Raw genomic sequence first — 57,671 nt, 5'->3', positions numbered from 1 at the left:
GATAACACTGAATATAAGGTGTTTACGCCTTTTTACAATGCATTTCAAAAGCAGGAAATACCTAAGCCTATTAGTAAAGTGCAGCGTATAAAGGGAGGAAACTCTTTACCAGCAAGCTTATCTGTTTCAGAATTACATTTGCTGCCGACTATACGGTGGACATCTCATATTGAATCAATATGGGAGCCTACAGAAGAAGGGGCATACAAAGCATGTAAGAAATTTTTCTCTAGCAAATTAGCCTCTTATAGTGAAGGAAGAGACTTTCCAAATGAAAATGCTCATTCGATGTTGGCACCATATCTTTCATTTGGCCAAATATCAGTGAGGTGGATGTATCATTACTTAATCAATAAAAGTACCGAAAGACAATGTAGTCTTTTTGAAAAACAAGTGAATAGTTTTATCCGTCAATTGATTTGGCGAGAGTTTTCTTATTATTTGCTATATCATTATCCATTTACAGTATATAAACCTCTTAATAAGAGCTTTGAACATTTTCCATGGAATAATGAAGAGGAGTTATTAACAGTATGGCAGAAGGGTGAAACTGGTTATCCGTTTATTGATGCGGGAATGCGGGAACTATGGCAAACAGGTTTTATGCATAATCGAGCAAGAATGGCTGTAGCTTCTTTTCTTGTAAAGCATTTGTTAATTCCGTGGCAAGAAGGAGCAAAATGGTTTATGGATACACTACTAGATGCTGATATTGCAAATAATACAATGGGATGGCAATGGGTTGCTGGAAGTGGGGCAGATGCATCACCGTACTTTCGTATTTTTAATCCCATCACACAAGGAGAAAAGTTTGATAAAAATGGAGAGTATATAAGAAGATGGGTACCAGAATTAAGAGATGTGCCTAATAAATATATACATAAACCTTGGGATGCACCTGAGCATATTTTACAAAAGGCCAATATAAAGCTTGGTCATACATATCCTTTACCAATTGTTGATCATAAGGCAGCACGTGAGAGAGCACTTTTTGCATATAAAAGTATGAAAGAGTTCGTATAAAATAGATTAAACAATATGTATTTGAAATTTAAATATTAGAAATTTATCCAATACGAGGACATACTAATCATATAAAGTTTCTATAATCTTCTAGTAAAAAGGAGAATGTTTATGAAAAAATCTAGTATTATAGTATTTTTACTAACATATGGTTTGTTTTATGTTTCTAGTATTTTCTTTCCTATTGATCGTATGTGGTACGATGCACTAGAAAAGCCGTCTTGGACACCTTCTGGTATGACAATTGGAATAGTTTGGGCTGTATTATATGGACTTATTGCATTGTCGATTACAATTATTTACAACAAATATGGTCGTAAGCCAAAAACATTTTGGTTTGTATTCCTTTTAAATTACATGTGCAATCAAGCGTTCAGCTACTTTCAATTCAGTCAAAAAAATTTATTTTTAGCAACAGTAGATTGTTTACTAGTCGCTATTACTACGTTACTTCTCATAGTGGTTTCTTCCAAATTATCTAAAGTATCGACATGGTTGCTAATTCTATATTTTTTATGGTCTGCATTTGCTACATATTTATCTTGGACCATTTATAGTATAAATTAAAGAAGTAAATGAAAACTTGAGCATAATAAAAATGCTCGAGTTTTTATGTTTACTAATGAAAATCTAAAATATAGAATATATACATCTTAGGGAGGTCATCTTTGTGAAGAAATGGATAAAAATTACGCTGTACTCTTTACTAGGTATTTTACTTATAGGAAGTATTAGTTTTTTTGTTTGGTCTCAGTTTACTTATAAACCGACGAAAGAGGCTTTATCGTTAGTAGAGGATAAAAAAGATGAAGAGAATATAGTTTTTGGAGAGAAAGATGGTAAAATAGGGGTTATTTTTTATCAAGGAGCTAAAGTAGAAGCTGAGGCTTATAGTTACTTAGGGGAAGCTCTCGCAAAAGATGGACATTTTGTAGTGATGCCTAAGTTGCCATTAAATTTAGCGATATTTGGAATCAATGCAGTAGACAGTGTAATGGAACAGTATCCTGAAGTTCAGAAGTGGTATGTTGCGGGGCATTCAATGGGGGGAGCTATGATTTCTAAGTATGCTTTTCAACATGAAGACAAGATAGACGGGATCATTTTCTTAGGTTCGTATCCTGCAGATGACTTCTCTACGAAATCGATTCCGATGTTATCAATTTATGGGGAAGTAGATGCTTTAGCAACAGTAGAAAAAATAGAGAACAATAAAAGGTTCATGTCAAAGAATACAACTATGCACATGATAAAGGGCGGAAATCATGCTCATTTTGGCATGTACGGTGAGCAAAAAGGTGATAATGCAAGCTTAATTACGCCAAAAGCACAACAAGATGAAACAGTGAAAGTAATTGAAGAATGGTTGTTAAAACAATGATAACAAACTTAATAAATCGATCGAAAAAGACTCTTACTATATAAGAGTCTTTTTTGAGTCTGATTGGAAAATATATAAATAACTAGTAGAAAAAATCAATTTTTCATTAAGCTGCCATTTAAACTTCTGTTTTTTGTAATGCTCGTTTTAATGCACTGATATATTCTTTCTCAGCTCTTTGGCTAATTTCAGCATTAGGAACTATTAATTCAAATCCGTGGTAGCCACCAGGATAAACATGAAATTCTGTTGGTACTCCTGCCTGAAGTAGTCTATTCGCGTATTCGATTGTTTCGTCACGGAATGGGTCCAATTCACCAACACATGTATAAGTTGGTGGAAGTCCTGTAAGGTCACTTGCACGAGCTGATGCAGCGTATGGAGATACCTCTTCACCGTAAGCTGAACCTAAGTACATTTTCCAGCCAGAAATATTAGCTTCTCTGTTCCATACTTTTTGATCTGTTATCTCAAAAGTAGAAGGTGTAATATTACGATCATCAATCATTGGGCATAGCGGCATTTGGAATATGATTGAAGGTCCCTTTCTATCTCTTGCTAAAAGAGCAAGGGCTGCTGTAAGTCCACCTCCTGCACTCATTCCGGCAATTGCAATTCGAGAAGAATCGATACCAAGATCTTCCGAATTATTAGAAACCCACTGTAAAGCTGCATAGCAGTCTTCAAGTGGTGCAGGGAATGGATTTTCCGGTGCTAATCGATAATCAACTGAAACCACTACACAGTCGGCTTCCAATACAAATTTTTCACAAAGTCTATCATCCATTTCGGGTAATCCTACTGTATATCCACCACCGTGAATCCAGAGAACTCCAGGTAAATCTTTTGTGTTTTTAGTTGGTTCATAAATGCGAATTCTAACTTCTGGTGCTCCTTCAGGTCCAGGTATTAATCGATTGGATACCATAATTTTATCATTCGACGTTAAATCAGTTGCAGCAAAAGTTTCATTAGCCCACGTTCTATATTGTTGGAAATTTTCTGGACTATTATCTATTGCTGGTAATACAGAAAATATTTCTTTTAATTCTGGATGTACTCTATTTTTCATAAAAGCCTCTCCTTTAGTTTTAAAAAATTTATACAGAAATGAATTCTCTCCTTCAGTTATTTTTTTGCCAAACCAGTCTTAACTGCTCGTACATAATCATTCCAAGCGTGAATAGTTATATCAGCATCTGAAGGTAGCATTTCAAACCCATGATAAGCTCCAGGGTATAAATGGAATTCAACATCAACACCAGCTTCTGCAAGTTTCGTTACATAGGTTAATGTTTCACTACGGAATGGATCTAATTGACCAACACATGTGTAGGTACGTGGAAGATTACGATAATCTTCTGCTCGAGCAGCGGCTGCATACGCAGGAATATGATCCGTTCCATGTAATTCTCCTAAATACATTTTCCATCCAGCTTCATTTGTCTTTTGATTCCAAGTAAATCCTTCTTTAATTTCATTCGCAGAAGGTGTAATATTACGATCATCAATCATTGGATAAAGTGGCATTTGGAAACAAATAGAAGGGTATTGTCGATCACGAGCTAATAATGTTAATGCTGCTGTTAGTCCACCACCAGCGCTCGCTCCTGCAACCCCAATTCGATTTGAATCAATGTTTAAAGCTTCTGCGTTATCAGCCATCCATTTTAGTGCTGCATAACAATCTTCAATTGGAGCTGGATAAGGATGTTCAGGAGCTAAACGGTAATCTACATTAACGACCATACAGTTTGCTTCTTTTGCAAATCTCACACAAAGGATATCATTCTCATCTGCAGACCCTAAGATATAACCGCCACCATGTATCCATAACAGGGCAGGTAAGGATTGATCATTTGATTTTGGACGATAAATTTTTAATCGCAATGGATTCGCATCAGGCCCCTCAATGATTTCCTCTGTTATCGAAAGTGATTCATCACCAATAATATCTGGTAAGATTAGTGCGGCTTGTTCTCTCATTGCTGGCAAGTTCTCTGGACGTAACTCAAAATCTGGAATCATTTCTAACGCTGGTAATAACTTTGGATGTACTCGATTCTTCATTTTAAAAGCTCCTTTTTATAGTGTTTTGTCTGAAAGGTGAAATATTATTTTTAAGCTAGCTATGTTTAGTAATTTACCATAGGCATTAGAGGAAAACGATAATCAAAAATGTGTATATGTTTCAAAATGAGACAAAAATCCCAAATTGGCTCATTTCTTAATAAACTTCTAACGGTATGTAGAAAATATATACAGTACAAAAATCAGTAATCAAATTTATTTATGAATCGTGTCTTTACACACGTATTTTATCCTGTATTTCCTTCTTCGAGCTTAGGGATTAAGGGGCTGGAAATGGATTGATGTGTGATTTATATGTTGTATTATAAAAAAGAAAAAGCATCAGCCTTCTTTCTTGTAGTAGAAAGAAGGCTGATGCTTTTTCTTTTAGTTTAGCTGCTTTAACATCAAACAGACTTAAATAAAAACAATGGGGTAAGAAAGCATAGAGCTTGGATGAAATTTATGGTTTTAAAGACTTTAATGCTAATTTCATATAAGTATCCATTCTCTGCTCTAAAGAGTATGCTCCCTCTAAAATACACCAATCTAATATAAGCCCTCTAGCGAATGTAAAAAGATACGTTGTTATTTCTTCTACACTCATATCATTTGTTAATTCCTTTTCGAGTTGTCCTTTATAAACAAAACTATTTAGAGCTTTGTAAATTAATGAAGGCTCATATATAAATGATCTTTTGTTTAAATCATTAAGAAGATTTATATGTAACTCTAATTTAGTTGTATATTCAGCTATGCATTGGAAGAAATTTAAAATAGTCGTTTGCACTGTTGTATGTTGATCAATATTTCCTAATTCAACATGTAGGTTTTCGTCAATTTGTTGAAATATTTTTTTGTAAATATCCTCTTTGGAAGAGAAATAATGATAAAAAGTTCCTACTGAGACATTTGCTTTTTTACAAATATCTTCAATTGTTATATTCTCAAATTTTTTTTCTTTCGTTAAATTCAAAAACACATGAGATATATTGCTCTGTGTTAGTAGAGCTTGTTGTTTTCTTTTGGTCAGATTTTTTTTACACAAAGTTTATTCCTCCTTGATTATATATTAACTGATATCTTAAAAATGAAAAAGTAGTTTGAAAATATGTTTTATTGTTATATAATCTTCATTAAACCGAATGATATTCGGTGAATTATATTCGGTTTAATGTAAATAATTTTTTGAGGGGAGATTGTATATATGAAAACACCTTATGAATCAATTATTATGATTCATACAAATAAGCTGATAGGAAAAAAGGCCTTGGAAGATCTATATGATCCATTTGCATGGTATAAAGTAATGCGACAGGAAGAACCTATTTGTTTTAATCCTCAGGCTGACATGTGGAATGTTTTTTTGTACGACGATGTAAAAAGAGTTTTAGAGGATAAAGAGTATTTTTCTAATATTATGCCCGAAAAGAAGAAGCCTCCATTGCCCCAAAGTATCCTTGGAATGGATCAACCAAAGCATACGCAAATTCGGTCTATTGTAAATCGTTCTTTCACTCCTAAAGCATTAGAGGTATGGGAGCCTAGAATCCAAGAAATCACAGAAGATATCCTTACTCAATTATCTAATCGCGAAAATTTTGATATTGTCCAGGAGTTATTTTATCCTTTACCGGTTATAGTAATTGCGGAGATGTTAGGTGTTTCTACTAATGATATGGGCAGATTCAAGAATTGGTCTGACATTATCGTAAGTTCACCCAGTCATGATGATCCGGATTATTTAACAGAATTTTTTCATACACGTTTACAAGCAGAAAATGAATTAGGGAATTTTTTTGAAGAAATTATAAAACTTAATCGAGGAAAAGCCCAAAAGGATTCAAATGATATTATTTCATTATTAGTTCAAAGTGAAGCAGATAAAAATATTTCGGGTGAGGAATTAGTGGCGTTTTGTAAATTATTATTAGTAGCAGGAAATGAAACAACAACCAACTTGCTCGGCAACTTATTATATTGTTTAATTGAACATCCAGATGTTTATAAACAAATACAGCAGGATACAGCTCTTATTCCAAAATCAATTGAAGAAGTATTGCGTTATCGTTCACCGGCTCAAAGAGTTGTACGCAGAGTAAAAAAAGGAATGCAATTAAATGGCCAAACTTTACAAGTAGATCAAATCATCTCAGCTTGGGTGGGATCAGCTAATCGAGATTCTAATTATTTCAAAGATGCTGATAGTTTCAATATACACCGTAAGCGCAATCCCCATCTTGCATTTGGTCATGGAATCCACTTTTGCTTAGGGGCTCGACTAGCTAGGTTAGAAGCTAGAATTGTCTTGATGGAATTAACTAAAAAATATAAATCATTTTCGTTCATTGATACTAACCTTCCCATCCCTATCTCAAATAGTAGTTCTGTATACGGATTGAAATCTTTTCCGGTGAAAAGTGAAATGATCCAAAGAAAATAAATAGTTTAGCCCTGGTGCAGGTGCATCAGGGCTTTAATTCAAATGTACATCCTAAAATAAAAATGTATCTTTCTATAATTAGTTGAATCATTTTTTGGATTTGGGTAAAACATTATTTTTAGCTTGATGGTGATGTAGAACACCCCGTATGACTGCTACGAAATAAAGCAGGCTATTCAATTAGTGTGAATGAATCGAAAAGCTTCCTGAGTTGTGCAAATATTAATGGGGAAAAATAATCCTTATCAATGGAGAAACTAAAACATTACGAAGCTTTAGAGGCATGCAAGCTCGCAATTATTGTATTTCGGTGGTCAACTCAAGGTTTAGTGCATTCATATATCGGTAAAAATTCACCTTTAATCAAAAGTGTATGAATTACTAACGGATATAGGGAATGGGGACTATATAAATAAAATGACTATAATTTTAATCATTATTAAGAGTTTAATATAGGAGGTTACTTAAATTGAGCAATTTTACACGATTACGCACACAAAACATAATAAAAGATGCGTTCATGGAATTATTAAAAGAAAAAACATTTTCATCCATCACAATTAATCATATATGTGAAAAAGCAATGATTCATAGAAGCACATTTTACCGTCATTACGAAGATAAATATGAGCTATTTAGTGATGTGTCAAATTTCATCGCAATAAACCTCTTTGAACAAACAAAGCAGGCTTCCGATTTAGAACGTACATTGTTTGAGGAAATAATCGAATACATAGATGTTAATCGTACATTGTTTTTTAATATTACCAGTAAAAATAATAGTCTTGAGTTATACAAGAAATTGATTCAGTTTGGTGCAGAAAATTCAATGGAATATAATGATCCACTTTCCAAACGAATCCAAACCTCTGATTACCCAATGGTACTATGTGATTTCTACTGTAGTGGTTTTTTTGAGATTATAAAAAAATGGCTAAACAATGAATATTCATATACAAAAGAAGAATTAATTCAGATTTCTAAAAACTTATAGACAAATGAACCACTTCATAACATATGTCTCACTTTGAGATATATGTTATTTTTTGATCATCGAATTCCTCCAAAACCTATGATAGATTAATGAACATAGCAAAGGAGGAAAGGAATTAGGAGGAAGATTAAAGAGGAAAAGAAACTTGCTTTCATGCTTTGAAAAATGAATTACAATCTAATGTTAAATGAAAAATTATATATAATATTTGAATGATTTAAAGGAGGATTTTTTATGAAGGCTGCAGTGTGGTATGGCGAAAGAGATATCCGTATCGAGGAAAGAGAAGTGAAAGAATTACAACCTAATGATGTAAAAGTTAAAGTAGCATGGGCTGGTATTTGTGGGTCTGATTTACACGCATATTTGCATCCAGATTCAGTACCAATGAATAAGAATATGATAATTGGACATGAATTTTCTGGTGAAATTGCAGAGGTTGGTTCTCATGTGAAAAAATTTAAAGAAGGTGACAGAGTGTGTATCTATCCAATGATGCTTAAAGATCCTTCAAATGCTGAAACGGAACGTTTCATCACTTTAGATGCAGTTGGTGCACATACTGATGGAGGGTTTGCTGAATACGTGACACTTCCACAAAAAACGATTTTTAAAATTCCAGATAATTTACCACTAGAAGTAGCAGCAATGGTTGAACCCGCAGCTGTATCTTTCCAATCAATTAAGGATTCAAATGTAAAAGAAGGAGATACTGTTGTTGTCTATGGAGCGGGTCCAATTGGGTTATTTGCTGTTTTAGGCGCAAAAGCTGCAGGCGCTTCGAATATTATTGTTATCGATTTATTTGATAGTCGACTCGATAAAGCAACTGAAATGGGTGCAACACATGTCTTTAATGCTAAAGAAGTGAATCCTGTTGAAGAAATTCGTAAATTATTCCCAGATGGAGCAGATGTTACAGTTGAAGCTGCAGGTGTTGATTCAACATTTAATCAAGCTATTCAATCAACTAAAGTTCGTGGCACAATGATGGTTATCAGCTTCCATACGCAAAATATCCAGTTTAATGCTCCTGCTTCACTAATTTTTAGTGGTGTAAAATTAATGGGGTCTGTAGGATACAGTAATGAAACTTACAATGAGGTCATTGAATTACTTGCTAACGGAGGGTTGCCAGCGCAATCAATTATTACAAGTAAAGTTGATATAGATAATATCGCTGAACAAGGCTTTGAAGCGTTAATTCATGATAAGTCTCAAGCAAAAATTCTAGTTAAATTAAGTGGCGCACATTAATAATATTGCAGATAAATGAACTTGCGACGCGTAACAAATGAATTAGAGCTAAACAGTAATGATAAGTCGTATCCATAAAATAAAAGAGCCAGCTCATACGAGTAGGCTCTTTTATTTAACTTTTATCTCCAATTTTCCTCTTATTTTCTCCGGAATATCTTTTTCAGAAATAATATCGTAAGAAAAGACATATCTTCCTTTTACATGAATTTTTAAGTAAGTTTTTTTTATAAAATCATTAGGGGTGCTAGTTCCTACTGTATATTCTTTCTCATTCTTTGATTCATCAACACCTTTTATGGTGTACATAGCTCGTCCTTTATGATGATAATCGGGAACACCATATCCTTTCGCAATGGCGTATACATTTTTTTCTTCAGCAATCGGATTAAATCTATCCAAATCCCCCCGTAATATGAAAGGTAGTAAGTATATAGGTAGGCCTATTCCTAGTATGCAAAGTACAAATTTCTTCATGATCATTTCTCCTCTTGTTCATTTACAGGATTCAGTATAGAAAAAAATTCTTATAAATATAGAGGGAAATTCCTTAAGGTTTTCTTAATAAAGTTTAACCGTGTGAAAAAGATTAAATTGAGTATTAAGCTTACGGGATGAATAGCCAAATCCCCTGTTTTCTTTATTTTTTGATGGTAGGTTATTTGGTTTTATATTGGTATGAGTGAATTAAGAAATAAGTGAGAGTTAGGAACTAGAATAAATGTATCGTACAGTAATAAGAGAATTATCTAAATAAATTATAGTGAGAACAATTAAAGAAAGCATCTAGTAGGGTGCTTTTTTCTTTTGAAACAGAGAATCTCATGGGTCGGTTACATGTAATTTCGTGCTGTACTTCTAGGTCATTGGAAAATCCAACAATAAAAAAAGAGGGGGAAGGCGTTTTTTATTGAAGTTTGTTAATGATAGATTTTTAACTTGGGAGGGGGATTGTAAAATAGATTATTAATCTCTTTGGTAATTTTTATTTTCCTTATAGTTGGCATATTGTATTAGAAATTTTAAATTTTGAAGGGAGAATCAATAAGTATGGGTAAGAAAAGAAGAATAAGTAATAAGTTATTACTTATCAGTGCAATTTTTACAATAGCAATTCCCTCAGTCTCATATGCGGAGGAAGTAATTTCACCTGAAAATTTTAAGAGCTCTTCAAATTTGTATAAGGGACGGAATACGGAAATTTTGAAAACAAATTTATATCCTAATACATATAATAATCCATTTAACCACCAATTTATTTCAAAATTAAAGGAAGTAAACACAAATATAAAAAAAATAGACAATAGTGATGATGAAAATCCTATTATATCTACTACTCTTTCATTTATTCGCCATATGAATAGTGAAGATTATAAATCTGCATTTGATTTAACCTCAAGGTCATTACAGAAAATAATATCCGAAGAATGGTTGAAGAGCTATTGGGAGGGACTTCCAGTTCAATTACAAGCAGGTTCTTTTATAGAAATTGGAGAGGTTACACAAAAAGAGACAAATCCTGTTCATACAAATGTGGAGATTCAATTAGTTTTTGAAAAAATGACTGTACCTTTACTAATTAAACTAGATCCATCTGGAAAAATAGACGATTTTCAACTAAGCATGTCGTTTAGTCCTGTTGCTGAGCGTCCATCATATAGTAAGCCTGAATCATTTGTTGATAAAGAAGTAGTAGTTGGAAGTGGTGCATTTCCATTACCAGGAACATTGTCGGTTCCAAAAGGAAATGGTCCTTTTCCAGCGGTTATTCTTGTTCAAGGATCAGGAGCAACTGATCAGGATGAAACAGCGTTTGCTTTAAAACCATTTCGCGATTTAGCTGAAGGTCTTGCATCGAAGGGAATTGCTGTCCTTCGCTATAATAAACGAACGTATGAACATGGGTTGAAAACACAATTCAGTCCCTTCTATACAGTTGATAAAGAGACAACAGATGATGCTCTTCTTGTAACTCAATTTCTTAAAAATGAGCCTCTAATAAATAAGAATCAAATATATATTCTTGGTCATAGTCAAGGTGGAATGATGCTTCCGAAAATGATTGAAAAAGACCAAAATCAAAATATTGCTGGGGCAATTGTAATGGGTGGGCCAGCTCGTACGATTCAAGACGTTGTTTTAGATCAATTTGAGTATCTTTTTTCTATTGGAGCAATGAACCAGGAGCAATATAAATTCTACAAATCGCAATTTGAATTATTAAAGGATCCAAATTTCTCTGGTCAGAATCCTTCAAAAGATTTTTACTTAGGATCAGCAGTATTTTGGGATTCTATTCGGAAAATTAAAGCAGCAGAAATGTCAAAAGAACAAAAGACACCGCTTCTTATTATTCAAGGGGAAAGAGACTATCAAGTTCAATCAAAAATCGAAATTCCTCTTTGGAAAGAACAATTAAAAGAACGAGATAACGTTGATTATCAGCTATATCCAAAGTTAAATCATTTCTTTACAGAAGGGGATGGAGAAATAAGTAAACCGGATGAATATTATAGTCCTGCTAATATTCCTGAGTATGTTATAAATGATATTGCTGCTTGGGTGCAAGGAAGATCGCAATTAAATTAGCAACTATATGTTTTAATAAAGACTTTCTTTCTGTAATCAAACTAGAAACATTATTAGGTTATATGTTTTTTAGCACTCTTTTAAAAAGAGTGTTTTTTTATTTTCCTTTGATTTAATTAACGAAAAAAAATATCTTATACTCCTTTTGTAACTTTTTTAAATAGAAATTTTCTATAAAATAATGGACTTGTCTTCCAAACAAAGCGTTATTTGTAACCCTGTTATCAAAGCAAAGTGCTCGTGACATTTCTTTGATATTCAAAAACAGTAATAACCTATTGTGTGAAGTTTTTTGAAAATTTAGGTTTAACATCTTTAAAATAGGTGTATTACATATTACATAACAACTAAATAAGAAAATAAAAAATCTAAGGGAGGAAAAATACAATGCATAAGAATGAAAGAAAACCGGTGGTTCATGAATATGAAAATGAACAGGAAGTAGTTATGAAAGTAAAAGAGCTAGAATTGCAAGGGATTCGCCAAGATGACATTTACGTTTTAACACATGAAACACATCTAACAAAAAAGATTGCGGATGATACAAACACAAATACGATTGGAGTAAAAGAACAAGGATTGGGTACAAGTATTATCAACTTTTTCTCCAAAAAAGGGGACGAACTCCGAAATCAAATGGAGGAAATGGGGTTGTCGAAGGAGGAAGCTAATTTATATGAAGAAAAATTAGATCAAGGGAGAATTTTACTTCTAGTAACAGCTGAAACACCAACGGCGAGTGATAGACAGCCGCAAAACTATCATTCTCTCTAATAGATTGCAACATCTGATAAATAGGTAAGTTAATTATTTTAGGTTGTAGTATGGAAGAAAATAAAAGTAGAGAAGGGTGAGAAAAATGAAACATACAATATTTAAATATGCTGTGATTGGGATTACGACCGGAGTCATGGTCTCCCTATTAAAAAAAGAAAATCGGAAAGCTATACAAACAAAAGGAAAAAGCGTAAAAGACAAACTACAAGAAGGAAACATAAAGGAAACATTAGAGAAGGTAACTGAGACAAGTAAACAATTCTCTGTAACTGCAGCTAATGTTGCAAAACAAACATTACCACAACTGCTTACAGCCACACCGGTTGTCATTTCTACTATTAAAGATTTAACAGAAAACGAAAATAACAAAAAGAAAAAAGATGAAAAGGATAACGAAATAAATCAAAATAGTAAGGACATAGACGGAGAAAAAACGAAAAATGAAAAGAAATATATGAAAGAAGGGAAAGAAGAGAGTGCTTAGATTTAATTCTAAAAAGAGAAAGTGAGGAAAAAAGTATGAAATCTCTGTATGCAATTGATGTAGGAATTGGTTTTACTAAGCGGGCATATCGACAGGATGTAGATTCTGAGGTGACGATTAAGAGTGAAGCTTCGACACTAGCCCCTGTACCTAATCATGCTGAAAGTGAAGATTTAACAAAGGTAAGTTTTATAGACTTAGACTTTGCATACTACATGGGAAATGAAGCACATCAATCTGACGCTTCATTTCTTCCTCCATTTGAAGAAGAAATAGAAAATTATTATGAAAGCGAACAGTTTAAACAACAAATATTTGGTTGCATTGCAAAGGATTATAAAGAAAATGTCGTGTTACCTTTAGTTGTGACCGGGCTTCCCGTTACTTATTTTGGTAGTCAGCATGAGCAATTACAAAATGTATTAAAAAAAGAAACTTCCGTGCAAATTGATGGGAAATTTATTAATATTACGGTGGAAAATGTTTTGATTCTTCAGCAACCGGTTGCTTTACATGCCTATTTCTTAAAAGAGGGAATCATTCAGGAACAAGATCGTATCTTAATTATTGATGGTGGATTTCGTACATTAGAAATGACAGATATGAAACAGAATGTCATTTTAAATCATTATGAGACGGAACTAGGATGTAGCAAGCCTTTGAAAAATATTAAGAATATCCTGCAGAATCATGCAGGGGAAAGTGATGACTTGCATATTAACGACATGCCAAAAATATTAGAAAAAGGATATGGAGGTCGAGAAGAAAATCATCAGACAAGTCAGGTTAATACTTTGATTCAAGAAGAGTTGGATACACACTTCCAAGACGTTATGCGTGTATTACAAGAACAATTTAAGTTAGACCAGTATGACACTATTATTTGGACAGGAGGAATAGTAGACATCCACAAAAAACGAATTGAAAAAATGCAAGGTGAAATTTCTTCTTTCCGTATGGTAGACGCTTCGAAAGAGGCAGCACTTCATGGATACTATATGATTGGAAGTCAAGTATTTGATGACATCACCAATCAATCTGCATATGAATCCAAATTATAATAACGACCGAAATGGAGTTCGTTGAATAGACGTGCCAAATTATGTGGCTTCTTTTCCACATATAAATAAGAAAAGATACAAAGTGCTTGTATAGAGGAAAAGTTTAAAATTTAGAATGAAAATAACTAATATATAGGAGGTCTTCCTTGTAACAGAAGAAGACCTCCTATGCCATTTAGTTTGTAATTTAGAGGATCTAAAAACTTTTCCTCCAAGACATGAATACCTACATATAAATTTCATATTACGGATATTATTCGATGAAACATAAAACTATTCAGAAAGGAAGAATAATATGGAATGCATAAAAATGCCGAAATGGGATTGGTATCATGTGAAAACTAGTGAACTTGAAAAACTTTCTTCTATAATCCCTCGTGATGTAACATCTTATTTCTCTCAATTTGTAAAAAAAATAAGTTCTCCTTGTGAAAATGGATTATATGTTTATACGTTATCACCAAGTCAAACTTGTGTATATGGTTCGTTTTTATATGATCAAGATAAAAAGGACGCCAAAATTCAAAAATTTCTTCATTATTTCGTAGCTCATGGAATACTGATAACGGTCCAGGAAAAAGAGGAAGAGGATTTCCAAAAATTAATACATAATTTCCCTATGGGTATAAAAAAATGTAATAGTTCCGCTGAAGGATTATGTGCTATCTTATCAATATTTATATCTCACTATTTACGAAAGGTTGACTATTTTGAAAACAATTTCAGAAATGTGTTATGGGATTTTTATCATCATAATAACATAGCAGTTTTAGAAAGAATTTATCATATTCGTCATGAATTATTTATGAACACACATGTGTTTCGCTTAATACAAGAAGTGTTGCAAGGCTTGGAGGAAGCTTGGTTAGAAAACCTAACAAACACCCTTTGTTATAAACAAACACACGTAAAATTAGAGCGTGGATTACAACTTGTTAAAGAGTACCAAGAAGAATTAGACACGATGATTCATTTACAAGAAGTTGTTTCTTCTCATCGTGGGAATGAAATTATGAAAGCTCTTACTGTATTAACTGCTGTAAGTACGCCTTTGACGGCCTTAGGAGCATTGTGGGGGATGAATTTTAAATACATGCCTGAACTGGAATGGAAATATAGCTATTTAATCGTTCTCTTATTTATCATTTTCACAACAGGGGGGATGTATTTGTATATGCGAGTCAAAGGATGGACAGGTGATTTATTACGAGTAAAGAAAAAGAAATCTTTTTTTAAATCTAATTAATCCTGTTTATAAAAAATATGATAGATATTAACCTAGATATATGGTTAGTAATATTTATTAATGGGGGTAGTGCCATATCCCCATCAAGTTAAAATTTTGATGTCCCCGCAATGATAAAAATGGTGAATATTTATATGAAAGATTAGAGCTCTCCTACACGAAGGAGGGCTCTAATCTTTGTTTAAAAACTATATTATATAAATGGGCAGACACATCATCTGAAATTTGTCCGGATTCAATTTAGAATATGACAAAAGAGAACTTGCGTTAGAAAACAAGCTCTCTTTAAAAGAAATAACGCAATTGAGATACTTATATAGTAACAATTGTTTTCTTCTAATTCTATATGTCTTATGTTGAGAAATAAATTATAAGTGGCTTGATAAAGCTAAAACGAATTATTGACATAATATTTTGACGATAATATAATAAATCTCGAATTCAAGATAACTTGTAAAGGATTGGTAATTAGGAACGTGAGTAACGATGAGAGCTTATCTTTAAAGTTATTTGTTATATTATCAAGGGCAGTACAGTCAATCACTAAGCGTATTGAAGAGGATATAAAAAGTTATAGACTTAATCCAACTGAATTTGCAGTGCTTGAGCTACTATACAGTAAAGGCGATCAGCCTATAAAAAATTGGAGACAAAATATTATTTGCAAGTAGTAGTATCACGTATACGTCAATTACTTCAGAAGGTATTGAATTGATGGATACTATTTTTCCACAGCATAAAGAGGGGATTCGGCAAATATTTGATAGTTTGGACTATATGGAGAAGAAATGATAATTAAAGAGTTGAAAAAGTTAGGATGTTACACACGGAAATTGTAAGTTTTTAGAGGTTATTTCTGTTTAGTAATATCCTAATTAAATATAAATTAAATAAATAGGAGGAAAAATTAATAAATAGTAGTAAATTTGTTGTAATACAAAATAAAAAAATTATGTAATTGCAATTAGTGTAGTAGGTAATAAAGTTGTTATGTTAACGTATACATATTGTCCTTTTCATTATAAATCTTTCATAAAGCGGAGAGTGGGTATCAAGAATGGAATTACGTCATTTAGAGTATTTTATTCAAGTTTGTAATAATAATAGTTTTACTAAAGCTGCGGAAGTTCTAGGTATTTCACAGCCGACTTTAAGTCAGCAAATACGTGTGTTAGAAGGTGAACTTGATACACCCTTGTTTCATCGAGTTGGAAGAGGTATCAAAATGACAGAAGCGGGTAAGCTGCTATTTGATAAAGGAAAATTTATCATGCAACAATTTGATGACGTTTATAATGAAATTTTTGAATTAAAGGGTGTAAAAAGAGGTGTGATTACTATAGGAGGTTTATTAGAGGACCTCACTTATTTAACACCTTATATTATGAAGTTTCAACAACATTATCCCAACATTATAGTGAAAATTATAGAATCCGAAGTTGCTGTAAATCAAATCGTTGACAAAAATATTGATTTAGGGATCACACGTAGTGCTCAAATTCCAGACACATTAACAAGCACCCTTTTGTATAGCGAAGAGCTCGTCCTTGTAATTCCAAAAAAACATCCTTTGAATGAAAAATCATTTGTTTCTTTTCGAGAATTAGCAGGGCTGAGTAGAATAATGGTTTCATGTAGTTGTCGTGAATCTATTAAGATATATTCTGAGAGTTTAGGGTTATCTTTATCTGAAGCAAATATAGAAACAAAATCTTCTATTTCTCTATTGAGCCTTGTATATAATGGACATGGCGTTGCCATAATACCTCTTTCACTAGTTGACTTTGTTAATAATGATAATTTGAGTATAGTTCGTATTATTGATCCGACACCAAGTCAAGATATTAATCTTATTCACTTTGATGATAAATTTTTAAGTTTTGCAGCACGTATCTTTATGCAAAAGTTAAATGATCCTGAAAAAGTATCAGTATAATAGAAATAATAATGATTCTAGTGTAAAATTTGAAAAAATCTATAAGTCTTGAGGTGAAACCTATATTAAAGTCAAAGGGCAGTGGCTTTATATGTGTGGTGTGATCGATTCAAATGGGAATCCCATTGATTTTTACTTAAGGGAAAAGGACAGACTTTGCCTGGAGAGTAGGCTGTAAAAAACAAGTCAAGTTAATCTATCAACTCTTCGGTCTTCTCGCATAGTAATAGATTCAATTAGGGATATACAATGCTACTTCAAATCTACATATCCTTATTGTAGAAAGAAACCCACCGGCATTATACCGGTGGGTTTGACTTAGAAAGCAAAACAAGTACAACCAATACCCCATTTAGTTCCATCTTTTCCTATTACAGTATGAGTGTGTTGATGGAGAGGGTTACTGCAACTATGTAACTTGTGATCATGGGCATCGTGAGAAAGTATAGTGTGGGCTAGGTTAGCACCACCATAACCATAAACTCCCGTCGGTGACCAATCAGGTGATGCTGGCGGCAATTCAGGTGATAAATTTTTAAATTCATCATTTCCATAAACAACCTGCCCACCCATAATGGTGAGTAATGATTCAAGGTCTTTGATTTCTTCTTCTGGCACAGTAAAGTAGTCAGAAGACAATACAGCAATATCAGCAAACTGACCTACTGTAAGGGTTCCCTTTTTACCTTCATCACCAGAGAACCACGCACTTCCTTTTGAATATAATTCCAGGGCTATTTTTCTATCAAGTTTATTTTTTTCATCGTATATCGAAAGACCACCAATGGTTTTTCCGGCAACCATCCAGTAAAGAGCGACCCAAGGGTTATAGCTGGAAACCCTAGTTGCATCACTACCAGCGCCAACAGGTATACCTAGGTCTAACATACGATAAATTGGAGGAGTACGCTTTGCAGCTTCCTTTCCGTATAAATCAACAAAGTATTCACCTTGAAAAGCCATGCGGTCTTGGATGGCAATACCGCCATTTAAAGCCTTAACACGTTCCATACTACGATCTGAGATTGTTTCTGCATGGTCAAACCACCATCGTAGACCATTAAAAGGAATTTCTTTGTTGACTTCCTCAAATACATTTAAGAAACGTGTGATTGACTCGTCATAAGTTGCATGTAAACGGAATGGCCAACGGTTTTCCACCAATAAAGAAATTACTTTCTTTAAGTCAGCTTCCATCATCGTAGCTAGTTCAGGCCGTGGCATTTGAAATTTTTCAAAATCAGCTGCCGAGAATACTAACATTTCTCCGGCACCATTCATTTTATACTTATCAGTTCCTTGACCGGGAGAAACAATTTTTGCCCATGAAGCAAAGTCTTCATATTCATGATTAGGATTTTGCGTAAATAGATTATAAGCAATGCGCAAAGTTAATTGTTCTTTCTCGGCTAAATGTTCAACAACTTTGTAGTCATCAGGGTAATTTTGGAAACCACCACCTGCGTCAATGGCACTTGTAATACCTAATCTATTTAATTCGCGCATAAAATGGCGAGTTGAATTAATCTGGTCGTCAAAATTAAGTATTGGAGCTTTACCCAGACTTGAATAAAGAATAGAAGCGTTAGGATTTGCAATTAAAAGGCCCGTTGGATTACCTCGTTTATCCCGCTCAATTAAGCAGCCTGGAGGGTCTGGGGTATCTTTTGTGTATCCCAGTGCACGCAGCCCAGCACGATTTACAAGTGCTCTATCGTAAAGATGTAGCACAAAGACAGGTGTGTCTTCAGAAACAGCATTAATCTCTTCCAAAGTTGGCAACCGTCTCTCTTTAAATTGAAATTCAGACCAACCTCCAACTACTCTTACCCACTGAGGAGCAGGTGTACGCCTTGCCTGTTCTTTGAGCATTTCGAGAGCAATGGCAAGTGAAGGCACACCTTCCCATCGTAATTCCATATTATAATGAAGACCGCCACGAATAACGTGTATATGAGAGTCATTCAGGCCCGGAATAGCTCTCTTTCTTTTAAGGTCTATTTTTTTTGTTTTTTCTGTGGCACTATCAAGAAGCTCATCTCCACCTACTGCAGTTATTAAACCATCAGTTATGGCGATAGCAGACACCTCAGGTTGAGAGGGATCAAGGGTAGTAATTTTTCCGTTATATAAGATCATATCCGGTAAATTCATATTCACACCTCGTCTACTTCCTATTATTTTGTAACCATGGATGAAATAATTTACCGAAAATCGGCATAACTACCCATGATAGCAAGGACACTATACATACAGAAACGAAAAAAGCGGACATAATAGGATTCATATGTTTTATAATAGGTCCTATCAATTTAGGAACTAACATGCTAAGAGGCCATACACCCAGAAGGGTAACGATAGACATTTTCCATTTTGGCGGTGGAACTGGCGTTTTCGGAGTAACAAACCAATAGGCCAAACTGCTTTCAGTTTTGTAACTCGGATTAGTAACTTGAAATTGTTCTGCCGTTTTTAACAAATCTCGGCGAACATCTGATTCTTGCCAAGCACGTAGATGCTCATACGTATCAAAGCGAAAAATAACAGTATACTCTCTGGATGCATTATTAGGGACTATTAGATTTACACCTAAATGCCCTGGGAATTTAGTAGCGGCAGCTTCGATTTCATGTCTCCATGTTTCAAACTGTTTTTCTTTACCTTGTTGAATTTTCCATGTAACAATCGTTGTTACTGGATCAGCAGCATCCATCGTGTTCTCTGTATAAGTCTCCTCGACAGCTACTCCTTCTTGTTTCATATTTTCCTGCTTGGAAGCGCACCATGCACCATAGTATATGCGTATTCTACGCCTTGACCATAAGCACCAGTGTGTTCTTTTACAATCTCCATTACCGCATCATAAGTGTCTTTGTGTGCCCAGTCACGTTGATATTCAAGTAAAACTTGAATTGCTGTTACTGGAATTGCACCAGCTTGTTCTACACGACGCATAGCAGCGTTATGTGCTGTCAAACTAGTACCACCTGAAGCATCATCAACTGCATACACCTCATAGCCAGCTTTAATTGCTTCAAGCACAGGGAATGCAAGGCAAACTTCAGTCCAAAGTGCTGCAAATATTAATTTCTTTCTACCTGTTGCTTTAACTGCTTCAACAAATTTTGGATCTTCCCAAGAGTTCATTGAACTGCGTTCTATAATTTCATGGTTTGGGAATATGTCAAGAATTTGCGGCCAAAAATAACCAGAAAAGCTGCGTGTCTCAACTGTAGTAAGAATAGTAGGTACGTTAAAAGTTTTTGCTGATTTAGCAAGTAGCATAACGTTATTAATCAATGTTTGTCTATCAATACTTGCAACTCCAAAAGTCATTTGAGGCTGAAAATCAATCAAGATTAAAGCGCTGTTCTCCGGATTTAATAATTCTAAATTACTCATAATAAAACGCTCCTTTTTTATTATTTAAGATTAAATTTAGAAAGTAATGTATTTTCTGTCAATATAAGCTGTAATCGTAAAAATAAAAGCTTTACTATACTTTTTAATTTAAAAGAGAGTGCTGACTTAATCAGCACTAAATTTATACTATCCATTTTTTTGAAAGTGATTTAAAGCTATTTCTTTGAAATACATTTATGCATTTTGTTTACTAAGGTCTCGTTGAGCTCCTAAATAGCTTCCAATTATATTTTGATAGCCGGGAAGATTACTAGCAAGTAAATTGCCAAAACCTTCAACATCGTTTCGCCAATCGCGTTGTAATTCGCAAGCTACGCTAAACCAGTTCATAAGTTGTACGCCATTATGTGCCATACGCGTATTGGCAGCATCTGCAACTTGTTTGCTGAAAGTTCCTGAAGCATCAGTAACAGCAAATACTTCATATCCAGCTTTTATAGCAGAAAGTGCCGGGAAAGCAACACAAACGTCCGTAACTACGCCCGCGATGATAAGTTGTTTTTTTCCAGTTTCTTCGATTGCTTTTACAAAATCATCATTATCCCATGCGTTAATTTGTCCAGGTCGAGCTATTTTTTGTGCGTGAGGAAAGAGATCAACCAATTCTTGCATTAAAGGTCCATTAGGTCCGTTTTCAAAGCTAGTTGTTAAAATAACTGGTAAATCAAAAAACTTAGCAGTGTGAGCAAGAGCTAAAACATTGTTCTTAAATTCATCAACACCATAGTCACGTACTAGTCCGGACATAAGACCAGTTTGATGATCTACTAAAAGCACGACAGCATCATCTTTGTTAATACGAGAATAGAGATCAGTCATTATGTATTCCTCCTAAAAATTAAGTAATCGAAGAAAGTTTAAATAGTCAAATATTATCATGATTTTCTTCGTTTGTTACGATTAGTTTGTAACTAAGCTGAACGATAATATTAGTTATAACAGCATTCACAGAATATGAAGCGCTATACAAATTTATAGTATTTGAAAACCGATTCATTAATCAATTCTAAATTATCTATAATTCGGATAGATGGTAACTATAGTTATTTTCACCATAAAATTGATTGGTTTTACCTATACATTCTATAGATAGAACGATATTGATAGTTACCTATTTTTGTTATTAGAATTGAATAGGAGGAATGTTCAGCAATTATTTCATGCTGAAAAAACTATTAAATGGGGAATTGTTCCATGCTTAGAGTTAACAACATAAACACGCATAAATAGGTTACGAGATTCATCCGGATTATTGAAGAAAAGGATATATATTAAAATATTTTTTGGAGGTAGAAGAATGGCAAAGATTACTGTAGGAACCGAAAATCAAGCACCAATTGAGATATATTATGAGGATCATGGCATAGGAAAACCAGTTGTACTAATTCATGGTTGGCCGCTAAGTGGTCGATCTTGGGAATACCAAGTTCCCGCTCTTGTTGAGGCTGGATACAGAGTTATAACATATGATCGTCGAGGTTTTGGAAAATCATCTCAGCCGTGGGAAGGGTATGAATATGATACCTTTACTTCTGATTTACATCAACTATTAGAACAGTTAGAGCTTCAAAATGTCACACTTGTTGGTTTTTCTATGGGTGGAGGCGAGGTAGCCCGGTATATTGGAAAATATGGAACCAATAGAGTAGAGAAGGCTGTATTTGCAGGAGCTGTACCACCATTTCTTTATAAGTCAGCTGATCATCCTGAGGGTGTATTAGATGATGTAGCAATTCAAGGATTTGGAAATGGAGTAAAAAGTGATCGCCTAGCATTCCTTGATGAGTTTACGAAAGGATTTTTTGCTGCTGGAGATCGAACTGACTTAGTTAGTGAACCATTTCGACTTTACAATAGGGATATCGCTGCGGGTGCATCACCTAAAGGGACACTAGATTGTATCGCTGCTTTCAGCAAAACAGACTTCAGAGGTGATTTAGCCAAGGTTAATATACCTACCCTTGTTATTCATGGTGATTCAGATGCAACTGTACCATTTGAATATAGTGGGAAGTTAACACATGAAGCAATTCCTAATTCTAAAGTAGCGTTAATAAAGGGTGGTCCACATGGGCTAAATGCAACGCATGCCAAAGAATTTAATGAAGCACTCCTATCATTTTTAAAGGACTGATTACAACTATATAATTGTTAATTGATAAATTATAAACAAGTAAAAATAAAGCTTTATAAAAGATGCTCTTGGATAAATCCAGGAGCATCTTTTTAAATTAGAAGTAGTGCACCACGGAAATCTTCCATTATGAAATTTCTATTCATTTTTAAATGGTGATATTGAGATGTTATCTTGAAAAATACTCATTAATTTCGAATTGAATAATCTTCTTAACAGCTAAAATGTAATGGTTAGAGTTTTTTTAGACCTCTTAGATGTATTGCTATATTACTATCAAGATAATATTTTGAATAATCCTCAAAATAAAGATTTTTTTGTCAGAAAACAATAAAATCTTATTAATTTTTATAATTAGTTGAATTTTTATAGAAATAATCCTCTTAATATATTAAAATAACATCGTATTATGTCTGATTTTAATTAGGGGAGAGAAATTTTATGTTGAAAAAAATCATTCCAGTTGCTTTAGCAATAAGTACAGTTACTTTTACTAGTGTATTTGCTGCGCCTTCAGCACAAGCAAGTACAGAACCAAACCGCTACATAGATGTGCAAATGCTCGGTATTAACGATTTTCATGGGCAGGTAGACACTGTAAAAAAAATTAACAATAAAGATGCAGGGGGAATTGAGTACTTAGGGGCTTATTTACGTGATCGTGAAAAACAAAATCCGAATACATTAAAGGTACATGCTGGCGATGTTGTTGGAGCAAGTACTCCTGTTTCAGCATTATTACAAGACGAACCTACGATTGAATTTCTAAATGATTTGAAATTCGATGTTGGAACTATAGGAAATCATGAATTTGATGAAGGTGTTGCGGAAATGAACCGCCTTATTTATGGTGGATACCATGAGAAAACAGGGAATTTTAAAGGAGCAAAATTCCCATATGTTGCTGCAAATTTATATAATAAATCCACCGGTCGTTTATTTTTACCACCATTCACTATAAAAAAGGTACAAGGAGTTCCTGTTGGATTTATCGGAGTCGTAACAACGGATGTTCCTAACCTTGTTATGCCTACTATGCTAAAGAATGTAGAAATTACAGATGAAGTTGAAGCTATTAACAAATCCGTAAAGCAATTAAAAAAACTAGGCGTTAAATCTATCGTTGTTCTTGCGCATAACGGAGGTACAACAGATGGGAACGGCGTAACAAATGGTGATATCGTCCGATTAGCAAATGAGACTGATCCAGAAGTCGATGTTATTTTTGGTGGGCATAGCCACACTTATGTAAATGGAACTGTTAATAATAAACTTGTCGTACAAGCAAATTCTTATGGTATGGCTTTTGCTGATGTTGATGTAAAGATTGATCGTAAGACACAAGATATTGTTGAGAAAAAAGCAGAAATTGTTACAACTTACCATGAAGGCATGGAGCCTGATAAAAAAATAAAGAAGAAGATGGAGAAATATCAAGCAAAAATCGCACCTCTTGTTAATGAAGTTGTAGGCAAGTCTATTGCTCCACTAGATCGCAAACTAAATACGGCTGGTGAATCTACTCTCGGAAATTTAGTTGCTGATGCCCAGCGTGCAACAATGCAATCCCAAATTGCTCTTATGAATCCTGGTGGTATTCGTAATGACTTAGATGCTGGTGATATTACATGGGGAGAGATATATGGTATTCAACCATTCGGAAATCAATTAATAAAAGTAAATTTAACAGGCCAAGACATTCGTGATATTTTAAATCAACAATGGCAAAAAGACATAACAAGAATGCTTCAAATTTCAGGGATCCAATACACTTGGGATGCGAACAAGCCTAATGGAGAAAAAGTAACAAGTATCCGCTTAACAGATGGAGAAGAAATTATTCCTTCTAAAACTTACAGCGTAGTTGCGAATGCATTTCTAGCTTCAGGTGGAGATGGATTTGTATCCTTTAAAAACGGTAAAGATGCTGAAACAGGACCAACTGATTTTGAAGCATTAGTAGATTATATAAAAAAATCAAAAGAACCAATTCAGTCTATTATTGATGGAAGAATTCAAAAAATAAATTAGGTTTTTATTAATCTCAAAAACAACTAGATTACCTGTGCGCTAAACCTTTTAGTGTGCAGGTAATCTATTTTTTGTGGGTTTGAAATAAAGTCTTACTGTGGACAAGGGGTATACCGTCTAGATGCAGAGTGCAGGGTTTATCATTCGTTGTCCAAAGGAAAAGGAAAATATAACTGGTTATGCGTATGAGCCTTAGCGTATTCGCTGTGTAGGAGATATTGCAAAAAATATATAAGGAAAAATTAACTTTAGAGGAATATATGAGGTAAGAAAGCCAAAGTGAATTGCAAATCTGTATTTTTGTTTAGGGAATAGTATTTTATAAAATAGTAGGGTACTTTATTTTAATAGATTCAAAAACTGCCTATCTAAAAATTTGATAGGCAGTTTTTTTCTTTTGGGCACAAAGTGAAATAATTTTATGATGTTCGCACATGTAGAAAATGTAATGTGTAAATATATCCGAAACACCAATCATTGCCCCTCATTATTAGCGATAGGATAGCTACTTAAGGACAAAAAAGAATGGGCTAACTTTTGTGCAAAATGTAATGGAGGCTCTACCGACTGGATATGAATATACATAATTAAGGGATTCATGTACAGCCAGTGATTATGTAAAGCACTTACAATGATTCCTTGTTGTACAATTGATTTCATAAATGCAGGAATTTCTTCTTGTAGAACAGCGATTTCGCCTAAATTTAATGCATTACCATTTGGATCCAACGATTCAAAACTTACTCCGACGGGCACTACAGAAGTACTCGGTTTTGCTTGAACAAGCACCCTAAAATCGCGGTGAAAAGACACTGAACAACCACCTTGATTTCTTTTACCTTTCCCTTTAAGTATTGTAGCAAATTGTTCACAAAGGAAATTAAAATTTTGCATAAATTCAATTCCTTTCTTGTACAAAATTATATAATTAGGGATTCGATTGAGGAGATACAGATAAACAATCTTTCTTTAGCATTCAAAAAACAGGCTGTGATTTTAATGTATCCAATGTTTATTTTAAAAGAAATACACGCGATATTACTTGGATATTCAGGATTTCATTGAAGATGATTCGTGTATCCGGGTTAATAAATTTATGATTCATGATAGTCCGTTCGAGATATTGTTATAAAAAATCGATAAAGTATGCAATTATACGCTATTAGTTTATGTAGGTTAGATAAATATGTGTCTAAATTTGAATGATAAAACTAGAAAACAACGTTGAGAAAATAACCAATAATAATTTATTTTCTATAAACAAGCACTGCTAAATAGTACTCTTTTTCGAAATAAGTCTTTCTTATATAAGTATATTGCTTTTAAATACAGGATTAAGTTTGAATACTAAAAAACGGGTTCTAAAATACCGTATCTATTCACGAAGAATCTAGTTGTTTCTTCTTGTATCTATTTACATTTTTCAGTATAGAAAAAATATAGAGGTGAATTCCTTGATTTTTTCTTGAAAAATGTTCATGTACGGTTATATTAACCAAAATTTTCATGAAAATACCTTTAAAAAGAACGTTAGTTCGTATATAATAAGAACGAATGTTCTTTTTGTTAGGAGTGATAACCTTGTATGATTATTCTCTTTTACCGAATCGTATTATTCTTTGTGTAGATCTTCGTAGCTTTTATGCAAGTGTGTCATGTATTAAAAAAGGACTTGATCCACGATATACGAAATTGGCTGTCGTAGGGGATGTAAACCGGAGTGGATCAATTGTATTAGCAGCAACACCGCCATTAAAAGCGTTAGGAATAAAGAAGATGGCTAGAATGTACGAAATACCGAAGCGGTCAGATATTATTATTGTGAATCCGATTATGCATACATATATGAAGTGTTCAACTTACATAACCGGTTTAGCTTTACAGTATGTTGCGCCGGAAGATTTCCATCAATATAGTATTGATGAGTTTTTTATGGACATGACCGCAAGTATTCATTTGTTTGCGAGTAATCCGTGCGAGTTCGCATTAAAGTTTAAGCGAGAAATATATGAACGTACACGGATTGAAAGTACGATTGGTATTGGACCCAATTTATTATTGAGTAAAGTAGCACTGGATGTGGAAGCGAAAAAGAATAACGATGGAATAGCGCAGTGGACGTATGACGATATACCCGAGAAGTTATGGAGTATTAGACCACTCAGTAAATTTTGGGGTATATCGTATAAAACGGAAATGAAATTAAATCGAAAAGGTATACATACGATTGGAGATTTAGCGCAGTACCCATTGAAGTATTTAAAACAATCATTTGGTGTAATAGGGGAAGAATTACACTTGCATAGTAACGGGATTGATTTCAGCAGAATAGCAGAGGAATATGTTCCAGCGACAACATCTATAGCAAAAAGCCAAATATTATTTCGTGATTATTCAATAGAAGAGTTCATCGTTATTTTATTAGAGCATACAGAAGAAGTTTGTTACAGATTGAGAAGCGAAAAGAAATACGCACAAACGATTCATTTTTCAGTCGGATATAGTAAGGAATATGGAGGAGGAATAAAAAAAGCACATACGTTAAATAGAGCAACAAATTTAACGATGGATATTTACAATGTTTGTACATATTTTTTATACGAGCGGCATACAGGAGAGCCGATTCGATCGATAAGTCTTTCCTTAACAAATTTAATACATGAAGGAGAAGAGCAAATTTCGCTTTTCGATAACATTATACAAAGAGAAAAAGAAATGAGATTAACGAAGGTTATGGACGAAATTCGAACACGATTTGGTAAGAACAGTATATTACGTGGAATTTCCTACACAAGCGTCGCAACAGCAAGATATAGAAACACATTATTAGGAGGGCACAAATCGTGAAGAATGCTAATATGCCAAAAGGAAGAGGCATGGTAAAATGGCAACCGTTTGCTAGTATGCCAGAGCAGTTTATCTGTATTAAAGACATGATACAGGAGCAAACAAAAATCTCACGTCCAATCTTAACGCAAGATGCAAAAGAAAGGATTGAAAATAAGCTGTTAATTTCATATTTAGGTGAAGAAGAGGTTTTACTTACATATTATAAAGATGGCTATCTATATAAAAATTACATAACAGTAGCTGATATAAATCCATTAAATAAGACGATTACTTGTACCGATGCTTTTCGTAATCAAAGAATGTTTAAGTTTGGTGATGTAATGGAAGTGGACTAAAGTGTAACTGGAATCCATATAAAGGTTTATGGCCAACCATGAATAAATAGTTGGCCATAATGATCTTAAAGATCCATATCTTTTAATCCGGGACTATGCTTATTTGACATTTGTTACTTAATACTTTAATGATTTTTTTACCAATTGATTGCTACCTTAAAATACAATTTTTTTGGAAATAACTATTTTTGATATGAGATGAAAATGGGGGTAATAGCTACTTAGAATTTAATAAAAAATTGTATCTTCAAGGTTTCAAAATGACTTTTATACAATCATCTTCACGATTATTAAAAATTTGATAACCGTAGCTCGCTTCTTCAAGGGGAATTTTGTGTGTAATAATCTCCTTTGGATCGAATTCTTTGTTTGTTATTTTTTCAAATAGTTCTGGCATAAAATGAATAACAGGTGCTTGTCCCATTTTAAGATTAATATTTCTAACCCAAAATGCCCCGAGTGGAAAAGCATTATAATTGCCGCCATAAACACCCGTCATTTGAACCGTTTCGTATTTTCTTACGGCTTTCGTAGCAATTTGAATAGGCCCGAGAGTTCCACCTTGTAATTTCAATTTTTGTTCCAGGAATTCTAGTGGCGATTTCTTCCCATCCATGCCCACGCAATCAATGACTACATCGGCACCGCCATGTGTGATTTCCTTTAAATGTTCTCCCATATCAGGAAATTTTGTAAACTCAAATACCTCAACATTGTTAATCTTTTTTGCATAATGTATCCGATAATCTAAGTAATCGACTGCGATTACGCGCTTAGCTCCTTGCATCCAAGCGAATTTTTGTGTCATTAATCCAACAGGGCCACAACCTAGGACGATAACAGTATCACCTGGCTTAACACCTGCGTTTATTACACTCCAATAGGCTGTTGGCAAAACATCGGATAAAAACAGTAGAGATTCATCTTCAAGCTCGCATGATTCTGGTATAACAAATGGAGTGAAATTTCCAAAAGGAACTTTTAAATATTCTGCTTGTCCGCCTGGATGGTTACCAAATTTCTCTGTATAACCAAAGTATCCACCAGAATCATAATGAGGATTGGAGTTATCACATTGGCTTTCCATTTCATGTTGGCAATAAAAACAATTTCCACAAGCAACGTTAAAGGGGATAACAACACGATCTCCTTTTTTTACTTTTGTAACATCTGGCCCAACTTCTTCAACAATGCCCATTGGCTCATGACCGATAATATACCCTTCAGGTAACGGCATGTTCCCTTGATATAAATGTAAATCAGAACCGCAAATAGCGGTTGAAGTAATTTTTACAATAATATCATCTTTTTTCTCTAACTTTGCATCATCCACTTGTTTAACTTGTACTTGGTTTGGTCCTTGATAGGTTACAGCTTTCATCACATATCTCCTTAGGAATCATTTTTCATAATTTATATGTATCTCTTGGCAAAACAGAAATCTTTAGTAAAGAGAAATCTATACATAGTGTTGTTATGAAAGTACGTTATAGCAACTCTTCTTTCTTATATCTTTTGCCCTATTTTAAGAAGAAACTCAATATTTATTCATAATCTAATTCCCACAAAAAGGATAATTATTATTTCATAATTTGTAGCATATTAAAAAAATCGGAGGTGAAACGATATGACAAACAATAATAGTGGAAGTCGTAATGAATTGTTAGTTCGAGGTGCTGAACAGGCTCTTGATCAAATGAAATATGAAATTGCACAAGAGTTTGGTGTACAACTTGGTGCAGATACAACAGCTCGTTCAAACGGATCTGTTGGTGGTGAAATTACAAAACGTTTAGTATCAATGGCTGAACAACAACTTGGTGGTAGAGCTAACCGCTAAGTAAATTGAAATACAATGTAGCACATATGTAAATCAATTTCTTTTGTATATGTATAAAAATAAAAACCCTTATAGTAAATGGATTCTCACTCAAAGATTATTGATAATCTTCTTTCATAATCTTTGAGTATTTTATTTGTAAACTACTTTCCTAAACAATAAACACGCGGTGTCGGAAAGGTGTTTTCCATGCATAGTAGAAAATCTTTTGCAGGAAAAAGCATACTTAAAAATTTGATTTCAATATTGAAATCAATATTTATTATGATATTTTCGAAAGCGAGGAATTTAAAAATGGGTATATTAAGTGGAAATCCTCAAAATGAACCGTTACATTACGGAGAAGTATTTGATATTTGGAGTTATCTTCTCGTTGCACAAGGTGCACTTGCAAGCCATCAAGTATTTATGAATCACACAGGTGACGAAGATTTGAAGAAGTTTTTAGAAAGCTTAATTGAAAATGATATGAACTCGGAAATAGAAGAGTTAAAAACTCTTTTAAAGGTTAATGGCGTAGCTTTACCTCCTGCTCCTCCAGAACGACCAGTTGCATCTATCGAAGATATTCCTCCAGGAGCGCGTATTAATGATGCTGAAATAGCAGCAGCTGTTGCTACAGGATTAGCAGCTGGACTTGTGACATGTAGTCAAGTGATGGGGAAATGTCTTCGAGAAGATGTAGGGATGCTATTCGGCCAATTTCATATGAAAAAAGCGCAAGCAGGTGTAACTTTGCTGCGTTTAAGTAAGAAAAAAGGGTGGGTAGTTCCACCTCCGTTATATGTAAGAAATTCTGATCAAGCTTAAGAAACAAAAATAAAAAAAGTGGCATTGGCCACTTTTTTATTTTTTAGATGTATCCTCAACTTTGGATTTATTTATTGTAGAAGAATCCATATATTCATCTGACATTTCCATAGCATATTTATCATGATGAATATGATTGTGATTTCTTAATTCATCGTCGTTACGCAGTACTAATCTCTTCATATAAATATGAAAGAAAACCTCTATTCCGCCAATAATTAATGCGGCAATAAATGAAGACAGGCCAATATTACGAGTAGCATCTAAATTCGTAAATAAGGATGTTAGTAGCCAAATGCCGAAGAAGCTTAAGCCGAAATCTGCCATTGTAGCAATCATATTTCCGTATTTAGGTAAAATGAAGAGATCGCCGATTAAATAGGCAGCTCCTGTTAGGAAAAGAGAAATGAGTAATACTCTAGGAATTGAAATGCCTTGAAAGATACCGAGTACCATTAGTAATACTGCAGTTATCACTGTGTATTTAATTAATAAAGCAACAATATGTTTCATCATTTTCCTCCATTGTTTAAACGTATATGGAATAAAATATTTCATAAAAAACGGGTTATGCTATATAGCGTAACCCGTTTTAATCACCCTTTAATGGTAAGAAGTACAACCTGGGTAAAAAGCAGGCTTATACTACGTATAGTATTTGCGGAGTATCAAGTTTTATTCACAAGGTGTAGTTCCATTCTTATAATAGAGATGTTGCCTAAGTACAGTGTTTTTATATTAAACTTAATAACTTTTTCTGTTTTGATTTTGTTTCTTAAATATAAGAAGAAAAAGTATTTTTATGTTTAATGTATCTTTTTGTCTACATATTTTCCATAATTGGGTACAGCGATTTTATCAAATTCTTGAACGAGTGTTTTGAGGCTTGTTGATAGCAATTCACCGGACATTGGTATCCCATGTCCAGTAATAGCGACCAGAGGCTTTACTTCTTCTAATTTAATGACTGATTCTTTAGCGGCTTTCCAGTCTGTTGTTAAATAACGAGGGGGGCCGCTTATTTCCTGTTCCTGAGTAAATACTTTATATAGATATTCCTGTTTCACTGTAACAAAAGCATCCCCAGCAATTAAAGTTCGGTCTTTTTCTCGGAATAATGAAATATGCCCAGGAGTATGCCCTGGTGTATGAATCCATCTAAACTCTGGCATATGTGGAACAGTTCCATCGGTAGGTAGTACTTTTACGCTATTTCCTAAATCAATCGGTTCATTAGGGAACAGGGGAGACATTTTGGCTACCATACCACCTTCAACTGTTGGATCTGGTTCAGGATAGCTTTGTTGTCCAGTCAAGAACGGTATCTCCAGTTGATGGGCATAGACTGGAACATCCCAATACTTAATGAGTTCAATTATTCCTCCAACATGATCAAAATGCCCATGAGTTAAAATAATTGCTTTTGGGCGGCTATTTGTACCAAATCGCTTCTCAGTAACGGAGATAATTTCATTTGCACATTTAGGCATTCCAGCATCAACCAAAACAAAATCATTGGTATGCGGATTTCCAACAAAACATATGTTGACGATTTGAATCGTGTAACAAAATAAATCAGGCAATACTTCAAGGCCATGACCACTTTCAATTGAAGTTGCTGGAATAAACTTGTAATCACTTCCATAATTCATTTCCTTGTTCACCTTTTATCCCCCTTAATATGTTTCAATACGACATTATAGTTCCCTAATTTCTCGAATCCATTTTGGGACATTTGAAAAAAGAATTAGTGGGGGATTACAAAAAAAAATTAAGTCCTAGAATTAAGGTGGAGACATATGAATTTATATAATAGTTTCTACAATTTTTTTGAGGAGGGTGATGAGTTAATAAAATATTCATCTTAATATTTTAATGTGCATTTATATAAAAATTACATAACAGTAGCTGATATAAATCCATTAAATAAGACGATTACTTGTACCGATGCTTTTCATAATCAAAGGATGTTTAAGTTTGGTGATGTAGTTGAAGTGAATTAGAGGGGGGAATATCTCTTCCTAACTTAATTATATCATGTAAATCAAGTTCGAAATAGACTGTTTATTCGTATTTACTACTGCTACAATCAAGAACACATGCATAGTAAGGAGAGATGGTAAATGAGTTCTTTCGTTCTCGATTTTCAGGAAATAGAAAACACGCAGCTTGCACTCGTTGGTGGAAAAGGATTGAATTTAGGGGAGTTATCAAGCGTTCAAGGGATACAAGTGCCAGAAGGATTTTGTGTTACAACGGTAGGATATGAAAAGGCCATCGAGCAAAATGAGGAGCTTCAAACTTTGTTGCAGCAACTAACAAAGTTGAAAAAGGAAGAGCGAGCCCAAATTGGTGAAATGAGTAAGAAGATTAGAGAAGTCATTATGGCAGTAAAAATCCCTTCTGAAGTAGTGGAAGCGGTAGCTCATTATCTCTCACGTTTTGGAAATGAACATGCGTATGCCGTGCGCTCTAGTGCGACGGCTGAAGATTTACCGTATGCCTCGTTTGCTGGTCAACAAGATACGTATTTAAATATTATCGGTAAAGAAGCGATTTTGCAGCATGTAAGAAAGTGCTGGGCTTCTTTATTTACAGAGCGAGCAGTAATGTACCGCATGCAAAATGATTTTGAACATAATCAAGTTTCTATATGTGTTGTCGTTCAAAAAATGGTTTTCCCTGAGGCTTCGGGAATTTTATTTACTGCTGATCCGGTTACTTCTAACCGAAAGGTAGTATCAATTGATGCCAGTTTTGGACTTGGTGAGGCATTAGTATCAGGACTGGTCTCTGCCGATAATTATAAAGTAAAAGAAGGCGAAATTACCGGAAAGATGATAGCAACTAAAAAATTAGCTATTTATGCTTTAAAAGAGGGCGGAACGGAGACGAAACAGATTGATCCGGCTCAGCAAAAAATTCAAACATTGTCTGAACAACAAATTTTACAACTAGCACAGATTGGAAGACAGATTGAAGCTTATTTTGGTTGTCCGCAAGATATTGAATGGTGTTTAGTGGATGATACATTTTATATTGTCCAAAGTCGCCCCATTACGACTTTATATCCAATTCCTGAAGAAAATGATGGGGGAAATCATGTGTATATATCAGTTGGCCATCAACAAATGATGACCGATGCGATGAAACCGCTTGGGTTATCTTTTTTCCTGTTAACGACTAATGCTCCTATGCGTAAAGCGGGAGGACGGCTGTTTGTGGATGCTACGCAACAATTAGCTTCACCTGCTAGCAGAGATTATTTAATAAACACTTTAGGAAAATCAGATCCACTCGTAAGAGATGCATTAACAACTATAATCGAGCGAGATAATTTTATTACATTGTTGCCGGATGATGAAAAAGAAAAGAGTGTTAGTAAAAGTAAGCAACCTGCAAATTCGCAACCAGAAATCGAAAATGATCCGGCAATCGTTACGAATTTAATACAGAATAGTGAAGCATCAATCGAAGAGTTAAAACGAAACATGCACATGAAATCAGGGGTGGATGTACTTAATTTTATTTTGGAAGACATCCAGCAATTAAAGAAAGTATTATTTAATCCGCAAAGTATCGCTGTCATTATGGCTGGTATGAATGCTTCAACATGGATGAATGAAAAGATGGAGCACTGGCTAGGCGAAAAGAATGCAGCAGACACACTTTCTCAATCGGTACAAAACAATATTACGTCTGAAATGGGGCTAGCATTACTGGACGTTGCTGATGTGATTCGGCCGTACCAAGAAGTTATTACGTATTTACAACATGTAGAAAACGATAACTTTTTAGATGAAATAGTTCAGTTTAAAGGTGGAGAAGAAGCCCGAGATGCCATTCTAACTTTTCTAAATAAATACGGAATGAGATGTAGTGGAGAAATTGACATTACGAAAACACGCTGGAGTGAAAAGCCAACTACAATTATCCCGATGATTTTAAATAATATAAGAGACTTTGAAGCGGGTGCTAGTAAACGGAAGTTTGAAGAAGGGCTGCAAGAAGCTTTGAAAAAAGAAGAAGAGTTAGTAAATCGATTGCAGCACTTGCCGAACGGAAAGCAAAAAGTAGAAGAGATGAAGCGGATGGTTCGTAATATCCGTAATTTTATCGGTTATCGTGAATATCCAAAATACGGCATGATTAATCGTTATTTCATATATAAGCAGGCATTATTGAAAGAAGCTGAGCAACTTGTGCAGAGCGGCGTCATTCGTGAGGTCGATGATATATACTATTTAACTTTCGAAGAACTTCACGAAGTTGTTCGCACGAATAAACTAGATTACGAGCTGATACAAAAACAAAAAAATGATTACAAATTATATGAAAAACTAACGCCTCCTCGTATCATGACGTCTGATGGAGAAATCATTACAGGCAAATATAAACGAGAAAACCTCCCAGCTGATGCGATTGTAGGCCTGCCTGTTTCTTCAGGCGTGATTGAGGGAAGAGCTCGCGTTATTTTAAACATGGAAGAAGCGAATTTAGAAGAAGGAGATATATTAGTTACTGCTTTTACTGACCCTGGCTGGACACCATTGTTTGTGTCTATAAAAGGGTTAGTCACTGAAGTTGGCGGACTTATGACTCACGGGGCAGTGATTGCACGTGAATATGGATTACCAGCAGTCGTCGGGGTAGAGAATGCTACGAAACGAATAAAAGATGGGCAACGAATTCGGGTACATGGGACTGAAGGGTATATTGAAGTGTTGTAATGAAATAAAAGATCATCCGCTATTATAGTGGATGATCTTTTATTATATAGCTGACTTATTTTTTTAAGCCAGCCGCATAAAAAGGTCCATGAACTGCGATTGTTGATAAAATACGAGCAATTTCCTCAGGTGTTTCTTTTTGCCCGTTATTTAACCATTGCTGAATGACACCTATATGAGCAGATGCCATATATGAAGTTAAGTATTGGCTTGGGACAAGTAAATTCTCCTTATTAATGAGAGCACCATTCGTATCTTCAAATAGTGTTTTCCACATAAAGTCTTTCAGTTTTGTTTGGAAAGATAAATCTCCTTTTGGGCTTAATACTGCTTTCATAAAATCACTATTTTCATTTAGAAATTCAAGAATAGAAGTAATAAGTATAAACGGCATTGTTGGGGAAGGGTTTGACCCAAGATCAGCAATAACTTCAGGCAATCTCTGTTTGGCAATGCTAGAAAACTCATACATAATTTCTTCTTGGCATTTCGTCATTAAATCAAATTTATCTTGATAATGTGCATAGAAAGTACCGCGATTTATGTTTGCTTTCGTTGTAATATCTTTCACTGTAATGGCGTCAAAACCTTTTTCCTCAATTAACTCAACCAATGCGTTTCGTATGGCAGTTTTCGTACGAATAACACGTAAATCTAAATTACTATCGCGCAAAGCATGTCCCTCCTTAATTTTTCTCAACACTTTTCAAGAATGTGTCTTATAACCGACACATTCACGATTTTTGATTATTGTATAAGGTTCAACTCGAACATATAATTCAAAATATAAATAAACAACACGTTGTTGGTTATTATAAATCAAACTATAGGAGGAGAAAAGAAAATGTTTAAAAATAAACTTTTATATGTATCACCAGTTATTGCACTACTTGTTGTTTTTATTTTTTCATTAACGTTATTTCCAACCGTTCAACCACAGCCGAAAAATTTGCCAATCGCAATTGTAAATGAGGATCAAGGAGTAGAAATTCCGAATCAACCGAAGATGAATATGGGGCAAACGATTGTTGATAATATGAAAAAGACATCAAAATCAGATGAAGAACCTGCGGTGAAGTGGGTAGAAGTGAAAAATAAAGAAGCAGTTCAAAAAGGCTTAAATAATCAAGAATATTACGCAGCATTAGTTATTCCAAAAGACTTTAGCACAAAACAAGCATCATTACGAACACCACAGCCATCTTCGCCAGAGGTAGAAATATTCATAAATCAAGGAATGAATACAGCAGCTTCAACTATGGCGGGGCAAATGTTAAATGTGATCGTTGATAATATGAACAATACTGTTCGTACACAACTATTAGAAGGATTGAAAGCAAAAGGAGCTACATTAACAGCAGACCAAGTTTCAAATGTAATAACACCTATTGCAAAGAAAGTGAAAAATGTGAATGAAATCGGCAAAAATAGTGCGAACGGTAACTCGCCGATGTCTTTATTCCAGCCGTTATGGATTGCAAGTTTAGCGAGCGCAGCAATTATTTTTATTGCGATAAGTAAAATGCGAGTAGGTACAAGAAAAGAAAACTTCGTATTAAAACTAAAACAAATAATAACAGGGGCTGTCGTGGCACTTGTAATTGGATTTGGCCTCACATGGATCGCGGATGGTATGGTAGGTTTAAATATTTCGAATTTCACGGATACGGCACTGTTTTTATCAATTACGTCCTTTAGCTTCTTCTTAATGATATCAGCGGTACTTTCATTAGTTGGACTAAAAGGAATTGGTGTATTCGCACTCTTACTTTTCTTTGGGGCACCGTTATTATCGTTAGCACCTGAAATGTTGTCGCCATTTTATCAAGACTGGGTGTACGCATGGTTGCCAATGCGATTTATGATTGAAGGACTTAGAGAAATATTCTTCTTTGGAAAAGGGTTAAGCTGGAGTACACCCCTTACTGTGCTCGTTTGGATTGGCGTAGTAAGTATGGTTATTATTTTAGCGACTGCTTTCAAACGTAGTGTAGTAAAGGGACAAAAAACGGAATTAAACGCATAAAAGCAAAAAACGTTTCACTAGGAGTGAAGCGTTTTTTGCTTTTTATTAACTTATCGGGAAATCAAGAAGGATAGGTTTTTCTATATTTTAAAGGGAATAGAAGAGTTCGGATTTGCAGTTCCTTTTTGTATACATGCTCCTGCTATTTCAAATTGCATAAAATGTTATGTGAAATAATGGAGGGGATACGATGTATAATTCGAATGATTATGATTGGTATAGGCAAAATGATAAGTTGATTCGTGATATTGAGAAAGCAATTAATGGAGAGTTTAGTGCTATAAATTGCTATGCGAAATTAGCCAACATGGCTCCAAATGCGGCGGAACGAAATCAAATTCTTGAAATTCGTAACGATGAAATAAAGCATTTTCATCATTTTGTACAAATCTATACAAATTTAAGTGGTCAGCAGCCGAAACCACAAATTACAGAAGAATGTCCAAATACGTACTTACAAGGATTAGAATTCGCAATACAAGATGAACAGAAGACAGTAGATTTTTACTTGGAAATTTCAGATGAAGCATCGGATGCACATATGAAAGAGTTATTGCGCAGAATAGCTGCCGATGAACAAAATCATGCAGTGTGGTTTTTATATTATTTTGTGAAGACGAAGTGAGCATTAAGAATGAATGGCTGATGTGATGAATATATTAGAAATTATTTTAAAGCGCATTGCAACAATTGCATGAAAAACTTAAATATAAGCAGAAAGAAACCGTTTCATAAGTAGTGGGACGGTTTTTTTCGCGGTGAAATACAAGTTACATAGATATCGACAAAATATAGTAATTGAATTTGGTATATAATGTATGAAATGAAAACGAAAATAAATAAGCTAGGAGCAAATAAATGAAAAGAGGAATTACAGTAGATATTCCAAATGAATATGATAATTTACTTTGGAAAGTGTTAAAGCCGATTGATATTTCTTCATATGATTGGTGGGTAGGTAGTGAGGAGTCATACTTAATAGCACGTGGTGGATTGGATGAGGCATTATTTCCAGAAGAACCAAGTATAGTGGAAGGATCAGATTTGAAAACATTATTTAAAGACAATATATATTATGTTATTTTTGCAGATTTAAAAGCGTATTCAAAAGGAGAGGAAGTAGTAGCTATTGAAACATATGAAGAATTTAAAGAGAGTAAGTGTGAATTAGTTTTACTAGTTGCGGATTGTACATACGTCACAATTTACGCTAAAGATCAAAAAAAGATTGAATTGATGTATGAAAACGCAAGGAATCAAGGTTATTATGTTGAATACGTTACAGATGAAAATGACGGTAGAACGCGATTATCAGTAGGGTAGTCATTTGAAAGGGGAACGGCAATATGGAGAGAAATACAGTTAAAGAATATACAATTCGAACTGCTATTGAAGAGGAAAGCGATAGCATTATTACTCTATTAAGAGAAGTAGCAGAGTGGTTACAACATAAAGAAGTAGATCAATGGCAGTATCTGTTAGGTGGAGAGGCTACGGCTGAAATACTAGAAGGGATAAGAGAGAAATATACATATGTGGTTATGAAAGAAGATGAAATAATCGGTACAGTTACAGTATCTCCTAAACAAAATGAATGGGACGAGCGTATTTTTGGTAAAGAGAATGTTTCCGATTCTTTATATATTCATAGATTTGCAGTGAAACGAAAGTATAAGGGGAATGGAATCGGAGAGTGGATTTTACAATGGATAGACGAGAATGTGCACTGTGACAAAGAGTTTTTGAAGCTAGATTGTGTGGGACATAATCGTACGTTGAATGATTTTTATAAGAGAAATGGTTTTGAATATGTTGGGAGTACAGAAGGACTTAGTAAGTTTCAAAAGAGGAGGGGATAAGTGGATGAATCAAATTCCTACTGATTTAGTTAAAAGGTTGATAGGAGAACAGTTTCCTAAATTGGCACATTTAGAAGTGAGACCTGTAAAGTTTAGTGGGCATGATAATAGAACGTTTCACTTAGGGGATGAGATGAGTGTAAGGTTGCCAAGTGATGCGGCATATGCACCACAAGTAGAGAAAGAAAATAAGTGGTTACCGATATTAAGTAAGGAGCTTTCTTTACCGATTTCTACACCAGTTGCGAAAGGTAATCCGTCTGAATCGTATCCATGGCCTTGGTCTATTAATAAATGGATAGAGGGCGAAACAGTTACGAAACAAAATATTCGTGACTTAAATGAATTTGCGGCGGACTTAGGTGCATTTTTAGTAGAATTGCAATCCATTGATGCGAGTAATGGACCGATAGCTGGAGCACATAATTTTTACCGAGGCGGGCTTATATCTGTATATGATGAAGAAGCGAGAGGTGCTATCGAGAATAATAAGGACGTTTTTGATGAAACAGTATTAAAGCATCTTTGGGATTTAGCACTTCAGTCAACATGGAAGCGTAAGCCAGTTTGGATTCATGGGGATGTTGCACCAGGAAATTTACTCGTTAAGGACGGAAAGCTTTGCGCCGTAATTGATTTTGGGATTTTAGGAGTAGGCGATCCTTCTTGTGATGCAGCGATGGCATGGACATTTTTTGATAAAAGTAGCAGAAACGTATTTAAAGGAGTATTGTGCATAGATGAAGAAACGTGGAATAGAGCGAGAGGATGGGCACTTTGGAAGGCGTTGATTACATATGATGCGAATAAGACTAGTAATAAAATAGTGGCAGAAGAATCGCATCGTGTTATTCAAGTAATTGTGGATGATTATGAGAGATAGTAGAAAAAGCCTATTTTAAAATAGGCTTTTTTTATATAATTAAATATTAGAAACTGAAAGAAGGAATCTAACATAATTATACAGAATATTTAGATAATAGGAGGTGTCGAATTTTGAGTGAAATTGAATTAAAAAGGAATGTAATTAAGACTGGGAGTGAGAAGGGGGTTATTCTCCGGTTTATACTCGCTAGTCTAGTTGGGGTGTTTATGTTTTTCGTACCAGTTACGATAAACGGTGCTTCGTCCATTATGATTGATCATATCGTATCATGGATCAGGACTTCGGTTCCGAGCGTCGTACCTTATTATGCACTACTCGTTATGATAATAGGTGCGATTTATCCGTTTTATACGAAAAAGTGGAATGCATCTATCGTAGACATTTGTTTTTCGATTTTAAAAGTAGTTGGTGTTGTCTTTGGTGTATTATATTGCTTGAAAGTAGGGCCAGCTTGGTTCTTTGCACCAGATGTAGGGCCGTTTTTGTATGAAAAACTAGTCATATCGGTAAGTTTACTCGTGCCAATTGGTTCGGCTTTTTTAGCGTTATTAGTCGGGTACGGATTACTTGAATTTATCGGTACGTTTTGCCGTCCCATTATGAGACCGTTATGGAATACACCAGGACGATCAGCAATTGATGCGGTTGCATCCTTTGTTGGGAGTTATTCGTTAGCTTTATTAATTACAAATCGCGTGTATAAAGAAGGAAAGTATACGACAAAAGAAGCAGCGATCATCGCTACAGGCTTTTCTACAGTATCCGCAACATTTATGATCATCATCGCAAAAACATTAGACATTATGCATTTATGGAATGTTTATTTTTGGACTACTCTTGTTGTAACATTCATCGTAACTGCTATCACCGTAAGAATCCCACCACTTAGTAGAAAACCAGATACATATGTAACAGAAGAAGGGTTCCCAGAGCCCGTTTATAAAGAGAAAATGCTAGAACGCGCTTGGGAAGATGCGCTAGAAGTATCGAAATCTGCACCAAGTATTATGAAAAATATCGCAGTAAATTTAAAAGACGGATTTATCATGACAATGGGCATTTTACCATCCATTATGTCAGTCGGATTAATTGGTATCGTCTTAGCGAAATTCACACCAATATTTGATTGGATTAGTTATATTTTCTATCCGTTTACATGGCTATTACAATTACCAGAAGCAGAACTAGCTGCTAAAGCCGCATCCGTTGGTATCGCAGAAATGTTTTTACCTTCTCTTTTAGTTGTAAGTGCACCACTTGTGACAAAGTTTGTCATTGCGGTTGTTTCGGTATCATCTATATTGTTCTTCTCAGCTTCCATTCCTTGTATTTTATCGACAGACATTCCATTAAAAGTCTCAGAACTTATTATTCTCTATGTACAAAGAACGATTTTAACGTTACTTATTATTACGCCGATTGCTTATTTGTTGCTTTAAAGTTTTAAAAAGATAAATCTCTAACAAAAAAAGCCTTCTGTAAAAGGAAGGCTTCTTTTGTTTAAAATCGGGGTATTTCCACATCACTATCATGCTAAGAAAATCAAATATCCTAAAACGTGAAAATATACTATTTTCTGTTTTTGTGATGTTTTTATTTATTTTTTGAATATGACGTCATGCTTCTTAAGAAGATTCCTAGTCCTGCAAAAAAGAAACCTAAGCATAATAAGCTGCCTGGTGTTCCCCAAGTAATTTGATCTAGCATGTTCATCCCCTCCCATTTATCATTATATAGCATTTATTGGGAATTATCAAAATTTTCCTTTTTAAAGGTTAGTGATGAGCTTTCCCGCCTTATACGAGAAGAATATATTTGAAAAGGAATTGTTTTAAATACATTCTGTTATTCTTATAAAACGTTTTCTTTTCATATGATATAGTAACAACAAAGGGGGCTTTCAAATGGAAATAATTCACGAAAGAGCAAAGTTACGGATAATAGATAGTGATGATGTCGAAACTTTGTTTTCGATTGTAGAAGGAAATCGGGATATTTGGGCGTATTTAATTTCTAAAATGGATAGTGCGCAAGATATGCAACAATACGTTCAAAAAGCGATACAGGGTTATGGAAAGGGTACTCAAATGCCTTTCGTTGTAGTGGATCAACAGACGAATACGATTGTAGGAAGTACACGTCTATATAATATTTCAGTAGAAGATAAAACAGTCGAGTTAGGGCAGACTTGGTATCATCCAAGTGTGCAACGTACGAGTATAAATACAGAGTGTAAGTATATACTTCTTCACTATGCTTTTGAAAAATTGCATATGCTGAGAGTACAAATTAAGACGGATGCAAGAAATGAAAAAGCACAACGAGCAATTGAACGTTTAGGAGCAGTTAAAGAAGGTGTGCTTAGAAATGAAAGAAAATTACCAAGTGGTCATGTGAGAGATGCAGTTGTGTATAGTATTATTGCAAGCGAATGGCCAATAGTGAAAGCTCGTTTATTGGAAAAATTAGAATTGTATAAAGAAAAGTTATAATTCGTGTTTTGAAAGGTATATTGTTCGTAATACATGAAAAATATACCTTTTTTCTTACAAAATGCTACTTTATTTTAATTCCTTTTGTTTCATCGTTCCCTTCTGAGAAAAAATTCGTTACAATGTAGTTGTATGGTAATAAACTTATGAATTTAAAACATGTAATGAAAACCGCAAATGAAAATGAATTGATAATCCTCAATTTTAAATGAAAACCCTTTTATATATAAATAACAAGTAAAGTTCCTTCTTTTAAATAAACTCAAACAAAACGATTTGATATAAATGTTTTTTATAGAAGTATGGATGATGTACGGAGGCAATTACAAATGAAAGAAAATAAGAAAAGTAAGAAAAGACGAATCTTTCAAGTATTTTTACTAATGACTTGTTCTGCTATTTTATATGTAAGTTATGCAGCTTACGATATTTGGAGCTATCGTTTTAAAACAGATGATAGTATGAAAACGGATGCTGGTATCGTACTAGGAGCGGCTTCTTGGAATGGAAAACCATCCCCTGTATTTAAAGAAAGAATTAATCATGCGATTTCTTTATATAAGAACGGAAACATTAAAAAGATTATTTTTACGGGTGGTACAAAGTTCGAGGCAGAACTTGAGGAAGCGCGTACTGCAAGAGTATATGCAATGAAACAAGGTGTAAAAGAGGAAGATATTTTAATTGAAACAAAATCCCTTTTCACAGAAGAAAACTTAAAGAATGCGAAGGAAGTTGGAATAGAGAACGGAATACGCACATACACGATTGTAAGTGATCCACTTCATATGAAACGCGCAATGAGAATCGCAAAACATATTAATATTGAAGCGTATGCTTCACCAACGCCGACATCAGCATATAAAACGTTAGACACAGAAATACCATTCTTCTTTAAAGAATTATTCTCGTACATTGGATATGTAACCTCTTTGCCGTTAAAGGCATTGAAGGGAGACTAATATAAGAAAAGAACCTATTTTAAATGGGAACTTTTCTTATTGGTCAAAAACATTGTATTTTTATCGGAATAGTGAAACAATAGAGAGGTAGCTTCATATAATCATAATGAAAAAGTGAGCGGTTGATGAATCGAACATAAAGGAGATTATAGTATGGCACTCTCATTTGTTGAAACAGAAGAACAATCTTTCATTATTGAACAAATAAATAAATTGATTCCGAAGTTCATGGAAAGAGAGCATCAACTAAGTGAATTAGGATCATTTCCGTATGAAAATATAAGTGATTTGAAAGATATCGGATATACGAAATTAACGTTACCGAAGGAATTTGGTGGTAGTGCGATTTCTTTATATGACTTTGTTTTATTTCAAGAGAAAATCGCGGAAGGCTGCGGAGCTACTGCGTTATCGATTGGCTGGCATATTGGCATTGTGAAAGAGCTAGCGGAAAATCACTCTTGGAATGATGAGATGTTTAAATGGTTTTGCGAAGAAGTACGTAACGGTGCACTCTTTAATCGGGCAGCAACAGAACCAAAAACAGGGAGTCCGACGCGTGGTGGTAAGCCAGAAACAATAGCGGTTCAACAAGGCGAGAAGTGGATTATAAATGGAAGAAAAACTTTTACAACGATGGCGCCAATACTTGATTATTTTATTATTTCAGCGAGTATTGAAGGGCGAGAAGAAGTTGGAGAGTTTGTCATTCCGAGAAATACGCTCGGTTTATCCATTGAAGAAACGTGGGATAGCGTTGCGATGCGAGGGACTGCTAGTCATGACCTTGTCTTACAAAATGTAGAGATAGAAAGTCGCTTTTTTACAGATGTAAAGGGCGGGAAAGTGAAACAAAAGGGTATTGGCTGGTTGCTACATATACCAGCATGTTATTTAGGAATTGCACAATCAGCAAGAAATTATGCAGTTCAGTTTGCGGGATCATACAAGCCAAATAGTTTAAATCATTCTATTAGTTTATTGCCGAATGTTAGAAGATTAGTTGGAGAATTAGAACTTGAGCTTATGCAAGCTCGCGTCTTTTTATATCAAATTGCGAAAAAGTACGATGAGACAGAGGATAAACTATCATTGCAAGCCGAACTAGCAGCAGTGAAATATGCTGTAACAAATGCGGCAATATCTATTGTAGATAAAGCAATGCGCATCGTAGGAGCAAAAAGTTTATCAGAAAAAAATCCGCTTCATCGTTACTATTTAAACGTCAGAGCAGGATTGCACAATCCGCCGATGGATGATGCAACACTATCTATGTTAGCGGATGCGGCGTTTCGGTCGTAGTTTTTTTAACTTACATTTTATTGTTTATGGACAATATAGTTGTTTTGAAAGCACGTGTTTGATTAGTAATCGAACACGTGCTTTTTATGTGTACGACGTACCAAATTGAGATGTAGATTTTTAGTATAAATGGTTATCATGATTTTGGATTGTTATTGGCTGAAAGAATATTTATTGCAATGTTAGTTTGGAAACTTTTAATCCCAAATTAAAGGTCTTTCCAAGTTTATCATTCGTAAATATTGTAAAAATTGACCGGCATGGACCGCATCATGATAGGCAATTCGTAATAGCATGTCGCCTAAATATCTTTGATAGCCAACATCGCTTCGATCAATAAGGGTTGAATCTAGCTCAGCTATGCTTATGGATTGAACATATTCTATAAAGTCAGTAAAGTACGATTGTGCCAATTCAATTTCTTTTTTTACACAAGTAATTGGCTCGTCATCATACGGGAAATGTATATCATTTATTGAGCCGTTGTTTTTTAAAATCATATGATAATAAAAAGTTGAGCTCCATACATGACGAATCATCTCACCAAAGGACATAGCCTCATGATCAGGCTTCCAATTAAGAAAATTATCGGGAAGAGAATTCCATAATTTTTCTGAGCGTCTTCTCGTTTCTTTCAAATTTAATATACTAAGATCAATTGCATTCATAATACATTCTCCTTTACTATTAAACTTAAAATAATTGTATCAGTTTAATAGTTAGGGTATCATCGAAATATGAATGTATATCCGAATATCTCATATATAGCTAAACTAATTGCTGAACCTACAAGAGCAATTATCTTAGATTGTCTAATGAATAATCAGGCACTACCTGCTAGCGAATTGGCTTATATGGCAAAGGTGTCACATCCAACGATTAGTTCTCATCTTTCTAAATTAGTAGAGGGGAATCTACTTACAGTTGAACAACATGGTAGACATCGTTACTATCGACTTGCTAATCAAGAGGTAGCAGAAGTTCTTGAAAAGTTAGGAACAATTGCACCATCAGTCCAAGTTCGGTCTTTAAAACAATCGGATCAATTAAAACAAATTCGTTATGCTCGAACTTGCTATGATCATCTTGCAGGCAGACTCGGTGTAGAGATAACTGAAAAATTACTACATAGGGAATTTATAATTTTAAAGGAAGGAGAATACATTGTAACGGAACAAGGTAAGCAATGGTTTCTGAATTTTGGAATAAATATTGAAACGGCAGCTATAAAGAGAAGGGTATTTGCAAAACCTTGTCTTGATTGGAGTGAACGACGCTACCATATTTCTGGTTGGTTAGGATCTGCGATAGCAAAACTATTTTTTGAACAGGAATGGATTACAAAAACGGATAAGAATAGAGCCGTCCATCTTACAAAAAAAGGTATGAAGTTATTGAAAGACCAATTAGGCATTGACATGGAAAATAAAAAAGTCCATCAAAATGCAGTGCCTCCTATCGAGTAAACAGTATTAAATAACCTGAGTTCTATATTTATATAGACTCAGGTTATTTGATTTGTTTTAAAATCTTTGATGATATTTGCATATGGCAACTTTAACCTCATTTGCTTTACGGAAAGAGGTTAAATGAAAACATAGTAGTTTGAGGCAGTTCTATTAAATTATTAATCATATTCATTGAAAATTAAGCGTAAGAATATAGTAAATGAAGGGAGATATAAAATGAATAAAGTGAAACTGAAAGTATTAAATGCAAGGTATGTAGTGATATGTATTTTATTCACTATTATATGTATCCTCACTTCATTCTTCATTTCTAGTAATTCCAGCGTATTTAAATCATTTTATATGAATCAGTTATTAGGAACGAATTCTACTAAAGGTCTTATGTATATGATAGGAAGTGAAAATCGTTATTTTGCAGAAGAATTTCATAAAGAAAAAGGACGAGCGTCTTTGGAATCTTTTTTACTGTCACTTTCTACAAACATTAATGTAAATGATCTCCGAAGTTTATTAACTAGAGAACTTCCTAATATGAATCAATTTTATTCGGAAATATTAATTGCTGGGGAAGGAACAGATTATACGAACATTCCTGAAGAATCCAGTATTCCTTTAGATAACATTAAAGATAAAGGTACTGCTATTAAACACCCAAAGAGTGGGAAAGAAAACAATTCTACTGGTGAAAATTCAAATACACAAAATAACGGTGAAAATAAAGTTTTTATTTATCATACACATAGTTGGGAAGCGTTTATTCCTCTCATTCCAGGTGCTACGATACCCGATGATGCTTCCAGTACAAATAATGAAGTGAATATTACGTTTGTTGGAAACTATTTAAAACAAAAGTTAGAAGAAAAAGGAATAGGTGTTTCACATGATACGACAAATATGAGGGATTTTCTGCGAAATAAAAATTTAAATTGGGCCCAATCTTACAAAGGATCCCGTCAAATATTACAAGATAAATTAGCACAAGATAAAAATATTATGTTTCCAATGGACCTTCATAGAGACGATGCACGAAAAAATATTACAACAAAAAATATTAACGGAAAGAATTATGCTCGGCTCTATTTTATTTTAGGACGAGAAAATCCTAACTATGAAAAAAATAAAAAAATAGTAACGGCAATAAATTCATATTTAGATGAGAAGTATTACGGTTTAAGCCGAGGGATTTTTATTAAAGATCGTAAAAGCGGGAACGGAGTATATAATCAAGACCTTTCTCCCAATGCATTACTTATTGAAATGGGAGGGGTAGATAATACACCAGAAGAATTGTATGCGTCAGTTGACGCATTAGTAGAAGCATTTAGCCACTATTATAATGAAGTAACTAAGAAAAATAACTAAATGTATAGGGGAAACCTAGTATTTTTGTAAAATAAAAAGGAGTGACACCTAGTCAGAAGTTCTAGGGGTTACTCCTTTTTTAGTAGAATATAATATTAACAATGAAGGCAATCAATAAAAAAAATCTTTCTTTTCATTCTTCTTTTTACAGTTTTATAGGAGAATGCTATGTTTCTTATTTCAGCTACTGTATAATAAGAAAAAAGCACGAAAAGAGGTCATCTCATGCTAGAGGTTATTGCAACATGTTTAGAAGATGTGAAACGAATTGAACGAGCTGGCGGGAAGCGAATTGAATTAATTACATCTTATACAGAAGGCGGTTTAACGCCGAGTTATGCATTTATTAAAAAAGCGGTAGAAGCAGTACATATACCGATTCACGTTATGATTCGTCCGCATGCGAAGTCTTTTACATATACGGAAGAAGAAATTGAAATGATGAAGGAAGATATTATCATTGCGCAGAAGTTAGGTGCAGCTGGTGTTGTATTAGGTGTATTAAACGAACGAAATGAAGTGGATGAAGAGAAATTAGCGAATTTACTATCTGTTGTAGATGGAATAAATGTAACGTATCACCGAGCGATAGATGATATAGAGAATCCAGTAGAAGCGATGAAAACTTTAAAGAAGTTTCATAAAGTGACTCACGTTTTAACTTCAGGTGGACAAGGAAATATAGTAGAGAATATTCCGGTGCTTGCAGAAATGCAAAAGGTAAGCGATGGTCAAATTCAACTTGTTGCTGGAGCTGGCGTGACGAAAGAAAATATAAAGCGATTGCTAGATGAAACTGGAATTTCGCAAGCTCATGTCGGTACAGCGGTAAGAGAAGGGAAATCATGTTTTTCTGAAATTGATCTTAATTTAGTACAAGAATTAGTTCAAATCATACAATAAACAGTTAAGAAAGAGGAGAAACGATGAAGGAAAATACGAAGAAAGAATTATTCTCATGGGCTAAAACGATAGGATTTACTCTTGTATTAATTGCTATTATTCGCGGTGTTTTATTTACACCTTCATTAGTACAAGGTGAATCGATGATGCCTACTTTAGAAAATAACGAACGAGTTCTTGTGAATAAGATTGGTTATAGTATAAGTGGATTAGATCGCTTTGATATTATCGTCTTCCACGGAAAAGAAGGATACGATTTAGTAAAACGAGTGATTGGTTTACCAGGCGATACAGTGGAATATAAAAACGATGTTTTATATGTAAACGGAACAGCGATGGAAGAACCATATTTAAAAGAGTTTAAAGAAAAAGCAGCAGGCCGTGTATTAACTCCAGACTTTACGTTAGAACAAATCACTGGAAAAACGAAAGTGCCAGAAGGCCAAGTGTTTGTTTTAGGAGATAATCGTGAAGTTTCGAAAGACGGTCGAATGTTCGGATTTATTTCAGAAGATGAAATTGTCGGAAAAGGCCAAGCTGTTTTCTGGCCGTTGAAACAAGTAAGAGCGCTATAAAGAAGTATGAAATATAATACCCTATAGAATAGACACCCGAAAAAAATCTATTTTATAGGGTGTTTTTTGTATAATAAATCAATTGAAAATAAAAGACTATTAAGAAGCAAGCAAGAAAAGGTTTGTCGCCTTGATGATATATATTACGAGTAGGTGATTTTGTGGAAAAAGAAAGGAAATATGCTATTATGGCAGATGGCAGTCAAATTTATTACGAGAAAAGCGGACGAGGTCTTCCACTATTTTTATTACATGGGAATAGTGGCAGCGGGAAATATTTCTCTAAGCAGATGCCTGAATTGGAAAAGTATTTTCAAATATTCTTAGTCGATAGCCGTGGGCATGGGCGTTCGACTAACGTCTCCAAAAATTTAAACTTCCCACTAATGGTCGATGATTTGAAAACAATAATGCTTTTAGAAAACATTCGGAAAGCAGACTTTCTCGGGTTTAGCGATGGAGCCAACTTAGCAATGATGTTTACTACTTCGTATCCCGAATACGTTCATCGACTCGTTTTAAATGCAGGAAACACAAAAACAAGTGGAGTTCGTTTTTTAGTGTTAGCAGCTATTTATGCATTGTATAGTTTTGTTTTCATTCCTTCCTTATTTAGTAAGAAAATACAGCAGAAACTATCCATTCTCAGTTTGTTACTCCATGATATTGGTGTCTCAGAATTAGATTTAAAACAAATAAGTTGCCCGACTTTAATATTGGTTGGGGAGCATGACATTATAAAACGCAAACATTCCATATACTTAGCAAAGACAATTCCAAATGCTTCATTTGTCTCAGTTTCTGGACAGGGACATACATTTGCACGAAAAAATCCCCAACAATTCAACCAAGAAATTTTAAAGTTTTTGAAAGAAAAGTCAAGTTGAGGACTGAAAAATGTACTCAGACGTTAACTATATATAAAGTTGAAAAGATACTTAAAGATGGTCAGTACAAGCCTAGATTTATTCTAGAATATTTGTAAATAAACTAGAGGTAACAGATCTTGTCATGAAAGAAGCGAAAAAGTATACTGACAAATTAAATGGAATTTAAAAAAGATGACTTCTGGGAATACAGAAATCATCTTTTTTTGTCCTACTTATTTAAATGTTAGGTTTTGCTATAACTTGAACTTTTGAAAGAGAACCATCATTATTTCTAAATTTTATTTTGTATTCACCTTCAGGAAGCCAATCACTCCAATTTATATTAAATTCATTGATTGCTTGTTCCCCAGGTTTTAAAGTTCCGTCAATCATCCAAGCGCCTTTAGTGTTATACAAAGTGTAACTAAAAGGAGAATCCCCTATATTTTTTACAAGAAGGCTTAATTCATCCCCGTGAGAATAGTTAAAGCTAGAGATACTTGATCCGAAATAATGAATTTCTTCGTTCGCTATTTTATGATTTTGTCCAACTTTAGCGGTTGAATAAGTATCTTCATTTGTGGCAAATGTCACATTATAACCTATACAAAAAGATAACATAATAGCAGGAATTACTAGCAGATTTTTCAAAAGAAACACTCCTTATATTTTATTTTAAACATATTATGATAATTAAAATGTATTGGCAATGTAATAGTTTGGTGTAAAAATTTACAAATGCATTTAATTTATTTATGTTTTTTAAATTACTGACAAAATATATCGGGTCATGTACTTAAAAAAATATTGATAGAATTGAAAGAATATTTTATAATTTTAAATTATATGTTTGTTTCGAAAAACGGAATTTAAGTTCCGAAATTCGGAACAAGAGGGAGATAGAATGAGTATAAATAAAACGGCAGTTAAGACAATGGATATTTTAGAGTTGTTTTATGAGCATGAAGAGCTAAGTTTAACAGAGATGGTTCAGCTTACGAGTATGCCGAAAACATCTGTTTATCGTTTAATTGGCTCGTTAGAAGAAATGGAGTTTTTACAAAAAAATGAGAAGGGGAAGTATCGTCTAGGAGTCGTTTTTTTACGGTTCGGTCAACTTGTTTCACAAAGATTATCCGTAAGAAATATTGCGATTCCATATATGAAAGAGCTTAGAAATAGTTTAGGACAGGCAGTTAATTTAATTATTCAAGATGGTAATGACGCGATTTATGTGGAAAAGATGGAAGGTGTTCAGCCTGTACGCGTGTATACAGCTGTTGGAAGAAGAGCACCGCTTTATGCTGGCGCATGTCCGAGAATTTTACTTTCGTATTTCTCTGAGGAAGAGAAACGGAAATACGTAGAGGAAACGGATTTAAAACAGTGTGCAGATGGAACAATCGTGGATAAGAAACAATTGCTAGAAGTGTTACAAGTGGCGAAAAAGGAAGGACATACAATTAGCTACTCTGAGTTAGAAAATCATACAGCGGCTATAGCAGCGCCCATTTTCGCAAGCGATGGAACGGTTGTAGCAGGTATTAGTATTTCGGGATTAGCAATTGAGTATAACGAAAGTAACATTGCATATTTTATTGCGAAGGTGAAAGAAACAGCACATCGAATTTCGAAAGAACTCGGCTTTTTGGCATAGAAAGAGGGAGTAGGATGAAATTTTCTGCGTTAGGGGATCAAGCAATTATTGTTACATTTAGTGAAGAAATTGGGATGGAGACATACGAAAAAGTGCAGCGATTATTTCAAGCGTTGAGACGGCATCCGTTTACAGGAATGGTTGAGTGTGTACCATCTTTCACTTCATTAGCGGTCTACTACAATGTATACGAAGTATGGAAGCGAAATGGGAGAAGTGAAGGATCATATCATTACGTTTGCCGGTATATACAGGAGCTTTGTAATTCGTATCAAGAAGAATTAAATCAGGATATGGAACATATTTCTATACCTGTTTGCTACGGTGGAGAATATGGACCTGATTTAGAAGAGGTCGCACATTATAGAGGATTACGAGCGGAGGATGTCATTCGCATACATAGTGAAACAACATATTTTGTATATATGTTAGGCTTTACACCAGGATTCCCGTATTTAGGAGGACTATCAAAAGAACTAGAAACACCTAGAAAAGAAATACCACGGTTACAAATACCTACTGGTTCAGTAGGGATTGGAGGAAATCAAACAGGTATATATCCGCTTGAAACACCGGGTGGATGGAATATTATTGGCCGAACACCAATCTCCTTATTTAATCCAGAAGAAGAAACACCAACATATATTCAAAGCGGTATGTATTTACGATTTATCCCAATAACGAAGGAAGAGTACGTATCACTTGAGGGGGCTAAAGAATGGATGTAGAAGTTTTGCATGCGGGGATGTTTACAACAGTCCAAGATTTAGGGCGATCTCATTATCAACAATACGGTGTACCAGTTGGCGGGGCTATGGATCAAAGTGCACTTCGGATGATCAATATGTTGGTCGGTAATAAAGAGAATGAAGCAGGACTTGAAATGACAATTATGGGGCCTAAATTGTTAATAAAGAAAACGACTTTACTTGCGATTGGCGGAGCAAATATGGAGCCGTTACTGAATGGGAAGCGTATTCCATTATGGCGTCCCATTTTAGCGGAAGAAGGTAGTATGCTTTGTTTTGGGAAAGTGAAAAGCGGTTGCAGAGCGTATGTGACTTTTGCAGGTGGTATACAGATTGATCGCATAATGGGAAGCAAAAGTACTTACATACGTGCTGCAATTGGTGGTATTGAAGGAAGAATGCTGAAAAAGGGAGATTATTTTCAAATTGGAACGCACACAGAAATGGCGAGTCATTGCATTCAAAACTTACAAAACGATGAGCGAAACAAAACGAAATGGGCAATTAGCAGCAGCGTACTGCCAAAGTATAAAAAGTATCCTAAGCTGCGTGTCATAACTAACTTTGAATATGATCAATTCACAGAAGAAAGTATAAAGGCATTTTTTACGAAAGAGTATAAAGTATCTAATTACGCTGACCGTATGGGTTATAGAGTTGAAGGAGAAGTTTTAAATAGAGTGGAAGAAAAAGAGATTTTATCGAGCCCCGTTACATTCGGAACGATTCAAGTGCCAAACGGTGGACAGCCGATTATATTAATGGCAGATAGGCAAACGACAGGTGGCTATCCGAGAATGGGAAATATCATTTCAGTAGATTTACCTCTTCTTGCTCAGCTAAAACCGGGGGACTATGTTTCATTTGAGAAAATTACGCTTGAAGAAGCGGAACAATTGTACATAGAACAAGAAGTAAATATGAGTCTATTAAAGAGATTCATCGCTTTACGAAGCTGACATTGGGAGGGAAAACATCGTGACGACAATCGATTTAAACTGTGATTTAGGAGAAAGTTTTGGAGCTTATAAAATGGGGAATGATGATGAAATTCTTCCGTTCGTTTCCTCTATAAACGTTGCTTGTGGTTTTCATGCGGGTGATCCGACTGTAATGAGGAAAACGGTCGAAAAGGCACTGCAGCATAACGTAGCAATTGGCGCGCATCCTGGTTTTCCTGATTTAATTGGATTTGGAAGAAGAAACATGAATGTTTCAGCAAGTGAAGTATACGATTACGTTTTATATCAAATCGGCGCATTAGATGCTTTTGTGAAAGCGGCAGGCGGGAAAATGCATCATGTAAAACCGCACGGTGCCCTATATAATATGGCGGCGACAAATCCGGAAATTGCAGATGCAATCACGAAGGCAATTTATCATAGTAATCCCAATCTATTACTTTACGGATTAGCAAATAGCGAGGCGTTTATACAGGCTGCGGAAAAATATAATGTAACTCTCGTACAAGAAGCTTTTGCAGATCGTACGTATAAGCAAGATGGAACGTTAACGAGCCGGACAGAAGAAAATGCGCTCATAAAAAATGAAGACGAAGCGATAAAGCAAGTGCTTCAAATGGTGAAAGAAGGGTATGTAAACGCGGTGAGCGGAGAGAAAGTAGCGGTTCACGCACAAACAATTTGTTTACATGGTGATGGAGAGAAAGCAGTCCAATTTGCGGGGGAAATATACAGAACATTCGAACTTAATGGTATTTCTATTTGTGCACCGAAATAAAAAAATGAGGGGAAGTGTTGGAATTGGTGAAATTAATCGGGATATTACTTGTTGCGGTGGGCTTTTTATTTAGATTGAATACACTTTTAGTAGTTATGGTTGCAGGTATTGTTACGGGTATGGTTTCGGGATTAAGCTTTTATGATGTGATCAGCATGTTCGGTAAGTTTTTCATAGAAAATAGATATATGTCTATGCCAATTATATTAACTTTACCGGTAATCGGAATTTTAGAGCGTTACGGTTTAAAAGAAAGAGCAGAAGCACTTATAACGAAATCAAAAGGCGCAACAACTGGAAGAGTATTAATGTCATATTTTACGATAAGAGAATCATCAGCAGCGCTTGGACTGAACATTGGTGGTCATGCACAAACAGTAAGACCGCTCGTTGCGCCAATGGCAGAGGGAGCTGCGCAAGGAAGATATGGTAAACTTCCTGAAAAGTTGAGAGAAAAGATTAAAGCAAATGCAGCAGCTGCGGAAAATACAGCATGGTTTTTCGGAGAGGATATATTTATCGCGACTGGAGCTATTTTATTAATGAAAGGATTCTTCGATTCAGTAGGTATGCATGTCGGTGTATGGGATATGGCGCTTTGGGGCATTCCAACTGCAATATCAGCACTTATTGTAAGCTGGATCAGATTTAGAAGATTTGATAAATATATAGCGAAAACGATGGCATCAAAAGAAAAAGAAGAGAAGGAGGCAATATAAAATGAACATCATCACAATGGATACAATTTATTACGTATTAGGAATAATCGTTGCTTTTATCGCCGTTCGTATTGCCTTTGATCGTGAACATCCAAATCGATTTGGTTCTAGCTCATTTTGGGCGTTATTTGCAGTTACCTTTTTATTCGGAAATGTAATCCCTTCGTTTTATGTTGGCTGTATCGTACTTGCTATGGTCGTATTAGCTTCATTAAATAAAGTAACAAAGTCAGAGGAGAAAGAAGTACCAGTACAAGAACGTGTGAAACATGCGGAGAAATTAAAAAATAAAATTTTTATGCCTGCACTATTAATTCCTATTTTTACAATTATCGGTACGTTAACGTTAGGGAAAATCAAATGGGGAAATGTTTCTCTTGTTGATCCGGATAAAGTCACATTAGTTGCATTAGCACTTGGGGCATTACTTGCATTCATTGCCGCGATGCGTATTACAAAATCGAAAATAACAACGCCTGTTCAAGAAGGAAGCAGACTATTACAAGCTGTCGGCTGGGCTGTCATTTTACCACAAATGTTAGCAGCACTTGGCGGTATTTTCGCGAAATCTGGCGTTGGACAAGTCGTTTCTGATTTAGTCGGTCAAGTATTACCGACAGAGTATCCGTTCGTTGCTGTTATGGCATATTGTTTAGGAATGATGCTCTTTACAGTCGTAATGGGAAATGCATTTGCAGCGTTTGCCGTTATTACTGGCGGAATTGGCTTACCTTTAATTGTTCAAATGCACGGAGGAAACCCGGCAATTATGGCAGCACTCGGTATGTTTGCTGGATATTGCGGAACGCTACTTACTCCAATGGCAGCAAACTTTAATATCGTTCCGGCAATGCTTTTAGAGCTAAAAGATAAAAATGCAGTTATTAAAGCGCAAGTACCAATTGCTCTTTCAATCTTTATTATAAATATGTTTATTATGTACGGTCTTGTATATCGTTTCTAATTAGGAGGGAAAACTATGAAAACAGTATTACTAACAGGGTTCGACCCGTTCGGCGGAGAAAGCATTAATCCAGCTTGGGAAGTCGCAAAAAGTTTGCATGAAAAGACAATCGGAGAATACAAGATTATTAGTAAACAAGTACCAACTGTATTTCATAAATCAATACAAGTTTTAAAAGAATATATAGAAGAACTAAACCCTGAAATGATTATATGTATCGGACAAGCTGGAGGTAGACCAGATATTACGATAGAGCGTGTCGCAATTAACGTTGATGATGCAAGAATTGCTGATAATGAAGGGAATCAGCCGATAGATGTACCGGTTGTGGAAGAAGGACCAGCTGCCTATTGGTCTACACTTCCGATAAAAGCAATTGTAAAAAGACTTCAAGAAGAAGGCATACCAGCTTCCGTTTCACAAACAGCAGGTACATTCGTTTGTAATCATTTATTCTACGGTCTCATGCATGAATTAGAGAAGCGTGATAAGAAAATAAAAGGCGGATTTATTCATATTCCGTTCTTACCAGAACAAGCGAGTAACTATCCAGGCCAACCGAGTATGTCACTGTCTACTATTGGTAAAGGGATAGAACTGGCGGTTGAGGTAACGACGACAGTTGAGGTGGATATTGTTGAAATTGGGGGCACCACGCATTAAATAAAATGAATCATGCAACACCTCCTGTAAACAACTGGTATAATAAGTATAGGAAAATACATAGAGGTGATTTTTGTGCAACAATTTGAAGAAGTACGTTCAATTTTAGAAAAAGCGAAGAAAATTACAGTGTTAACAGGCGCTGGTGCAAGTACGGAAAGTGGTATCCCCGATTTCCGTTCAGCAGATGGATTGTATGCTGATGCGAATGTGGAGATGTATTTATCAAGAGGATATTATAATAGAAGCCCGAAAGAGTTTTGGAAGCATTATAAAGAAATCTTTCAAATTAATACGTTTCATCAATATAAACCAAATCGTGGCCATCACTTTTTAGCTCAATTAGAAGAACAAGGGAAAGATATTACGATTTTAACGCAAAATATTGACGGTTTACATCAATTAGGTGGTAGTAAACATGTCATTGATCTACATGGAACACTTCAAACAGCACATTGTCCGAAGTGTAAAGCGGGATATGATTTACAGTATATGATTGATCATGAAGTACCTCGCTGCGAGAAGTGTAATTTCATTTTAAATCCAGACGTTGTTTTATACGGAGATACATTGCCGCAATATCAAAATGCGATAACACGTTTATATGAAACAGATGTACTTATCGTTATGGGAACGTCGTTAAAAGTACAACCTGTCGCTTCATTCCCACAAATCGCAAAGAGGGAAATAGGGGCAACGACAATTTTAGTAAATGAAGAGTTAACAGGGCAAGAATATAACTTTGATTTTGTTTTTCAAAATAAGATTGGTGAGTTTGTTGAAGGGTTATCTTCAATGAAATAAGTTATCAAAAAAACTGAGGTATTCACCTCAGTTTTTTATTTGAATAATTACTGTTTTAAGCCACATGAAAACAGGTCGATAATGTAGTAACCACATCTCTATAATTTATAAAAAAGTGTTTCGTAGGTAAAACAGCAGAGTAAGAAGTAATATTATCTTTAGCGAATACACAATCGTCATAAAGTAAGCTAATGTGTAGCGGTTGTAAAGGTTCAATTTCGTTTTGTTTTAAGTATAAAACTAAGTCGTTATAAAG

58 protein-coding genes and 4 pseudogenes (2 of these 62 running past the window's edge) are annotated in these 57,671 nt (G+C 34.6%); 45 read left to right on the top strand and 17 right to left on the bottom strand.

Going from position 1 to position 57,671, the window contains the following annotated elements; all coding sequences use genetic code 11:
* From ACU8YW_RS15540 to ACU8YW_RS15530, 3 genes are all read left to right on the top strand, one after another.
* Positions 1 to 1,023, top strand: partial view of a cryptochrome/photolyase family protein gene (locus tag ACU8YW_RS15540; protein WP_098133163.1) — the 3' portion only. It extends 408 nt beyond the left edge of the window; only the last 1,023 of its 1,431 coding nucleotides appear in the window; the start codon falls outside the window, past its left edge; it ends in the stop codon at positions 1,021 to 1,023.
* 111 nt (positions 1,024 to 1,134) lie between these two features.
* Positions 1,135 to 1,590 (top strand): TspO/MBR family protein, encoded by a 456-nt coding sequence (locus tag ACU8YW_RS15535; protein WP_088063910.1) that lies wholly within the window; start codon positions 1,135 to 1,137, stop codon positions 1,588 to 1,590.
* Positions 1,591 to 1,693: 103 nt separating this feature from the next.
* Complete coding sequence (locus ACU8YW_RS15530) at positions 1,694 to 2,404, top strand: alpha/beta hydrolase (RefSeq protein WP_088063909.1); 711 nt, start codon at positions 1,694 to 1,696, stop codon at positions 2,402 to 2,404.
* Positions 2,405 to 2,522: 118 nt separating this feature from the next.
* On the opposite strand, the gene ACU8YW_RS15525 is transcribed toward ACU8YW_RS15530, so the two are convergent.
* The 3 genes from ACU8YW_RS15525 to ACU8YW_RS15515 form a co-directional block, all read right to left on the bottom strand.
* Positions 2,523 to 3,476, bottom strand: a complete 954-nt coding sequence (locus ACU8YW_RS15525; RefSeq protein WP_097907816.1) for an alpha/beta hydrolase — start codon at positions 3,474 to 3,476, stop codon at positions 2,523 to 2,525.
* Positions 3,477 to 3,532: 56 nt separating this feature from the next.
* Positions 3,533 to 4,474 (bottom strand): alpha/beta hydrolase, encoded by a 942-nt coding sequence (locus tag ACU8YW_RS15520; protein WP_426934604.1) that lies wholly within the window; start codon positions 4,472 to 4,474, stop codon positions 3,533 to 3,535.
* Between the two features lie 463 nt (positions 4,475 to 4,937).
* Positions 4,938 to 5,522 (bottom strand): TetR/AcrR family transcriptional regulator, encoded by a 585-nt coding sequence (locus ACU8YW_RS15515; protein ID WP_426934605.1) that lies wholly within the window; start codon positions 5,520 to 5,522, stop codon positions 4,938 to 4,940.
* 159 nt (positions 5,523 to 5,681) lie between these two features.
* On the opposite strand from ACU8YW_RS15515, the gene ACU8YW_RS15510 reads away from it, so the two are divergent.
* The 3 genes from ACU8YW_RS15510 (at position 5,682) to ACU8YW_RS15500 (ending at position 9,168) form a co-directional block, all read left to right on the top strand.
* The gene (locus tag ACU8YW_RS15510) at positions 5,682 to 6,917 is read left to right on the top strand and encodes a cytochrome P450 (RefSeq protein ID WP_426934606.1); all 1,236 of its coding nucleotides are present in this window, start codon (positions 5,682 to 5,684) and stop codon (positions 6,915 to 6,917) included.
* Between the two features lie 469 nt (positions 6,918 to 7,386).
* A complete protein-coding gene (locus tag ACU8YW_RS15505) occupies positions 7,387 to 7,911 on the top strand; it encodes a TetR/AcrR family transcriptional regulator (protein ID WP_426934607.1) in 525 nt (174 codons plus the stop codon).
* Positions 7,912 to 8,145: 234 nt separating this feature from the next.
* The gene (locus tag ACU8YW_RS15500) at positions 8,146 to 9,168 is read left to right on the top strand and encodes a 2,3-butanediol dehydrogenase (RefSeq protein WP_426934608.1); all 1,023 of its coding nucleotides are present in this window, start codon (positions 8,146 to 8,148) and stop codon (positions 9,166 to 9,168) included.
* 111 nt (positions 9,169 to 9,279) lie between these two features.
* On the opposite strand, the gene ACU8YW_RS15495 is transcribed toward ACU8YW_RS15500, so the two are convergent.
* Positions 9,280 to 9,645, bottom strand: coding sequence for a YxeA family protein (locus ACU8YW_RS15495; protein WP_426934609.1), 366 nt, complete (start codon positions 9,643 to 9,645; stop codon positions 9,280 to 9,282).
* A gap of 573 nt (positions 9,646 to 10,218) precedes the next feature.
* Here ACU8YW_RS15495 and ACU8YW_RS15490 point away from each other — a divergent pair.
* The gene (locus ACU8YW_RS15490; RefSeq protein ID WP_106382932.1) at positions 10,219 to 11,757 is read left to right on the top strand and encodes an alpha/beta hydrolase; all 1,539 of its coding nucleotides are present in this window, start codon (positions 10,219 to 10,221) and stop codon (positions 11,755 to 11,757) included.
* A gap of 112 nt (positions 11,758 to 11,869) precedes the next feature.
* On the opposite strand, the gene ACU8YW_RS15485 is transcribed toward ACU8YW_RS15490, so the two are convergent.
* Positions 11,870 to 12,025 (bottom strand): acyl dehydratase, encoded by a 156-nt coding sequence (locus ACU8YW_RS15485; RefSeq protein ID WP_088063940.1) that lies wholly within the window; start codon positions 12,023 to 12,025, stop codon positions 11,870 to 11,872.
* Positions 12,026 to 12,144: 119 nt separating this feature from the next.
* Between ACU8YW_RS15485 and ACU8YW_RS15480 the strand changes: the two genes are divergently transcribed.
* The 7 genes and pseudogenes from ACU8YW_RS15480 to ACU8YW_RS15450 all read left to right on the top strand — a co-directional run.
* Positions 12,145 to 12,531, top strand: a complete 387-nt coding sequence (locus ACU8YW_RS15480) for a YflT domain-containing protein (RefSeq protein ID WP_088063907.1) — start codon at positions 12,145 to 12,147, stop codon at positions 12,529 to 12,531.
* Positions 12,532 to 12,616: 85 nt separating this feature from the next.
* Positions 12,617 to 13,018 carry a hypothetical protein gene (locus ACU8YW_RS15475; RefSeq protein WP_061671948.1) on the top strand — a complete coding sequence of 134 codons (402 nt, stop codon included), beginning with the start codon at positions 12,617 to 12,619 and terminating at the stop codon, positions 13,016 to 13,018.
* A gap of 35 nt (positions 13,019 to 13,053) precedes the next feature.
* Positions 13,054 to 14,079 (top strand): ParM/StbA family protein, encoded by a 1,026-nt coding sequence (locus ACU8YW_RS15470; RefSeq protein WP_088063906.1) that lies wholly within the window; start codon positions 13,054 to 13,056, stop codon positions 14,077 to 14,079.
* A gap of 295 nt (positions 14,080 to 14,374) precedes the next feature.
* Positions 14,375 to 15,325, top strand: a complete 951-nt coding sequence (locus ACU8YW_RS15465; RefSeq protein ID WP_106382933.1) for a magnesium transporter CorA family protein — start codon at positions 14,375 to 14,377, stop codon at positions 15,323 to 15,325.
* A gap of 476 nt (positions 15,326 to 15,801) precedes the next feature.
* Positions 15,802 to 16,164, top strand: a pseudogene (locus tag ACU8YW_RS15460) (MarR family winged helix-turn-helix transcriptional regulator).
* Positions 16,165 to 16,382: 218 nt separating this feature from the next.
* Positions 16,383 to 17,261, top strand: a complete 879-nt coding sequence (locus ACU8YW_RS15455; protein WP_088063904.1) for a LysR family transcriptional regulator — start codon at positions 16,383 to 16,385, stop codon at positions 17,259 to 17,261.
* A 55-nt stretch (positions 17,262 to 17,316) separates the two neighbouring features.
* Positions 17,317 to 17,400: pseudogene (locus ACU8YW_RS15450) on the top strand (DDE-type integrase/transposase/recombinase); the annotation flags it as partial.
* A gap of 179 nt (positions 17,401 to 17,579) precedes the next feature.
* Here the strand turns inward: ACU8YW_RS15450 and ACU8YW_RS15445 are convergent.
* The 4 genes from ACU8YW_RS15445 to ycaC all read right to left on the bottom strand — a co-directional run bounded on the left by ACU8YW_RS15445 (position 17,580) and on the right by ycaC (position 21,503).
* Positions 17,580 to 19,415: an amidohydrolase gene (locus ACU8YW_RS15445; protein ID WP_426934629.1), complete on the bottom strand. Its 1,836-nt coding sequence runs from the start codon at positions 19,413 to 19,415 to the stop codon at positions 17,580 to 17,582.
* A gap of 13 nt (positions 19,416 to 19,428) precedes the next feature.
* Positions 19,429 to 20,022: an antibiotic biosynthesis monooxygenase gene (locus tag ACU8YW_RS15440; protein WP_088063901.1), complete on the bottom strand. Its 594-nt coding sequence runs from the start codon at positions 20,020 to 20,022 to the stop codon at positions 19,429 to 19,431.
* Positions 20,019 to 20,663 (bottom strand): hydrolase, encoded by a 645-nt coding sequence (locus tag ACU8YW_RS15435; RefSeq protein WP_000067162.1) that lies wholly within the window; start codon positions 20,661 to 20,663, stop codon positions 20,019 to 20,021. The genes ACU8YW_RS15440 and ACU8YW_RS15435 overlap by 4 nt, the downstream gene beginning before the upstream one ends.
* Before the next feature lie 195 nt (positions 20,664 to 20,858).
* On the bottom strand, positions 20,859 to 21,503 hold the full coding sequence (gene ycaC / locus ACU8YW_RS15430) for an isochorismate family cysteine hydrolase YcaC (protein ID WP_000131218.1): 645 nt from the start codon (positions 21,501 to 21,503) through the stop codon (positions 20,859 to 20,861).
* Between the two features lie 478 nt (positions 21,504 to 21,981).
* Between ycaC and ACU8YW_RS15425 the strand changes: the two genes are divergently transcribed.
* The 3 genes and pseudogenes from ACU8YW_RS15425 to ACU8YW_RS15415 form a co-directional block, all read left to right on the top strand.
* Positions 21,982 to 22,818: an alpha/beta fold hydrolase gene (locus ACU8YW_RS15425; protein ID WP_098133158.1), complete on the top strand. Its 837-nt coding sequence runs from the start codon at positions 21,982 to 21,984 to the stop codon at positions 22,816 to 22,818.
* Between the two features lie 441 nt (positions 22,819 to 23,259).
* Positions 23,260 to 24,849, top strand: coding sequence for a bifunctional metallophosphatase/5'-nucleotidase (locus ACU8YW_RS15420; RefSeq protein WP_098133157.1), 1,590 nt, complete (start codon positions 23,260 to 23,262; stop codon positions 24,847 to 24,849).
* Between the two features lie 130 nt (positions 24,850 to 24,979).
* Positions 24,980 to 25,118, top strand: a pseudogene (locus ACU8YW_RS15415) (M15 family metallopeptidase); the annotation flags it as partial.
* Positions 25,119 to 25,323: 205 nt separating this feature from the next.
* Here the strand turns inward: ACU8YW_RS15415 and ACU8YW_RS15410 are convergent.
* Positions 25,324 to 25,743, bottom strand: coding sequence for a DUF1259 domain-containing protein (locus ACU8YW_RS15410; protein ID WP_088063898.1), 420 nt, complete (start codon positions 25,741 to 25,743; stop codon positions 25,324 to 25,326).
* A gap of 687 nt (positions 25,744 to 26,430) precedes the next feature.
* On the opposite strand from ACU8YW_RS15410, the gene ACU8YW_RS15405 reads away from it, so the two are divergent.
* Both ACU8YW_RS15405 and ACU8YW_RS15400 read left to right on the top strand, forming a co-directional pair.
* On the top strand, positions 26,431 to 27,696 hold the full coding sequence (locus tag ACU8YW_RS15405; RefSeq protein WP_088610138.1) for a Y-family DNA polymerase: 1,266 nt from the start codon (positions 26,431 to 26,433) through the stop codon (positions 27,694 to 27,696).
* A complete protein-coding gene (locus tag ACU8YW_RS15400; RefSeq protein ID WP_097908002.1) occupies positions 27,693 to 28,034 on the top strand; it encodes a YolD-like family protein in 342 nt (113 codons plus the stop codon). Before ACU8YW_RS15405 ends, ACU8YW_RS15400 begins: the two co-directional genes overlap by 4 nt.
* A gap of 247 nt (positions 28,035 to 28,281) precedes the next feature.
* Here the strand turns inward: ACU8YW_RS15400 and ACU8YW_RS15395 are convergent, their stop codons facing one another.
* A complete protein-coding gene (locus tag ACU8YW_RS15395; protein ID WP_446893968.1) occupies positions 28,282 to 29,415 on the bottom strand; it encodes a zinc-dependent alcohol dehydrogenase in 1,134 nt (377 codons plus the stop codon).
* A gap of 246 nt (positions 29,416 to 29,661) precedes the next feature.
* On the opposite strand from ACU8YW_RS15395, the gene sasP reads away from it, so the two are divergent.
* Both sasP and ACU8YW_RS15385 read left to right on the top strand, forming a co-directional pair.
* Positions 29,662 to 29,874, top strand: a complete 213-nt coding sequence (gene sasP / locus ACU8YW_RS15390; RefSeq protein ID WP_306007912.1) for a small acid-soluble spore protein, SasP family — start codon at positions 29,662 to 29,664, stop codon at positions 29,872 to 29,874.
* Positions 29,875 to 30,168: 294 nt separating this feature from the next.
* Positions 30,169 to 30,684 (top strand): DUF3231 family protein, encoded by a 516-nt coding sequence (locus tag ACU8YW_RS15385; protein ID WP_426934610.1) that lies wholly within the window; start codon positions 30,169 to 30,171, stop codon positions 30,682 to 30,684.
* Between the two features lie 36 nt (positions 30,685 to 30,720).
* Here ACU8YW_RS15385 and ACU8YW_RS15380 read toward each other — a convergent pair whose 3' ends face one another.
* Both ACU8YW_RS15380 and ACU8YW_RS15375 read right to left on the bottom strand, forming a co-directional pair.
* Positions 30,721 to 31,197 carry a YndM family protein gene (locus ACU8YW_RS15380; protein ID WP_306007910.1) on the bottom strand — a complete coding sequence of 159 codons (477 nt, stop codon included), beginning with the start codon at positions 31,195 to 31,197 and terminating at the stop codon, positions 30,721 to 30,723.
* A gap of 293 nt (positions 31,198 to 31,490) precedes the next feature.
* Positions 31,491 to 32,348, bottom strand: a complete 858-nt coding sequence (locus tag ACU8YW_RS15375; protein WP_098200585.1) for an MBL fold metallo-hydrolase — start codon at positions 32,346 to 32,348, stop codon at positions 31,491 to 31,493.
* Positions 32,349 to 32,552: 204 nt separating this feature from the next.
* On the opposite strand from ACU8YW_RS15375, the pseudogene ACU8YW_RS29210 reads away from it, so the two are divergent.
* Positions 32,553 to 32,687: pseudogene (locus ACU8YW_RS29210) on the top strand (YolD-like family protein); the annotation flags it as partial.
* Positions 32,688 to 32,807: 120 nt separating this feature from the next.
* Complete coding sequence (gene ppsA, locus ACU8YW_RS15370) at positions 32,808 to 35,414, top strand: phosphoenolpyruvate synthase (protein WP_426934611.1); 2,607 nt, start codon at positions 32,808 to 32,810, stop codon at positions 35,412 to 35,414.
* A gap of 55 nt (positions 35,415 to 35,469) precedes the next feature.
* Here ppsA and ACU8YW_RS15365 read toward each other — a convergent pair whose 3' ends face one another.
* Positions 35,470 to 36,087 carry a TetR/AcrR family transcriptional regulator gene (locus tag ACU8YW_RS15365; RefSeq protein WP_088063894.1) on the bottom strand — a complete coding sequence of 206 codons (618 nt, stop codon included), beginning with the start codon at positions 36,085 to 36,087 and terminating at the stop codon, positions 35,470 to 35,472.
* Positions 36,088 to 36,219: 132 nt separating this feature from the next.
* On the opposite strand from ACU8YW_RS15365, the gene ACU8YW_RS15360 reads away from it, so the two are divergent.
* From ACU8YW_RS15360 to ACU8YW_RS15320, 9 genes are all read left to right on the top strand, one after another.
* A complete protein-coding gene (locus ACU8YW_RS15360; RefSeq protein ID WP_106382936.1) occupies positions 36,220 to 37,440 on the top strand; it encodes a YhgE/Pip domain-containing protein in 1,221 nt (406 codons plus the stop codon).
* A 190-nt stretch (positions 37,441 to 37,630) separates the two neighbouring features.
* A complete protein-coding gene (locus ACU8YW_RS15355) occupies positions 37,631 to 38,065 on the top strand; it encodes a ferritin-like domain-containing protein (RefSeq protein ID WP_088063892.1) in 435 nt (144 codons plus the stop codon).
* Between the two features lie 233 nt (positions 38,066 to 38,298).
* Entirely contained in the window at positions 38,299 to 38,763 is a 465-nt protein-coding gene (locus tag ACU8YW_RS15350; RefSeq protein WP_098133152.1) for a DUF2691 family protein, read from the top strand.
* Positions 38,764 to 38,786: 23 nt separating this feature from the next.
* The gene (locus ACU8YW_RS15345) at positions 38,787 to 39,299 is read left to right on the top strand and encodes a GNAT family N-acetyltransferase (protein WP_088609239.1); all 513 of its coding nucleotides are present in this window, start codon (positions 38,787 to 38,789) and stop codon (positions 39,297 to 39,299) included.
* 4 nt (positions 39,300 to 39,303) lie between these two features.
* The gene (locus ACU8YW_RS15340) at positions 39,304 to 40,182 is read left to right on the top strand and encodes an aminoglycoside phosphotransferase family protein (protein ID WP_426934612.1); all 879 of its coding nucleotides are present in this window, start codon (positions 39,304 to 39,306) and stop codon (positions 40,180 to 40,182) included.
* 113 nt (positions 40,183 to 40,295) lie between these two features.
* Entirely contained in the window at positions 40,296 to 41,624 is a 1,329-nt protein-coding gene (locus ACU8YW_RS15335; RefSeq protein ID WP_426934613.1) for a YjiH family protein, read from the top strand.
* 465 nt (positions 41,625 to 42,089) lie between these two features.
* Positions 42,090 to 42,677, top strand: a complete 588-nt coding sequence (locus ACU8YW_RS15330; protein ID WP_426934614.1) for a GNAT family N-acetyltransferase — start codon at positions 42,090 to 42,092, stop codon at positions 42,675 to 42,677.
* Positions 42,678 to 43,006: 329 nt separating this feature from the next.
* Entirely contained in the window at positions 43,007 to 43,639 is a 633-nt protein-coding gene (locus ACU8YW_RS15325; RefSeq protein WP_426934615.1) for a YdcF family protein, read from the top strand.
* A 153-nt stretch (positions 43,640 to 43,792) separates the two neighbouring features.
* Positions 43,793 to 44,941, top strand: a complete 1,149-nt coding sequence (locus tag ACU8YW_RS15320) for an acyl-CoA dehydrogenase family protein (protein ID WP_426934616.1) — start codon at positions 43,793 to 43,795, stop codon at positions 44,939 to 44,941.
* 197 nt (positions 44,942 to 45,138) lie between these two features.
* Here the strand turns inward: ACU8YW_RS15320 and ACU8YW_RS15315 are convergent, their stop codons facing one another.
* Positions 45,139 to 45,609: a DinB family protein gene (locus ACU8YW_RS15315; RefSeq protein WP_075307790.1), complete on the bottom strand. Its 471-nt coding sequence runs from the start codon at positions 45,607 to 45,609 to the stop codon at positions 45,139 to 45,141.
* 69 nt (positions 45,610 to 45,678) lie between these two features.
* On the opposite strand from ACU8YW_RS15315, the gene ACU8YW_RS15310 reads away from it, so the two are divergent.
* The 5 genes from ACU8YW_RS15310 to ACU8YW_RS15290 all read left to right on the top strand — a co-directional run bounded on the left by ACU8YW_RS15310 (position 45,679) and on the right by ACU8YW_RS15290 (position 50,137).
* The gene (locus ACU8YW_RS15310; protein ID WP_426934617.1) at positions 45,679 to 46,407 is read left to right on the top strand and encodes an ArsR/SmtB family transcription factor; all 729 of its coding nucleotides are present in this window, start codon (positions 45,679 to 45,681) and stop codon (positions 46,405 to 46,407) included.
* 219 nt (positions 46,408 to 46,626) lie between these two features.
* Positions 46,627 to 47,772 carry a stage II sporulation protein P gene (locus ACU8YW_RS15305; protein ID WP_227557692.1) on the top strand — a complete coding sequence of 382 codons (1,146 nt, stop codon included), beginning with the start codon at positions 46,627 to 46,629 and terminating at the stop codon, positions 47,770 to 47,772.
* A gap of 225 nt (positions 47,773 to 47,997) precedes the next feature.
* Complete coding sequence (locus tag ACU8YW_RS15300; RefSeq protein ID WP_098858052.1) at positions 47,998 to 48,675, top strand: copper homeostasis protein CutC; 678 nt, start codon at positions 47,998 to 48,000, stop codon at positions 48,673 to 48,675.
* A gap of 23 nt (positions 48,676 to 48,698) precedes the next feature.
* Complete coding sequence (gene lepB, locus ACU8YW_RS15295) at positions 48,699 to 49,250, top strand: signal peptidase I (protein WP_088063882.1); 552 nt, start codon at positions 48,699 to 48,701, stop codon at positions 49,248 to 49,250.
* A gap of 161 nt (positions 49,251 to 49,411) precedes the next feature.
* Positions 49,412 to 50,137 (top strand): alpha/beta fold hydrolase, encoded by a 726-nt coding sequence (locus ACU8YW_RS15290; RefSeq protein ID WP_426934618.1) that lies wholly within the window; start codon positions 49,412 to 49,414, stop codon positions 50,135 to 50,137.
* Between the two features lie 219 nt (positions 50,138 to 50,356).
* Here ACU8YW_RS15290 and ACU8YW_RS15285 read toward each other — a convergent pair whose 3' ends face one another.
* Positions 50,357 to 50,770, bottom strand: coding sequence for a hypothetical protein (locus tag ACU8YW_RS15285; RefSeq protein ID WP_426934619.1), 414 nt, complete (start codon positions 50,768 to 50,770; stop codon positions 50,357 to 50,359).
* Between the two features lie 253 nt (positions 50,771 to 51,023).
* Here ACU8YW_RS15285 and ACU8YW_RS15280 point away from each other — a divergent pair, with 253 nt between their 5' ends.
* From ACU8YW_RS15280 to ACU8YW_RS15245, 8 genes are all read left to right on the top strand, one after another.
* Positions 51,024 to 51,776 (top strand): IclR family transcriptional regulator, encoded by a 753-nt coding sequence (locus tag ACU8YW_RS15280; RefSeq protein ID WP_426934620.1) that lies wholly within the window; start codon positions 51,024 to 51,026, stop codon positions 51,774 to 51,776.
* Positions 51,777 to 51,790: 14 nt separating this feature from the next.
* On the top strand, positions 51,791 to 52,504 hold the full coding sequence (gene pxpB, locus ACU8YW_RS15275; protein WP_426934621.1) for a 5-oxoprolinase subunit PxpB: 714 nt from the start codon (positions 51,791 to 51,793) through the stop codon (positions 52,502 to 52,504).
* Positions 52,495 to 53,484, top strand: coding sequence for a 5-oxoprolinase subunit C family protein (locus tag ACU8YW_RS15270; protein WP_426934622.1), 990 nt, complete (start codon positions 52,495 to 52,497; stop codon positions 53,482 to 53,484). Before pxpB ends, ACU8YW_RS15270 begins: the two co-directional genes overlap by 10 nt.
* A 19-nt stretch (positions 53,485 to 53,503) precedes the next feature.
* Positions 53,504 to 54,265, top strand: a complete 762-nt coding sequence (pxpA, locus tag ACU8YW_RS15265; RefSeq protein ID WP_426934623.1) for a 5-oxoprolinase subunit PxpA — start codon at positions 53,504 to 53,506, stop codon at positions 54,263 to 54,265.
* A 23-nt stretch (positions 54,266 to 54,288) separates the two neighbouring features.
* Positions 54,289 to 54,984: a DUF969 domain-containing protein gene (locus tag ACU8YW_RS15260; RefSeq protein ID WP_426934630.1), complete on the top strand. Its 696-nt coding sequence runs from the start codon at positions 54,289 to 54,291 to the stop codon at positions 54,982 to 54,984.
* Position 54,985: 1 nt separating this feature from the next.
* Positions 54,986 to 55,948: a DUF979 domain-containing protein gene (locus ACU8YW_RS15255; RefSeq protein WP_426934624.1), complete on the top strand. Its 963-nt coding sequence runs from the start codon at positions 54,986 to 54,988 to the stop codon at positions 55,946 to 55,948.
* 15 nt (positions 55,949 to 55,963) lie between these two features.
* Complete coding sequence (gene pcp, locus ACU8YW_RS15250; protein ID WP_426934625.1) at positions 55,964 to 56,611, top strand: pyroglutamyl-peptidase I; 648 nt, start codon at positions 55,964 to 55,966, stop codon at positions 56,609 to 56,611.
* Between the two features lie 75 nt (positions 56,612 to 56,686).
* Positions 56,687 to 57,415 (top strand): NAD-dependent protein deacylase, encoded by a 729-nt coding sequence (locus ACU8YW_RS15245; RefSeq protein ID WP_141555670.1) that lies wholly within the window; start codon positions 56,687 to 56,689, stop codon positions 57,413 to 57,415.
* A gap of 55 nt (positions 57,416 to 57,470) precedes the next feature.
* Here the strand turns inward: ACU8YW_RS15245 and ACU8YW_RS15240 are convergent, their stop codons facing one another.
* Positions 57,471 to 57,671: the 3' end of a hypothetical protein gene (locus tag ACU8YW_RS15240; protein ID WP_426934626.1), read on the bottom strand. Its footprint extends 381 nt past the window's final position; 201 of the gene's 582 nt are visible here — the last part of the coding sequence; the start codon falls outside the window, past its right edge — the gene reads right to left on this strand; it ends in the stop codon at positions 57,471 to 57,473.

The organism is Bacillus pretiosus (assembly GCF_052947655.1).
Note: the sequence above shows the minus strand (reverse complement) of the source record. Positions and strands in the feature narration are given on the sequence as shown.

Bases quoted from the DNA above. Each gene is read 5' to 3' on its own strand.
- ACU8YW_RS15535 (WP_088063910.1), top strand. From the start codon at position 1,135: ATGAAAAAATCTAGTATTATAGTATTTTTACTAACATATGGTTTGTTT.
- ACU8YW_RS15525 (WP_097907816.1), bottom strand. From the start codon at position 3,476: ATGAAAAATAGAGTACATCCAGAATTAAAAGAAATATTTTCTGTATTA.
- ACU8YW_RS15520 (WP_426934604.1), bottom strand. From the start codon at position 4,474: ATGAAGAATCGAGTACATCCAAAGTTATTACCAGCGTTAGAAATGATT.
- ACU8YW_RS15510 (WP_426934606.1), top strand. From the start codon at position 5,682: ATGAAAACACCTTATGAATCAATTATTATGATTCATACAAATAAGCTG.
- ACU8YW_RS15500 (WP_426934608.1), top strand. From the start codon at position 8,146: ATGAAGGCTGCAGTGTGGTATGGCGAAAGAGATATCCGTATCGAGGAA.
- ACU8YW_RS15495 (WP_426934609.1), bottom strand. From the start codon at position 9,645: ATGAAGAAATTTGTACTTTGCATACTAGGAATAGGCCTACCTATATAC.
- ACU8YW_RS15490 (WP_106382932.1), top strand. From the start codon at position 10,219: ATGGGTAAGAAAAGAAGAATAAGTAATAAGTTATTACTTATCAGTGCA.
- ACU8YW_RS15480 (WP_088063907.1), top strand. From the start codon at position 12,145: ATGCATAAGAATGAAAGAAAACCGGTGGTTCATGAATATGAAAATGAA.
- ACU8YW_RS15475 (WP_061671948.1), top strand. From the start codon at position 12,617: ATGAAACATACAATATTTAAATATGCTGTGATTGGGATTACGACCGGA.
- ACU8YW_RS15470 (WP_088063906.1), top strand. From the start codon at position 13,054: ATGAAATCTCTGTATGCAATTGATGTAGGAATTGGTTTTACTAAGCGG.
- ACU8YW_RS15465 (WP_106382933.1), top strand. From the start codon at position 14,375: ATGGAATGCATAAAAATGCCGAAATGGGATTGGTATCATGTGAAAACT.
- ACU8YW_RS15455 (WP_088063904.1), top strand. From the start codon at position 16,383: ATGGAATTACGTCATTTAGAGTATTTTATTCAAGTTTGTAATAATAAT.
- ACU8YW_RS15445 (WP_426934629.1), bottom strand. From the start codon at position 19,415: ATGAATTTACCGGATATGATCTTATATAACGGAAAAATTACTACCCTT.
- ACU8YW_RS15440 (WP_088063901.1), bottom strand. From the start codon at position 20,022: ATGAAACAAGAAGGAGTAGCTGTCGAGGAGACTTATACAGAGAACACG.
- ACU8YW_RS15435 (WP_000067162.1), bottom strand. From the start codon at position 20,663: ATGAGTAATTTAGAATTATTAAATCCGGAGAACAGCGCTTTAATCTTG.
- ycaC (WP_000131218.1), bottom strand. From the start codon at position 21,503: ATGACTGATCTCTATTCTCGTATTAACAAAGATGATGCTGTCGTGCTT.
- ACU8YW_RS15425 (WP_098133158.1), top strand. From the start codon at position 21,982: ATGGCAAAGATTACTGTAGGAACCGAAAATCAAGCACCAATTGAGATA.
- ACU8YW_RS15420 (WP_098133157.1), top strand. From the start codon at position 23,260: ATGTTGAAAAAAATCATTCCAGTTGCTTTAGCAATAAGTACAGTTACT.
- ACU8YW_RS15410 (WP_088063898.1), bottom strand. From the start codon at position 25,743: ATGCAAAATTTTAATTTCCTTTGTGAACAATTTGCTACAATACTTAAA.
- ACU8YW_RS15395 (WP_446893968.1), bottom strand. From the start codon at position 29,415: ATGAAAGCTGTAACCTATCAAGGACCAAACCAAGTACAAGTTAAACAA.
- sasP (WP_306007912.1), top strand. From the start codon at position 29,662: ATGACAAACAATAATAGTGGAAGTCGTAATGAATTGTTAGTTCGAGGT.
- ACU8YW_RS15385 (WP_426934610.1), top strand. From the start codon at position 30,169: ATGGGTATATTAAGTGGAAATCCTCAAAATGAACCGTTACATTACGGA.
- ACU8YW_RS15380 (WP_306007910.1), bottom strand. From the start codon at position 31,197: ATGAAACATATTGTTGCTTTATTAATTAAATACACAGTGATAACTGCA.
- ppsA (WP_426934611.1), top strand. From the start codon at position 32,808: ATGAGTTCTTTCGTTCTCGATTTTCAGGAAATAGAAAACACGCAGCTT.
- ACU8YW_RS15355 (WP_088063892.1), top strand. From the start codon at position 37,631: ATGTATAATTCGAATGATTATGATTGGTATAGGCAAAATGATAAGTTG.
- ACU8YW_RS15350 (WP_098133152.1), top strand. From the start codon at position 38,299: ATGAAAAGAGGAATTACAGTAGATATTCCAAATGAATATGATAATTTA.
- ACU8YW_RS15345 (WP_088609239.1), top strand. From the start codon at position 38,787: ATGGAGAGAAATACAGTTAAAGAATATACAATTCGAACTGCTATTGAA.
- ACU8YW_RS15340 (WP_426934612.1), top strand. From the start codon at position 39,304: ATGAATCAAATTCCTACTGATTTAGTTAAAAGGTTGATAGGAGAACAG.
- ACU8YW_RS15330 (WP_426934614.1), top strand. From the start codon at position 42,090: ATGGAAATAATTCACGAAAGAGCAAAGTTACGGATAATAGATAGTGAT.
- ACU8YW_RS15325 (WP_426934615.1), top strand. From the start codon at position 43,007: ATGAAAGAAAATAAGAAAAGTAAGAAAAGACGAATCTTTCAAGTATTT.
- ACU8YW_RS15320 (WP_426934616.1), top strand. From the start codon at position 43,793: ATGGCACTCTCATTTGTTGAAACAGAAGAACAATCTTTCATTATTGAA.
- ACU8YW_RS15315 (WP_075307790.1), bottom strand. From the start codon at position 45,609: ATGAATGCAATTGATCTTAGTATATTAAATTTGAAAGAAACGAGAAGA.
- ACU8YW_RS15310 (WP_426934617.1), top strand. From the start codon at position 45,679: ATGAATGTATATCCGAATATCTCATATATAGCTAAACTAATTGCTGAA.
- ACU8YW_RS15305 (WP_227557692.1), top strand. From the start codon at position 46,627: ATGAATAAAGTGAAACTGAAAGTATTAAATGCAAGGTATGTAGTGATA.
- ACU8YW_RS15300 (WP_098858052.1), top strand. From the start codon at position 47,998: ATGCTAGAGGTTATTGCAACATGTTTAGAAGATGTGAAACGAATTGAA.
- lepB (WP_088063882.1), top strand. From the start codon at position 48,699: ATGAAGGAAAATACGAAGAAAGAATTATTCTCATGGGCTAAAACGATA.
- ACU8YW_RS15280 (WP_426934620.1), top strand. From the start codon at position 51,024: ATGAGTATAAATAAAACGGCAGTTAAGACAATGGATATTTTAGAGTTG.
- pxpB (WP_426934621.1), top strand. From the start codon at position 51,791: ATGAAATTTTCTGCGTTAGGGGATCAAGCAATTATTGTTACATTTAGT.
- ACU8YW_RS15270 (WP_426934622.1), top strand. From the start codon at position 52,495: ATGGATGTAGAAGTTTTGCATGCGGGGATGTTTACAACAGTCCAAGAT.
- ACU8YW_RS15255 (WP_426934624.1), top strand. From the start codon at position 54,986: ATGAACATCATCACAATGGATACAATTTATTACGTATTAGGAATAATC.
- pcp (WP_426934625.1), top strand. From the start codon at position 55,964: ATGAAAACAGTATTACTAACAGGGTTCGACCCGTTCGGCGGAGAAAGC.